At 70.4% G+C, this 51,077-nt stretch carries 29 protein-coding genes; 19 read left to right on the forward strand and 10 right to left on the reverse strand.

The window, feature by feature from the left end; translation table 11 throughout:
* The 4 genes from tssL to GXW71_RS26225 all read left to right on the forward strand — a co-directional run.
* A partial coding sequence (gene tssL, locus GXW71_RS26210) for a type VI secretion system protein TssL, long form (protein WP_211855657.1) occupies window positions 1–1,277 on the forward strand: 1,277 nt, incomplete at its 5' end.
* Window position 1,278: 1 nt separating this feature from the next.
* Window positions 1,279–4,731, forward strand: a complete 3,453-nt coding sequence (gene tssM / locus GXW71_RS26215) for a type VI secretion system membrane subunit TssM (protein ID WP_211855658.1) — start codon at window positions 1,279–1,281, stop codon at window positions 4,729–4,731.
* Entirely contained in the window at window positions 4,707–6,125 is a 1,419-nt protein-coding gene (tagF, locus tag GXW71_RS26220; RefSeq protein ID WP_211855659.1) for a type VI secretion system-associated protein TagF, read from the forward strand. The genes tssM and tagF overlap by 25 nt, the downstream gene beginning before the upstream one ends.
* Window positions 6,122–6,832, forward strand: a complete 711-nt coding sequence (locus GXW71_RS26225) for a PP2C family protein-serine/threonine phosphatase (protein ID WP_211855660.1) — start codon at window positions 6,122–6,124, stop codon at window positions 6,830–6,832. Before tagF ends, GXW71_RS26225 begins: the two co-directional genes overlap by 4 nt.
* Before the next feature lie 108 nt (window positions 6,833–6,940).
* On the opposite strand, the gene GXW71_RS26230 is transcribed toward GXW71_RS26225, so the two are convergent.
* From GXW71_RS26230 to tssH, 3 genes are all read right to left on the reverse strand, one after another.
* On the reverse strand, window positions 6,941–7,408 hold the full coding sequence (locus GXW71_RS26230) for an Hcp family type VI secretion system effector (protein ID WP_211855661.1): 468 nt from the start codon (window positions 7,406–7,408) through the stop codon (window positions 6,941–6,943).
* A 235-nt stretch (window positions 7,409–7,643) separates the two neighbouring features.
* Entirely contained in the window at window positions 7,644–8,117 is a 474-nt protein-coding gene (locus tag GXW71_RS26235) for an Hcp family type VI secretion system effector (RefSeq protein WP_211855662.1), read from the reverse strand.
* Window positions 8,118–8,177: 60 nt separating this feature from the next.
* Window positions 8,178–10,853, reverse strand: a complete 2,676-nt coding sequence (tssH, locus tag GXW71_RS26240) for a type VI secretion system ATPase TssH (protein ID WP_211855663.1) — start codon at window positions 10,851–10,853, stop codon at window positions 8,178–8,180.
* A 245-nt stretch (window positions 10,854–11,098) separates the two neighbouring features.
* Between tssH and tssA the strand changes: the two genes are divergently transcribed.
* The 11 genes from tssA (at window position 11,099) to GXW71_RS26295 (ending at window position 23,786) form a co-directional block, all read left to right on the forward strand.
* Window positions 11,099–12,226 (forward strand): type VI secretion system protein TssA, encoded by a 1,128-nt coding sequence (gene tssA, locus GXW71_RS26245; RefSeq protein ID WP_211855664.1) that lies wholly within the window; start codon window positions 11,099–11,101, stop codon window positions 12,224–12,226.
* Between the two features lie 157 nt (window positions 12,227–12,383).
* Window positions 12,384–12,857 carry a type VI secretion system contractile sheath small subunit gene (gene tssB / locus GXW71_RS26250; RefSeq protein WP_456315918.1) on the forward strand — a complete coding sequence of 158 codons (474 nt, stop codon included), beginning with the start codon at window positions 12,384–12,386 and terminating at the stop codon, window positions 12,855–12,857.
* A 6-nt stretch (window positions 12,858–12,863) separates the two neighbouring features.
* On the forward strand, window positions 12,864–14,357 hold the full coding sequence (gene tssC / locus GXW71_RS26255) for a type VI secretion system contractile sheath large subunit (protein WP_211855666.1): 1,494 nt from the start codon (window positions 12,864–12,866) through the stop codon (window positions 14,355–14,357).
* A gap of 41 nt (window positions 14,358–14,398) precedes the next feature.
* Window positions 14,399–15,991: a type VI secretion system contractile sheath large subunit gene (gene tssC / locus GXW71_RS26260; RefSeq protein ID WP_211855667.1), complete on the forward strand. Its 1,593-nt coding sequence runs from the start codon at window positions 14,399–14,401 to the stop codon at window positions 15,989–15,991.
* The gene (locus tag GXW71_RS26265) at window positions 15,988–16,779 is read left to right on the forward strand and encodes a type VI secretion system accessory protein TagJ (protein WP_211855668.1); all 792 of its coding nucleotides are present in this window, start codon (window positions 15,988–15,990) and stop codon (window positions 16,777–16,779) included. The genes tssC (GXW71_RS26260) and GXW71_RS26265 overlap by 4 nt, the downstream gene beginning before the upstream one ends.
* A gap of 8 nt (window positions 16,780–16,787) precedes the next feature.
* Window positions 16,788–17,279 (forward strand): type VI secretion system baseplate subunit TssE, encoded by a 492-nt coding sequence (gene tssE, locus GXW71_RS26270; protein ID WP_211855669.1) that lies wholly within the window; start codon window positions 16,788–16,790, stop codon window positions 17,277–17,279.
* Window positions 17,280–17,413: 134 nt separating this feature from the next.
* On the forward strand, window positions 17,414–19,237 hold the full coding sequence (gene tssF, locus GXW71_RS26275) for a type VI secretion system baseplate subunit TssF (protein WP_211855670.1): 1,824 nt from the start codon (window positions 17,414–17,416) through the stop codon (window positions 19,235–19,237).
* The gene (gene tssG, locus GXW71_RS26280) at window positions 19,234–20,379 is read left to right on the forward strand and encodes a type VI secretion system baseplate subunit TssG (protein WP_211855671.1); all 1,146 of its coding nucleotides are present in this window, start codon (window positions 19,234–19,236) and stop codon (window positions 20,377–20,379) included. The genes tssF and tssG overlap by 4 nt, the downstream gene beginning before the upstream one ends.
* Window positions 20,376–21,884 (forward strand): class I SAM-dependent methyltransferase, encoded by a 1,509-nt coding sequence (locus tag GXW71_RS26285; protein ID WP_211855672.1) that lies wholly within the window; start codon window positions 20,376–20,378, stop codon window positions 21,882–21,884. The genes tssG and GXW71_RS26285 overlap by 4 nt, the downstream gene beginning before the upstream one ends.
* A 110-nt stretch (window positions 21,885–21,994) precedes the next feature.
* Window positions 21,995–22,690: an OmpA family protein gene (locus GXW71_RS26290; protein ID WP_211855673.1), complete on the forward strand. Its 696-nt coding sequence runs from the start codon at window positions 21,995–21,997 to the stop codon at window positions 22,688–22,690.
* 133 nt (window positions 22,691–22,823) lie between these two features.
* Entirely contained in the window at window positions 22,824–23,786 is a 963-nt protein-coding gene (locus tag GXW71_RS26295) for a hypothetical protein (protein ID WP_211855674.1), read from the forward strand.
* A gap of 93 nt (window positions 23,787–23,879) precedes the next feature.
* On the opposite strand, the gene GXW71_RS26300 is transcribed toward GXW71_RS26295, so the two are convergent.
* From GXW71_RS26300 to GXW71_RS26320, 5 genes are all read right to left on the reverse strand, one after another.
* Complete coding sequence (locus GXW71_RS26300; protein ID WP_211855675.1) at window positions 23,880–26,336, reverse strand: serine/threonine-protein kinase; 2,457 nt, start codon at window positions 26,334–26,336, stop codon at window positions 23,880–23,882.
* 34 nt (window positions 26,337–26,370) lie between these two features.
* Window positions 26,371–29,406: a CHAT domain-containing protein gene (locus tag GXW71_RS26305; RefSeq protein WP_211855676.1), complete on the reverse strand. Its 3,036-nt coding sequence runs from the start codon at window positions 29,404–29,406 to the stop codon at window positions 26,371–26,373.
* The gene (locus tag GXW71_RS26310; RefSeq protein WP_211855677.1) at window positions 29,406–41,252 is read right to left on the reverse strand and encodes a two-partner secretion domain-containing protein; all 11,847 of its coding nucleotides are present in this window, start codon (window positions 41,250–41,252) and stop codon (window positions 29,406–29,408) included. Before GXW71_RS26310 ends, GXW71_RS26305 begins: the two co-directional genes overlap by 1 nt.
* Before the next feature lie 2 nt (window positions 41,253–41,254).
* Window positions 41,255–42,997, reverse strand: a complete 1,743-nt coding sequence (locus tag GXW71_RS26315) for a ShlB/FhaC/HecB family hemolysin secretion/activation protein (RefSeq protein ID WP_211855678.1) — start codon at window positions 42,995–42,997, stop codon at window positions 41,255–41,257.
* A 279-nt stretch (window positions 42,998–43,276) separates the two neighbouring features.
* Entirely contained in the window at window positions 43,277–43,936 is a 660-nt protein-coding gene (locus GXW71_RS26320; RefSeq protein ID WP_211855679.1) for an OmpA family protein, read from the reverse strand.
* A 295-nt stretch (window positions 43,937–44,231) separates the two neighbouring features.
* Between GXW71_RS26320 and GXW71_RS26325 the strand changes: the two genes are divergently transcribed.
* From GXW71_RS26325 to mscL, 4 genes are all read left to right on the forward strand, one after another.
* The gene (locus GXW71_RS26325; RefSeq protein ID WP_211855680.1) at window positions 44,232–45,218 is read left to right on the forward strand and encodes a TRAP transporter substrate-binding protein; all 987 of its coding nucleotides are present in this window, start codon (window positions 44,232–44,234) and stop codon (window positions 45,216–45,218) included.
* Between the two features lie 11 nt (window positions 45,219–45,229).
* On the forward strand, window positions 45,230–45,766 hold the full coding sequence (locus GXW71_RS26330) for a TRAP transporter small permease (RefSeq protein ID WP_211855681.1): 537 nt from the start codon (window positions 45,230–45,232) through the stop codon (window positions 45,764–45,766).
* A 41-nt stretch (window positions 45,767–45,807) separates the two neighbouring features.
* Window positions 45,808–47,112 (forward strand): TRAP transporter large permease, encoded by a 1,305-nt coding sequence (locus GXW71_RS26335; protein ID WP_211855682.1) that lies wholly within the window; start codon window positions 45,808–45,810, stop codon window positions 47,110–47,112.
* 159 nt (window positions 47,113–47,271) lie between these two features.
* A complete protein-coding gene (gene mscL / locus GXW71_RS26340; protein ID WP_211855683.1) occupies window positions 47,272–47,736 on the forward strand; it encodes a large conductance mechanosensitive channel protein MscL in 465 nt (154 codons plus the stop codon).
* A gap of 54 nt (window positions 47,737–47,790) precedes the next feature.
* Here mscL and GXW71_RS26345 read toward each other — a convergent pair whose 3' ends face one another.
* Window positions 47,791–48,093, reverse strand: a complete 303-nt coding sequence (locus GXW71_RS26345; protein ID WP_211855684.1) for a hypothetical protein — start codon at window positions 48,091–48,093, stop codon at window positions 47,791–47,793.
* Window positions 48,094–48,209: 116 nt separating this feature from the next.
* Window positions 48,210–51,077, reverse strand: a 2,868-nt coding sequence (locus GXW71_RS26350) for an AAA domain-containing protein (RefSeq protein WP_246526909.1), incomplete at its 5' end; no start/stop codon positions are given.

Here is a 51,077-nt window from a genome sequence, read left to right on the forward strand (position 1 = left end):
CGCCGGGCGGCGCTCCGGCGCGGGCGGAATCGGCGCCGCGCCTCGCCGGCGAGGCGGAGGCGATGCCCAAGGTCGGCATTGGCGCGCTCGCCGCCGCGGCGGCGCCCCTGCTCGATCTGCTGGCACGCGTCGCCCAGGCAGGCATGGCCTCGCAACCCAATGCCGATGACCTGCGCGAGCGGGCGGTCCGCGCCTTCCGCCAGTTCGAGGTCGATGCGCGCGACGCGGAGATCCCGCCGGAGCAGCTCCGCGCCGCGCATTACCTGATCTGCGCGAGCCTCGACGACGTGGTGCTGGCGCAGTCCTGGGGCATCCAGAGCAACTGGTCCACGCGATCGCTGGTCTCGACCTTCCATCAGGAGGTGAAGTCGGGCGACCGCTTCTTCGACGTGCTCGCCGGCATGCAGAAGGAGCCGGGGCGCTGGCTTGGCGCCATGGAGGTGGCCTATCTCTGCCTGGCGCTCGGTTTCCAGGGGCGCTACCGCCTCTCGCCGCGCGGCGCCTCCGAGCTCGACCGCATCCGGGAGGGTCTCTACCAGCTCCTGGCGCAGCTCCGCGGCGCCTGGGAGCGGGAGCTGTCGCCGCGCTGGCGCGGCGAGGATGCGCCACATCGCGGCCCGGCACGCGGCATTCCCGCCTGGGTCGCGGCCTGCGTCGCGATCTTCGGCCTCGGCATGGGCTGGTACGTGCTGAACAACTACCTGAACGACGGCTCGGACAATCTCTACGAGCGCATGGCCGCGCTGCCGCCCGGCCGCCTGCCGGAGATCGAGCGCGCGGCACCGCCGGTGCCGCCGGCGCCGCCGCCACCGGCGCCCACCGCCATCATCCGGCCCGACCCGCAGATCAAGCTGCGCGAATTCCTCAAGCCGGAGATCGACAGCGGCCAGGTCACCATCTTCGGTGATGGCCGCACGCTCACTGTCCGCATCAGCAACCGCGGCATGTTCGCGTCCGGCTCAGCGACGCTGGAGCCGCGCTTCAACGACCTGATGCGCCGCATCGGCGAGGGCCTGCGGGAGGAGCCGGGCCGGGTGCAGGTGGTTGGGCATTCCGACAACCAGCCGATCCGCACCGTGCGCTTCCCGTCGAACTTCCAGCTCTCGACGGCGCGCGCCGAGGCAGCGATGGCGCTGATTGCCGCCGCCGCCGGCAGCACCTCCCGTTTCACGGCGGAGGGCAAGGCGGACAGCGAACCGGTGGAGCCGAATACGACGCCCGCGGGGCGTGAGGCGAACCGAAGGATCGAAGTGGTGCTGCAGCGGGGGACGAACTGAGATGGAAGTCTTCCGTCCCTTCCTGGCGGGCCGCGCCATTGCCGCACTGATCGCTGTCGCGTTGCTGATGCCGATCATCTACCTGTTCGCCCCGCTGGTGAACCTCGGCGGCTTCCGCCCCTTCGAGAGCGAACTCAACCGCGTCGCGGTCTGCGCCGTGCTGTTCGTGCTCTGCCTGATCGTCCTCTGGATCGTCGACCGCCGCCGGCGGAAGCGCGACTTCAACCTGATGCAGGGTGCCGCGGCCGAGGATCCCGGCGCCGACCGCGCCGCGGAGGAAGAGGCTGAGCTTCGCGACAAGCTGACCAACGCCATGGCCGCGCTGCGCAAGGCGAAGGGCGGCAAGGGCGGCTTCCTCTACGACCAGCCCTGGTACGTGATCATCGGCCCGCCGGGCTCCGGCAAGACCACGGCGCTGGCCAATTCCGGCCTCGAATTCCCGCTGGCCGATGGCGGCAAGCTGCAGGGTGTCGGCGGCACCCGCCTCTGCGAATGGTGGCTGACCGACCGTGCGGTGCTGATCGACACCGCCGGGCGCTACACGACCCAGGATTCGGATGCGGCGGCCGATAAGGCAGGCTGGGACCGCTTCCTGGCGCTGCTGAAGCAGAACCGGCCGCGGCAGCCGCTCAACGGCGTGCTGGTCGCCTTCGGCATGGACATGATCGCCCGCCTCGGCCCGGCCGAGCGCGAGAACCACGCGCGCGCCGTGCGCCGCCGCATCAAGGAGCTGGAGGAACAGCTCGGCCAGCGCCTGCCGGTCTACATGCTGATCAGCAAGTCGGACCTGATCCCGGGCTTCGTCGAGTTCTTCGACGATCTCGACAAGAACGGGCGCGAGCAGGTCTGGGGCGCGACCTTCCCAGCAGGCAAGGCGACGGAGAGCCCGGTCAGCCTCTTCGCGAAGGAGTTCCAGGCGCTGCTGGCGCGCCTGCAGGATCGCGTGGTCGAACGCCTCCAGCAGGAGCGGGGGCCGCAGCAGCGCGCGGCGCTGGCCGGCTTCCCGGCGCAGTTCGCGGCGCTGGAAGCGCCGCTCGGTGCCTTTCTGCAGGCGGGCTTTGCCGGCACCAGGCTCGAGCCGGCGCCCTTCCTGCGCGGCTTCTACTTCACCTCCGGCACCCAGGAAGGCTCGCCCCTCGACCGTCTGGCCGGCGCGATGGCGCGCAGCTTCGGGTTGGATGCGCGGCGCCCGGCCTCGGTGATGGGGCAGAAGGGGCGCTCCTTCTTCCTCGGCAAGCTGCTGAAGGACGTGGTGTTCAACGAGGCGCGGCTGGCCGCGCGCAACCGCGGGCTGGAGAAGCGCCGCCGTGTCATCGGGCTGATTGCCTGGAGCCTGGCGCTGCTGCTGCTGCTCGGCGGCGGCTTCTTCGGCTACACCGCCTGGAGCGGCGAGAAGGCGCGCGCCGAACGGCTGGCCCAGCAGGTGGGCAAGGCCGAGCAGGCTACCCAGGGCATTCCCTTCGAGCGCATCACCGATGCCGAGTTCCAGCGCATCCTGCCCTATCTCGCCGCGGCCCGGGACCTACCGCCGGCGGCGCGCGGGGACGGGGCCTTCTTCGGGCTCAGTCAGGAGGAGAAGCTGGCGGCGGGCGCGGAGAGCGCCTATCGCCGGGCGCTGGAGCGGAGCTTCCTGCCCCGCCTGCTGGCCCGGCTGGAGCTGCAGATCCGCGGCGGCTTCCAGCGGCCGGACTTCCTCTATGAGGCGACGCGCGTCTACCTGATGATCGGCCGCGAAGGGCCGATGGACGCCGAACTGGTGCGGCAGTGGTTCCAGATCGAATGGGCGCGCGCCTATCCGGGTGCCATCGGCCAGCCGACGCGGGACGAGCTGGCGGGGCACCTGAACGCCCTGCTCGCGCTCAACAGCCTGCAGGTCTACCCGCTCGACGGGGCGCTGGTGGACGAGGCGCGGCGCATCTTCTCCCGCCTGCCGCTGGCCGGGCGCATCTTCTCCCGCCTGCGCACGGTCGCGCAGAACATCCCGCCCTGGCGGCCGTCCGACGCCGCCGGCGCCGCCGGGCAGCGCTTCTTCGCGCGCGCCTCCGGCCGGCCACTGACCGAGGGCATCAACGGGCTCTACACGGTGAACGGCTTCTACCGCGCGCTGCTGCCGGCGCTCGGCGACACCATCCGCTCGGGTGCTGCGGAAAGCTGGGTGCTGGGCCCGCAGGCGGCGACCCAGCGCGACGAGGACCTGCCGCGGCTCGAGGAGCAGGTGCTGACGCTCTACGCGAACGAGTATGCGCAGGTCTGGCAGCAGATGCTCGACGACCTGTCGCTGCCCGGCTTCAACAGCCTGCAGGCGGCGGCCGAAGGGCTGAACATCCTGGGCGCGCCGAATTCGCCGCTGCGCGACATGCTGCGCAGCATCGCCCGTGAGCTCAGCGTCGGCACGCCGCCCGAGGGCGTGACGCCGCCGGCGCCGACCGGGGCGGCGGCGCGTGCCGCGGCCGCCCAGGGCGGGCCGCCGGAGCCCAAGATCTCTGACCCGGTGGCCCGTGTCGTGGAAGCGCGCTTCGAGCGGCTCCGGGAAGCGTCCGGCCAGCCGCTGGAGGGCATCCTCGCGATCATCAACGACCTCTATGTGCAGGTCGCGCGGCTGGCGACGGCGCCGCCCGGCACCGTGCTGCCGCCGAGCCCGGGCCTCGATCCCGGGCAGCGCCTGGCGGCGGAGGCGGCACGCGCGCCGCAGCCGCTTGGGCGCTGGCTGCAGGGGCTGGCCACCCAGACCTCGACCGCGCGTGCCGGCGGTGCCCGCGCGGCGATCGCCGCTGCCGGCGGGCAGGCGCTGGCGCCGGTCTGCCGTGGCCTGGAGACCAAGTTCCCCTTCCGCGTGGACGGGGAGGAGATGCCGGTCGACGACTTCATCCGCCTGTTCGGGCCGGCCGGGGTGCTGGACCAGTTCTTCACCCAGCACATCCGGCAATACGTCGACACCACACAGCAGACCTGGCGGCCGGTCGCGGCCGGCGGCCTACCGCCGCCGGTGACCCAAGCCGATGTGCTGCAGTTCCAGCGCGCCTCCAATATCCGCAACGCCTTCTTCCCTGGCGTCGCGGCGACGGGGCTGCGGTTCGAACTGGTGCCGCAGGGCATGGACCCGGGAGCGCAGGGTGCGGTGCTGGAGGCGGAGGGCCTGCGCACCGAAATCCGGCGCGACGGGCCATCGCGGCCGCTGCCACTCTCCTGGCCGACGCGCACCAATACGACACTCACCTTCGAGCCGCCGTCCAGCGCCGGGACGCTGAACTTCGATGGTGGCTGGTCGGCGCTCCGGCTGGTGATGCGGCGGCAGAACAGCCTGCAGGCGACGGGCAACCCAACGCGGCTCAGGCTGAACGTCCAGCACGGGGATCGCAGCATCGTCTTCGAGCTGCGTGCCGGCAGCTCAACCCATCCCTTCGGTCTGCGGGATCTGACGGAGTTCCGATGCCCGGTCCTGGCTCCGAGCTGAGCGGCGGCCCGGTGGCGATCGGGCTCTACGGCAAGATGCCGGCGCATGGGGATTTCGTGCGCCGCGCCCTGCCGGGGAGCTTTGTCGCCCCGTGGGACGCCTGGCTCGCGGCCGGGATCGCGGCGGCGCGGGACAGGCTCGGCGACGAGTTCGCGGCCGTCTGGGACATGGCACCTGCCTGGCGCTTCGCCCTGCCGGCCGGGACCTGCGGTCCCGATGCCGTGGCCGGCGTCATGCTGCCTTCGGCTGACACGGTGGGGCGGCGTTTTCCGCTCACCGTCGCGGCGCTGCTGCCGCGCGGCCGGGCGCCGGATGAGGGCTGGTTCGCCGGCATCGAGGCCCGGGCCCGCGAGGCGCGCGAAGGAATCCTGGACGCCGACGCGCTGACCCGGGCGCTTTCGGTCGCCGGCGATGGCGTGCTGCCGCCGACCCTGCCGGAGGAGACCTTGCTTGGGCTTTTCGGGACGCCGGCCGAGCCCGGGGAGCCGGCCGCCCTTGAGGGCGCGGATGCCGGCACCACCGCTGCGGAGATCCCGGCAGAAGCGTGGCTCGATCTGTTCAGCGGCGAAGAGCAGGCCGAGGCCGCACCGGCCGCACCGGACCCGCCCGAGGGCGCCACCGCAGCGCAACCCGTGGAAGCCTGGCTGAACCTCCTCGGGGGCGAGGGGGTGGCGGAGACGAACGCCACGACACCCCCATCCGGTACCGACACGCCGCCGGCGGAAGCCTGGCTCGACCTGCTGGGCGGGAGCGGGCAGGGCGATGCCGCCCCGTCGGCGCGGGATGACCCGACGCCCGCATCCGGTACCGACGCGCCGCCGGCGGAGTCACCGCCCGCCGCCTGGCTCGATCTGCTCGGCAGCGAGGGCGAGGACAGCGATCGCAAGGATACCAAGCCGCTCGCCGCCGAGGCGCTGGACGCGGATGCCTGGGACGCGCTGCTTGATGTTCCCCCGTCCGGCCCGGCCGCGGAAGACATCTCGCTGGCCTTGTTCGGCGAGACGCCGCCGCCTTCCGATGTGCCACCGCCCGACGTCGTTGCGGCGTTGCCCGCGCCCGATCCGGCCGTGCCACCGACATCGTCGGATGCCGAGGCCGCACCCGATGAGGATGCACCCTTCATCGAGCCGCCGACGCCCCTGGTGCCGGCGCGGCCGGGCGTCGCCGAAGCGGCACCACCGATGCCGGATCCGGACGCAGCCTCCACGCCGGCCGGGCCTGAAGAGCCGCCAGCGGCGGATGCCATGGTACATACCCCTGTCCCACCCCCCGAGCGCCCCGATCAGGGCGGCTGGTGGACGCTCGGCGGCGGCCGTCTGCCCGCCATGGTCTGGGCGTTCCCCGCCCTTCCTCCTCCGGAGGCTTTCGTCCTTTTGCTGGAAACCGAGGCATGAGCGCGGCACAGCGTTCCGAGGCGATCACCCATCCAGGCGCGGTCCGGCCGCGCAACGAGGATGCCATGGTCGACCGAACGGAGATTGGCCTCTGGGCGGTGGCCGATGGCGCGGGCGGGCATGGCTCGGGCGACGTCGCCTCCCATGCGATCGCGGAGGCGCTCGCGGAGATTCCGGATGGCCTCTCCGCTGCCGAATTGCTGGCGCAGCTTCGTCTCCGGCTCACCGCCGTGCACGCCGAACTGCAGGCCGAGGCGGAGCGGCGCGGCCCCGGCAAGCTGCTGGCCTCGACCGTGGTCGTGCTGCTGGCGCGGGGCGGGCATTTCGCCTGTCTCTGGGCCGGCGATTCGCGCATCTACATGCTGCGTGGCGGCACCTTCAGCCGCGTCACCCGCGACCACAGCCTGGTGCAGGAACTGGTCGATGCCGGCACGCTGAGCGAGGCGGAGGCGGAGGCGCATCCGCAGGCCAATGTCATCACCCGCGCCATTGGCGGGCATGGCGAGCTGATGCTCGACAAGCTCTCCGGCCGGGTGGCGCCGGGCGACCGCTTCCTGCTCTGCAGTGACGGGCTGTTCAAGGCGGTGCCCGAGACCGAGATTGCGGCCTGCCTGGCGGCCGGGCAGGGCGCGAACGATCTGATCAACCTCGCACTGGAGCGCGGCGCACGGGACAATGTGACGGCGATCATCGTCGACATGGACTGACCCCGACGCAGCGGGCCCATCAAAGCAAAACCCGTCCGGATGCGATCATCCGAACGGGTGGAGGGCGGGATCGTGGAGCGGTGGCGTGCTCTGCCGACAGGCCTCGGTTCAGCGCCCGGTTTCGACGTTGTAGGAGGCGCTGCGCGAATTGCCGGGGCGGTCGTTCTTCCAGGCCCAGGTCTTGATCTCGACCTGCTTGTAGCTGAGCGTGAAATTGTCGATCGGCCGGTCGCCGGCGGTGGCGAGCTTGTAGGCAACGACCGCTGCATCGGTCAGTTCCACGGTGCAGTAGGTCTCGAGATTCCCGCTCTTGCTCGTGCGGGCCCAGTGAATGGTGACCTTGCGGTTGTGCTGGCCGGTCAGTGCGTCGGTGACGAGGCCGGTCGTGGCAAGGTCGGTCAGCTTGGTGAAGGTCAGGCGCTGCATGGTCGGACGGGCGCGGTTCGCGTCGTCGGCGCCGACCGAGGACACGTTGCGCTCGAAGCCCCATTCCACGCCTTCCAGCAGGATGTGCTTCTCGTAGCCCGCGCTCTCCACGTCGCCATCGACGCTGTCGTACTTCATCAGGATCGGCATGGCGGCGCCCCTCCTTTGGGCTGAGAGCAGACCCTATTCGGATGGCTCATCCGAATGGGTGAAGATGCTCGGAAAACAAAAGGGCCAGAGTGGTTGAAGCGGAACGAGGCCGCTTTGGCGCGACAGGTGCGCCATCTCGGGTCGCTGAAGCAAGGACGCCGGACCCGGCGATGGGCCGAACCCGGCATTCCCAAGGTCGCAGGTGGGGCCGGACGAGCGCCGGCCCCGAGCGAGATCAGACCTTCACGGCCTTCGCGAGGTCCCAGCCGACGGTGGCCGGGCTGCCCGAGAAGTCGTCGCCGATCGGGTTGTACTTCAGGATGTACTTGTCGAAGTTCAGCGAGATGCTCTCGGAGGGGCGGTCGCCGCCGGAGGAGAGCGAGAAGCCCGACACGCCGCAGCCGTTCAGCTCGAAGGAGAGGTATTCCTGCGCGGCGCCGGAGCCGGTGCGGAGGAAGGCGATCTTCACGAGCTTGTTCAGCTTGCCGTGCAGGCCCTCTTCCATGAGCTTCACGGTGGTGCCGTCGGTCTCCTTCGTGATGGTGATTTCGCTGACCGAGACGATGGAGCTCTCACGGGTGGAGTTGCCGTAGGCGGAGGCGATGCCGCGGCCGATCCCGAACTGGAAGCTACCCAGGTTGATCCACTTCTCGTAGCCCTGGATGTTCGACTCACCCTGGACGCTCTCGTAGTTCAGCATGATGGCCATAACGAAGATCTCCCTCTGTCAGGAACCTGCGATGTCCGAGTTCGGCGCCATGCCGTTCCCTCAACCGATAGTATAGCGGAATGAACCGTCATCCGAAAGACCCACTGCCACTTTTGTGATCTCGCCGCCTTCGGCAAGGCGTCCGAGGATCTGGGCGGAGAGTTCCGGCAGCAGGGTGCGGTTCAGAATGTTCTCGATGTTGCGTGCGCCGCTCTCGACCTCGCGGCAGCGGGCGGCGATGGATTCCGGCACCGCCGCGTCGTACTCGAAGGGAATCCCATAGTTTTCCTTCACCCGCCTGTTGATGCGGTTGAGCTGGAGAACCACGATCTTCCGCATCACCGCGTCGACGAGCGGGTAGTAGATGATGACGTTCACGCGGCCCAGGAAGGCCGGCTTGAACACCTTCAGCAGGTCCGGGCGCAGCGCTTCGACCAGCGCCTCGGGCTCCGGCATCGTTTCAGGGTCGGCGCACAATTTCGAGATGGTATCGGTGCCGGCATTGGACGTCATGATGATGACGCAGTTGCGGAAATCGATGTCCCGCCCTTCGCCGTCCTTCATGTTGCCCTTGTCGAACACCTGATAGAACACATCCTGAACGCCAGGATGCGCCTTCTCCATCTCATCGAGCAGGATGATGGAGTAGGGCTTGCGCCTGACAGCCTCGGTCAGCACGCCGCCTTCGCCGTAGCCGACATAGCCGGCCGGCGCGCCCATGAGCATGGAGACCTTATGCTCCTCCTTGAACTCGCTCATGTTGATCACGGTCAGGTTCTGCTCGCCGCCATAGAGCAGGTCGGCCAGCGCCACCGCGGTCTCGGTCTTGCCGGTGCCGGAGGTGCCAGCGAACATGAAGACGCCGACGGGCTTGCGCGGATCGGTCAGGCCGGCGCGGTTGGTGCGGATCGCCTGGGCGATCGCCTCCAGCGCATGGTCCTGCCCGATGACCCGGGTCATCAGCGCCTCGCGCAGCGCGAGGACGCCCTTGATCTCGTTGGAGACCATGCGGCCCACCGGAATACCGGTCCAAGTCGCGACCACTTCGGCGACCGCTTGGCCGTCGACCACCGGATGCACCAGCGGCTCCTCGCCCTGTAGCTTGTGCAGCTCGCCGACGACCTCCGCGAGCTCGGCCTGCAGCTTGGCGAGATCGGGCTGGTCGGCCGGCGGCGCCTCGCCCTCCGGCAGCGGCTCGCGCGGTGCCTCGAGCGCGGTGCGGAGCTGGCGGATCTGGTCGACCAGCTCCTTCTCCTTGTCCCATTGCAGGTTCAGCGCTGCGAGTTCGGCCGTTGCGGCATCCTTCTCGGCCACCAGCTCGGCCACGCGCTTGCTGTGGTCGGTGCCGGTGGCCGCTTCGCGCTCCAGGGAGGCGAGCTCGGTCGCCACCAGGTCCAGGCGGCGGACACGGTCCTCGATCGGGGCCGGGATCGCGGCCTGCGACATGGAGACGCGGGCGCAGGCGGTGTCGATCAGCGACACGCCCTTGTCGGGAAGCTGGCGGGCCGGGATGTAGCGGGCGGAGAGACGCACCGCCTCATCGATCGCCTCGTCGAGGATGCGCACGCCGTGGTGCTTCTCGAGCGTCGGCACCAGGCCGCGGAGCATGGCGCGGGCCAGCGGCTCGGACGGCTCGTCGATCTTCACCACCTGGAAGCGGCGGGTCAGCGCCGCGTCCTTCTCGAAGTACTTCTTGTATTCGGCCCAGGTGGTGGCCGCGATGCAGCGCATCTCGCCGCGGGCCAGCGCCGGCTTCAGCAGGTTGGCCGCGTCGTTCTGCCCGGCGGCACCGCCGGCGCCGATCAGGGTATGCGCCTCGTCGATGAACATGACGATCGGGATCGGCGAGGACTTGATCGCGTCGATCACGCCCTTCAGGCGGTTCTCGAACTCGCCCTTCACGCCCGCACCCGCTTGCAGCAGGCCGAGGTCGAGCGACATCAGCCGCACCTTCTTCAGCGCGTCCGGCACGTCGCCGGCGGCGAGGCGCAGCGCCAGACCCTCAATGACAGCGGTCTTGCCGACGCCCGCTTCACCGGTGCAGATCGGGTTGTTCTGGCGGCGCCGGGTCAGGATGTCGATGATCTGCCGGATCTCGCCGTCACGGCCGAGAATCGGATCGATCTTGCCGGCCTTGGCCTGGGCGGTGAGGTCGGTGCAGAACTGGTCGAGCGGGCCGCCCGAGCGCGGCATGTCGCCGGCAGGCGCCCCGCCGCCGGCCGCACCCGGGGCGCTCGCGGTCGCCGCCGCCTCACTCGCTTCCTCGCTGCCGTCGGTGAAGTCGGCGAGGTTGCGCCGCAGCGCATCGGCCGGGATCGAGAGCAGGCTCGGTGCGCTGTCCTTCAGCGTGCGGTTCAGCGTCTCGTCGCTCAGCAGCGCCATCAGCAGATGGCCGGAGCGGATCGCGCCGCCGCCGCCTTCCAGGCTGACCAGCAGGAAGGCCTCGCGCAGCCAGGTCACGATGTCAGGCGACAGCGAGGGCGCGCGGGCATTGCCGGTGCGCAGCTTGTCGAGGGCGCGGGTGATCTCGCTCGCGACCCGGCCGGCATCGACGCCAGCCTTGCGCATGATCGCCGAGATGTCGGAGCCCTGCAGCTCGATCAGCTTCAGCAGCACATGCTCGATTTCGACATTGTAGTGGGAGCGCGAAAGCGTCAGCCCCGCCGCACCCTCCAATTGCCGGCGGGAGAGCGCGTTCATGCGCCCGACGAGGGATTTCAGGTCGAGAGCTACCATGCCGAGACGCACCCCGTGCTTGTGTCGTTGCCGAACTAATGCTCAAAGCCGGGTGCGCGGTCTGTGTCGGCCGTCACAGCCTTACCGCGCCCGGTTGCGCAACGGAGGCTAGATGCGACGGCGAATCAAGTCCATCATCTTTGCCGCGCCCGTCGCCGGAATTCCGCGACGCTTTGAAGAATTCCGCAGGCTTTCACGGCGAGGGGCCGGCGGCCAGGCTATGATCACGATCAGGAGGGCATTGCATGGCCGACGGCGTACTGGAGATGGAGGTCCTGCTCGCGCCACTCGGAGAGGGCGAGGGGGCGGGTGAGGATACGCGCACCGATTACTCCCCCAAAGCGCCCTACCAGCTCCTGCGCAATGCGCGCGGCGAGGCGCGGGCGCTGGAGCGCCGGCTCGACGGCGGCGACCCGGAAGCCGATCCAGCGACCATCCTCGGCCATTGGCGGGAGGTGAAGAAGCTCGGCATCTCCATCATCGGTACCAAGTCCAAGGACTTCGAGATCGCCTCCTGGCTGACCGAGGCACTGGTCCGGCTCGATGGCCTCGCCGGGCTGCAGGCCGGGTCCCAGCTCATCGCCGGGCTGGCGCAGAATTTCTGGGACAAGGCCTTCCCGAGCCTCGATGAGCCGGAGGGTATCGAGGACCGCGCCTCGCCGATCGGCGGCCTCGCCGGCGAGGGCACGGATGGTACGCTGATGCAGCCCTTGCGGCGCCTGACGCTGTTCCGCCGCGGCGACGGCAGTCCCTGTGACCTCTTTCTCTACAAGCGCGCCGAGGAGACCGCGGCGATCGTCGAGGAGGAGCGGCGGGAGCGGCGCTACAAGGAAGGTGTCCCCCAACTCGATGTTCTGCAGCGGGAAGGGCGGGCGGACGGCGCCTTCCTGCGCGCCGTGGCGCTGGAGGCGCTGGCGGCGCGCGAGGCCTGGCAGGCGATGGACCAGGCGCTCACCGATCCCTTCGCCGGCAATGCGCCCTCGACCCGCAACGTGAACGAGGCGCTGGGCGCCGTCATCGACCTGGCGACGCGCATCATTGGTCCGTTGCAAAGCGACGCGCCGGCCGCGGATGGCGAGGCGGGCGATGCCGGCGGGGAGGGCGACGCGGTGGCGGCAGGCGGCATGGCGATGGCCGGCGGCGGTGGCGGTCCCCGCCCCATGCGCACGCGCGAAGATGCGATCAAGCAGATCGAGGAGATCGCGGCCTATTTCAGGAAAACCGAGCCGCACTCCCCGGTCGCCTTCACGCTGGAGGATGCGGCGCGGCGGGCGCGGATGCCGCTGACGGAGCTGCTGGTCGAGGTGTTGCCGGAGGGCGAAGTGCGCCGGGCGATGCTGACCCGCCTCGGCATTCATCAACCAGAAGGATAGCAACGGCTAAGCCATTGGGTAGACGGTACGAAAGCCCCGTTGACCCGGAAAGGCAACGACGCGTAGGCTGCCCTCCAGGCGGGCTGGGCAGCCGGATCAGGACAACCGATTAGCGAAAGGGTAGGCGATGAGCAGCGTCCACGACAAGCTCGCGCGCGTGCGCAAGCCGCGCGTTCACATTACGTATCAGGTCGAGACCGAAGGCGCCGAGGTCGAGCGCGAGCTGCCCTTCGTCGTCGGCGTGATGGGCGACTATGCCGGCGATCCGACCGAACCGCTGAAGCCGCTGGCTGAGCGCAAGTTCGTGCAGATCGACCGCGACAACTTCAACGATGTCATGGCCCGTATCCAGCCGGGGCTGAACATCAAGGTCGACAACACGCTCGCCGGGGACGGCAGCCAGATGGCGGTCGGCCTGAAATTCCGTTCGCTCGATGATTTCGAGCCGGCGAAAGTCGCTGAGCAGGTGCCGGCGCTGAAGGCGCTGATGGAAACCCGCTCCAAGCTGCGCGACCTGATGAGCAAGGTCGACCGCTCCGAGGACCTCGAGAAGATGCTCGAGGATGTTCTGCAGGACAAGGACAAGCTCGGCCAGCTTTCCGCCGAGCTCGGCCTCGACAAGAAGGAATAATCCAGAATGAGCGAGGCACAGAGCTCGGCCGCAGGCGCGGCCACGACGACGACCACGGAAGGCGCATCCTTCCTGGATCAGGTCATCGGCGCGACGAAGCAGACCGAGCGCGACCGCGCCCAGGATCTGATCAAGGCGCTGACCGAGGAAGCGCTGAAGGGCACCGTCACCTTCAGCCGCAACCTGACGGTCACCTTCGACCGCGCGATCGCGGCGATCGACCAGAAGCTGTCCGAGCAGCTCAACAAGATCATGCACCACCCGCGCTTCTCGAAGCTCGAGGGCAGCTGGCGCGGCCTGAACTACCTGGTGATGAACTCCGAGACCGGCACCGGCCTCAAGATCCGGATGTTGCAGTGCTCGAAGAAGGACCTCTCGCGCGACCTGCAGAAGGCCGTCGAGTTCGATCAGAGCCAGACTTTCAAGAAGCTCTACGAGAACGAGTTCGGCACCCCGGGCGGCGAGCCTTACGGCGCGCTGGTCGGCGACTACGAGTGGACCAACCATCCGGACGACATCGAGACGCTGCGCCTGATGTCCTCGGTGTCGGCCGCGTCCTTCGCGCCCTTCATCTCGGCGGCCGGCGCCGGCCTCTTCGGCATGGAGAGCTGGACCGAGCTGTCGAAGCCGCGCGACCTCGCGAAGATCTTCGACACCACGGAATACGCCAAGTGGCGCTCCTTCCGTGACAGCGAGGATGCGCGCTTCGTCAACCTCGTGATGCCGCGCACCATCGCCCGCCTGCCCTATGGCGGCGCGACCGTGCCGGTCGAAGAGTTCAACTATGAGGAGGCTCCGTACGATGAGGCCGGCAAGGCCAAGTCGATGGACCACGAAGACTACTGCTGGATGAACGCCGCCTATGTCATGGCGACGCGGATGACGGATGCCTTCGCCCAGCACGGCTTCTGCGTCGCGATCCGCGGCGCCGAGGGCGGCGGCAAGGTCTCCAACCTGCCGACGCACACCTTCACCTCGGATGACGGCGACAGCGACGCGAAGTGCCCGACCGAGATCGGCATCACGGATCGCCGTGAAGCCGAGCTCTCGGGCCTCGGCTTCCTGCCGCTCTGCCACTACAAGAACACGGACTACGCGGTGTTCTTCGGTGGCCAGTCCGTACAGAAGCCGAAGAAGTACGACCGCCCCGAGGCGACGGCGAACGCGGCCATCTCGGCCCGCCTGCCCTACCTCATGGCGACCAGCCGCTTCGCCCACTTCCTGAAGGTGATGGCGCGCGACAAGATCGGCTCCTTCATGGAGGCGTCGGACGTCGAGAACTGGCTGAACCGCTGGATCCGCAACTACGTCAACGCCTCGGAAGGCGGCGGGCAGGAGATGCGCGCCCGTTATCCGCTGCGCGAGGCGAAGGTCGAGGTGAAGGAAGTGCCGGGCAAGCCCGGCGTCTACAACGCCGTGGCCTATCTGCGTCCCTGGCTGCAGATGGAGGAACTCTCGACCTCCATGCGCATGGTGGCGCGGATCCCGCAGAAGAGCTGAGCCAGGCACGGCTCGGCTGACACAGGAAAGGGGCGGGCGCCATGGGCCCTAATCCGGACGGCATCGCCGTCGCGGAAGCGGCGCCCCCCCTGGCTGCGGGGGGCGTCGTTTCGGCGCGCCCCGCTTTGCGCGCCCGCATCCTCTCCGGCAATTTCTATGGACCGGCGGAGACTGCGACCGCGAGTGATATCACGCATTTCCTCTATGGCGCCGCACCGGTCGAAGCACTGGAGCTGTGGTTTGGCGGGCGGCTCAGCGGGCTGACCGCGCATGACGGCACGAAGCGAGGCAAGCGGCTCGCGATGCAGCGGCTGGAGGTCGCGGTGGACCGCGACATCGCCGCCATCGACCGGCTGATCGCCGCCCAGCTCGACGCGGTGCTCCATCACGATCGCCTGCGGCGGCTGGAAGGGTCCTGGCGGGCACTTGCCTGGCTGATGGATCAGGTGCCCTTTGGCGCCCGCGTGAAGATCAAGGTGTTGAGCGCGCGCTGGGCGGAGATCTGCCGCGACTTCGACCGCGCCTCCGAATTCGACCAGAGCGCGCTGTTCCGCACCATCTACGAAGGCGAGTTCGGCACCCCGGGTGGCGAGCCCTTCTCCATGCTGCTCGCGGATTACGAGGTGCGGCACGCACCTGGCCCGGGCAGCCCGACCGATGACGTGACCGGGCTCGACGGGCTGGCCGCGGTTGCCGCCGCCGCCTTCGCGCCGACCGTGATCGCCGCGCATCCGGCGCTGGTCGGTTTCGACAGTTGGGCGGAGGTCGGCGCCGCCTCCGATATCGCGGAGCCGCTGCGTGGCCAGGATCGCCAGCGCTGGCGCAGCCTGCAGTCGCGCGACGACACCCGGTTCCTCTGCGTGGTGCTGCCGCGCATGATGGCGCGCCGGCCCTGGGCCGACGATGGCACCCGTGCCGACCGCTTCCGCTATCGCGAATACGCCCCCGACGCCAATGCGCGGATCTGGTGCTCGCCCGCCTTCGCGCTGGCCGCCGCGACGGTGCGCGCCTTCGCCGTATCGCACTGGCCCGCCGATATCCGCGGCGCCAGCATCGGGGAGGAGCCGCAGGGCGGCGTGATCGCGACCTTGCCGACGGAGCGCGCCTATGCCGATCCCTATGGCGCGGCGCTCCGCCCGCCGCTCGAGCTCGCGCTGACCGACGATCAGGAGCGACAGGCGGTCGAGGGTGGTCTCATCCCCTTCATCGGCCTCGAGGGTCTGGGCGAGGCGAGCTTCGGTGCCATGCCTTCCATCCACGTGCCGCCGCGCATGAACACCGACATCGCGAGCGCGAACCAGCGGCTGTCCTCGCAGTTCAACGCGCTGCTCTGCGTCAGTCGCTTCGCGCATTGCGTCAAGCTCATGGGCCGCGACATGGTCGGCTCCTTCCAGGATGCGGATACGATCCAGCGCCGGCTCCAGGCCTGGCTGCAGAAGTTCGCCGACCTCTCGGCCTCGACCGAGCGGGGGGCGCGCTATCCGTTGCGCGATGCGATGGTCGACGTGGTGGAGAAGCCGGGCAAGCCCGGCGTCTTCGGCTGCGTCATCCATCTCCAACCCCATTATCAGTTGGATGAGGTCGGGGCCTCCTTCCGGCTGGTCACGGATCTCCAGGCGGCGAGGGCGGCATGACGACGGCAGGCGAAGCATTCACGAATGGCGACATCGAAGGCGCGGTGGCGGCTGCGACCGCGGCGGTAAAGGCGGCACCCCGCGATACCGGGGCGCGCTGGATGCTGGCCGAGATGCTGCTCTATGCGGGCGAGGTCGAACGCGCCGACCGCTCGCTCGACGCGGTCATCATGGACCAGCCCTCACCGGCGGTGCTGGAGTTCCGCCGGCTGCTGCGGGCCGAGGAATGGCGCCGCCAGACCTTCACGGACGGCCGCCTGCCGAAGTTCCAGGGCGACGACCCGACCGAGGCCCAGAAGGCCGTGATGCAGGCGCTGGTGCAGTTCCGCGCCGGCGATCTTGCCGGCGCCGGCGCCTCCGCGGCGGAAGCGGAGAGCCTGCGTCCGCGCACGCCGGGCAAGCATGGCGAGGTCGCCTTCGACGACCTGCGCGACGCCGACGACATGTTCGCCCCGATCTTCGAGGTGATCACCGCAGGCGGCGACTACATGTGGGTGCCGGTCGAACGGCTGCGGGCGCTGGTCTTCGACACGCCGCGCCGGCCGCGCGACCTCTACTGGCGCCGCGCTTCCATCGAAACCAAGGACGGGACCGAGGGCGTGGTCTACCTGCCGACGCTCTATCCCTGGACGCCGAAGGACGCCCCGGTGGAGTATCGGCTCGGCCGCGGCACCGACTGGACCGACCCGGCGCAAGGGCCGGTGCGCGGCCTCGGCCAGCGCCTGCTGCTGGTGGGCGAGGATGCGCTGCCGCTGGCCGAGGTCACCAGCCTCGCCTTCGACGACTGAGGCCGGCGATGGGCGAGACGCGTTCGGCTGCGCGCCTCCGTCTGCCGCTGCTGGACCGGCTGCTCGATGCCGATCCGGAGGCGCCGGCGGATCCGCCGCTGACCCAGGGCATGGCGATCGAGATGCTGCGTGCTGCCGTGCGCCGCGACATCGAGGCGCTGTTGAACGCGCGCCGCCGCCGCCTGCCGCCGCCGCCGGGCTATGTCGAGCTGCCGATCTCCCCGGTCGGCTACGGCGTGCCGGACCCGACCGCCGGCTCCTTCACGGAGGAGCAGCGGCGGCTCGCCGTGGCGCGGGAGGTGGAGGCGACGATCCGGCGCTTCGAGCCGCGGCTGATGCAGGTGCGCGTCCAGCTTCGGAACTCGGAGCGCGAGGCGATCGACCGCGTGCTGCGGCTGCGGATCGAAGCGGTATTGCGCACCGACCCGGTGCCGGAGCAGATCAGCTTCGAAACGGTGGTGCGGCCGACCACGCTCGACGTCGCCGTTCGCGAAGGCTGAGGGCATCGAGCGGATCCCGTTCGGGCGGCACGCCCCAACGGGTGAAGGTGCTCGGCAAGGAACATTCGATTTCCTTCGGACAAGCGCGTCTGAAGGCGCCATGATTGACGTGTAAACGAGGCTCGGAAAGCATCGTGTCCGACACTCTGCTGCCCTACTACAACCGCGAACTCGCTGCGATCCGCAAGCTCGCGGGCGAATTCGCCGATGCCTATCCGAAGGTCGCCTCGCGCCTGCGTGTCACGCAGGAAGCGGTGGACGATCCTTATGTCGAGCGGTTGCTGGAGGGGGTCGCCTTCCTCGGCGCCCGGGTGCTGAAGCGCCTCGACGACGAGTTGCCGGAGCTGTCGGACAGCCTGCTGGAGATGCTGTCGCCGCAGCTCCTGGCGCCGGTGCCGTCGATGACGACGCTGCGGTTGCATGGTCCCGCCGAGGCGCCGGAGCCGGTACAGGTCAAGCGCGGCCTGCTCCTGGAGACCGAGCCGGTGCGCGGCGAGCCGGTGCGCTTCGCCACTTGTCACGATGTCACGCTATGGCCGATTGAGATCGAGGCGGCACGCCTCTCCGGCCTGCCGATCTCGGCGCCGGCCAATCCGCGGGTGACCGGCGCGCAGGCCTGCCTGCGGCTGACGCTGAAGACCAAGACCAAGGACATCACCTTCGCCCAGCTCGGCATCGAGCGGCTGCGCTTCCATCTGCGCGGCGTCGGCGCCCAGGCGGCGCTGCTGATGGAACTGCTGGCGACCTCCACCATCGGGGTAGCACTTGCCGACAGCGCCCTCGACCCGAACCCGACCCTGCTCGGGCCGGAGGTTGTGGCGCCTGCCGGCTTCGCCGACGAGGAGGCCGCGCTGCCCTGGCCGAAGCGCGCCTTCGCTGGCCACCGGCTGCTGACCGAGTATTTCTCCTTCCCCGAGAAGTTCCTCTACCTCGACATCACCGGCCTCGAATCCCGGGCCCTGCTGCAGGAAAGCGACAAGCTCGAAATCTTCTTCTACCTCGCGCGGCCGGCGCCGGAGCTGGAGCGGGTGGTGACGGCGGAGAGCTTTGCGCTCGGCTGCACGCCGGCGATCAATCTCTTCCCGCATCGCTGCGAACCAGTGGCGCTCGACGGCACACTCGCGGAGTTCCGCGCGGTACCGGATGCGCGACGGCCGGCGGCACTCGAGATCTATGCGGTCGAGGCGGTGCGCGAGAGCCGGTCGGACGGCACCATCCGGGAAGTGCTGCCCTTCTATCGCCTCGGCTCCGACACCGAGGATGCGACGGTCGCGGAGATCACCTTCATCGCGGCGCGGGAGCCGTCGAACCCACCGATGACCGGCACCGAGACGATGATCTCGCTGCGCGACCTCGCCTATGACCCGACCATGCCGGCCGATGGCGTGCTGACGGTGGAGGCGCTCTGCTGCAACCGCGACCTGCCGTCGATGCTGCCCTTCGGCGGCGGGCAGCCGCAGCTTCGCCTGGTCGATGGCGGGTCGCCGGTAAAGGCGATCGATTGCCTGTCGCCGCCGACATCGACGCTGCGGCCGAACCTCCTGGAGCGCAGCGCCTGGAAGCTGATCTCGCACCTGGCGCTGAACCATCTGAGCATCGCCGGCGGACCAGCCGGCGCGCATGCACTGCGTGAGGTGCTGCGCCTGCATGACTTGCGCGACACGGCCGAGAGCCGGGCCGCGCTCGGCGCGCTGCTCACCGTCGATGCCAAGCCCGGTGTCGCCCGCCTGCCGGGTGGCCGGGCGGGCGCCTTCGTGCGCGGCCTCGAAGTGACGCTCGGCTTCGATGCGCAGGTGTGGAATTCGGCCGGGCTCTATCCGCTGGCCCAGGTGCTGGAGCGCTTCCTGGCCGTGCAGGTCTCGATCAACGCCTTCTCGCGCGTCGCGGTGACGCTGCGCGGCAGGTCCGGCCTCGCCGCCCGCTTCCCGGCACGAAGCGGCACCCGCGTGCTGCTGTGAGCGACGAGACCGTCAAGGGAGGCGAGGCCGCGCCCTCGCTGCTCGACCAGACGCTGAGCGCCACGATGCGCGCGCCGCGTTTTGCGCCCTTCGAGGGGCCGGAACGGCCGGAAGCACCGCAGGCGCCCGACAGCGCCGCGCCGGAGCCGCTGGCGGAAGCCGAGGATCCCTTGCCCTCACCGTCGCTGCGGGTGTTGCCGCCCGCGGCGCTGCTGCGGCGGGAGCCGACCCGCTTCCACCCGGACGAGGCGGCGGCGATCACCGCCAAGGTCGCCAAGCGTCCGGTCCGCGACCTCGATTACCGTTCGCCGCCGCGCCTCGGGCATCCCTCCGGCGCCGTGGTACAGGCGCGGCCCGAGGATGGGCAGCTCACCTTCGCGACCTTCGGCCTGATCGGTCCCGGCGGCACCCTGCCGCGGCACCATACGGCGACCGTCGCGGCGGAGGTGCGCAAGCGTTCCCGCGCGCTGCACGGCTTCGTCGATCTGCTGGCCCGGCGCCTGGCCGGACAATTCGTCGAGGCGGGCGCGAAGTACCGCCCGACCCGCAACCCGGAACCGGCGCAGCGTACCCTTGCCGCCGCGATCGGCATGGCGACCAGGGGCCTGGAAGGGCGGATGGCGATCCCGGTCGACGCCCTGCTCTACCACGCCGGCAACCTCTCCTCCCGCAGCCGCAGTGCCGAGCGGCTGCGCGCGATGCTGGAGGCGGAGACGGAACGCCCGGTCGAGATCGAGGAATTCGCCGGCGGCTGGATGCGGCTGCCGACCACCGAGCAGTCCTGCCTGCCGGCTGGGCGCGGCGCGCCGCAGCATTGCGGCCTCGGCAGCACGGCGGTGCTCGGCGCCCAGGTCTGGGACGCGCAGGCGCGCTTCATCATCCGCATCGGCCCGCTCTCCCGCCCGGAGTTCGAGGCGCTGCTGCCGGGACAGCCGGCCTATAAGCGCGTCACCGACCTGACGCGCTTCTTCGTCGGCCTCGATACCGGCTTCGCGATCAACCTGGTGCTGAAGGCCGAGGATGTGCCGCAGGCGAGCCTCGGCGGCGGCGCCCGGCTCGGCTGGTCCTCCTGGCCCGCCACCCCGAAGGCGCGCACCGCCGATGTGCGCGATGCCATCTTCGAACCGCAGGACATCACATGAGCACGCAGAGCACCGGCGGCATGAAGGCGAGCTATGCGGCCGCCGATATCCGCTACCTGGCCGCCTTCCAGGAGGAGACGGTGCCCGCGCGCCTACGGCTGGCCGCGGCGCTGCACGACGCGGTCTGGAATCCGAATCCTGAGAAGATGACGGTCATCGACATCGGCTGCGGCCGCGGCGTGACCGCGACGGTGCTGGCCGCGGCCAATCCGGGCTGGGACGTGCATGGCCTCGACCTGCAGCCAGCGCATGTCGTCGAGGCGCGGGAGATCGCGGCCGAGGCCGGGCTCGACAACCTGCATTTCCACGAAGCCGATGTCGCGGCGCTCGATGTGCCGGCGATGGAGCGGATGCTGCCGCAGGCCGACCTCGTCATCCTCTACGGCGTCTGGACCTGGGTGCCGGACGTGGTGCGGGCCGGCATCGTGCGGCTGCTCGCCTCCCGTCTGAAGCCGGGGGGCATGCTGCTGATCGGCTACAACGCCATGCCGGGCTTCTCCGACAGCATCGTGCTGCAGCGGCTGATGGCCGAGGGCATGGCCGCGACCCATGGCAGCGATGCCGCCAAGGCACGCGCCGCGACGGGTTTCATCAAGCAACTGGCCGATGGCGGCGCGCGGCATCTGCCGTCCGAGAAGATGCTGGAGCGGCTGACGAGCTATTCCGACGGCATGTCCGCTTATCTGGCGCATGAATACGGCACCGGCTTCTGGCGGCCCGCCTTCGCCGCCGATCTCAGGCGCGATCTGATCCCGGCCAGTCTCGACTTCGTCGGCAGCGCGGTGCCGGCCGAGACGGCGCCGGAGCTGCATCTGCGCCCCGAGCAGCGGGAGATGCTGGAAAACCTGCCGCCGCAGATGGACCGCGACTTCCTGCTGGACCTCTTCCTGCTGCGCCGTTTCCGCCGCGACGTCTTCATCAAGGGGCGGCGCCCCGGTGGGCGGGCGATGCTGGCACAGCTTCCCTTCGTGCTGTTCACCGCGCCCGACAAGGTGGAGCTCGCGATCCACACCGTCGCCGGCAAGGCGGAATTGCCGCCGGCGGCAAATGCCGCGCTGCTGGAGGCGCTGGCCAGCGGGCCGAAGACGCTCGGCGAGTTGGCGGCGCTGCCGGGCTGCGCCGGGCTGACGCCGGCGGATCTCGGCATGATGCTGTCGACCACCAACACCGCGCTGCCGCTCTGGCGTCCGCCGGGGCGCGGCGATCAGGCGCGCGCGGCACGGGCCAATGCAACGCTGTTCAATCGCCTGGGCGCCGAAGCGGCGGCCAGTTCCTCGCCGCTTGGCTTCGTGGTGCCGGCGCTCGGCGGCGGACACATCATCTCCGCCTCCGATCTCGGCGTCGCCTGTGCGCTGCAGGGTGGCGCGCCCCCGGACCCCGCCACGCTCGCGCGGCTGCTGCTGCCGGCGACAGCCCCGGACGAGATGCTTGCCAATGCGGAAAAGGGTGCGCGTGCGCTGCTCGACCGACAGTACGGCACTTGGAAAGCAATGGGCGCCGTCTGATCTCCCCGATGCGAAAATCCGCTTCGGGTGGTGCCGGGTGCCGAAGCAGGCCATTCCGGTACCCAAACTTTCGTGCTAGCCTTCGGACAAGCCGACAGGAGTTTCCTGCCATGACCTTTCGCCTCCTTCTCGCCAGCGCCACCGCGTTGACCCTTGCCCTGCCGATGACCCCGGCACCGGTGCTCGCGCAGTCCGATCCTGCGGCGCTGGATCTGATCCAGCGGCTCCGCCCGCAGAGTGGCCAGACGCGTGGCATCCGCGTGCCGGGCGCCGCCGCCGAGACGCCGACCGCGCCGCAACCTGTCCAGCCGGCACCGGTCTATTCCACCCCGGGCCAGTCCAACTCCTCGTCCTCCTCGTCTTCGGCGCCGCGCCCGCAGGGCGGTGCCGTCGCCGGGCCGGGCGCCCCGATGGCGCGGCCGCTCCCGCCGCGCGAGACGACGGCGGTCGACGGCCAGGCCGCGGCGAACATCACCGTGACCTTCCCGAGCGGCTCCGCCGCCCTGACGCCGGAGGCCGAGCGCCAGCTCGCCCCACTCGGCCGGGCGCTGGCTTCGACCGAGCTCTCCGCCTATCGCTTCCGCATCGAGGGCCATACCGACACGGTCGGCAGTGCCGAGCTGAACCAGGCGCTGTCGGAGCGTCGCGCGGCCGCGGTGCGCGATTTCCTGGTGCGGCGCTTCGGCGTGAACCCGACCCGCCTCGAGGCGGTGGGCCTCGGTCAGACCCAGCTTCTGGTGTCGACGCCGGACAATACCCCGATGCCGCGCAACCGTCGCGTCCAGGTGGTGAACATCGGCGGCTGAGGGCGCTGTGACGGGGGATTCGGACGAAACAGTCAGGATACCCCCGGCCCGACGGCCGGGCGGGTCGTCGGGCGGATCCCCGCCGCCGGAGACCTCCGGCGCTGCCAAGGCCGGCAGTGCCCCGCCCGCCGCCATGACCGAGCGGAACAAGGGCCTCATCATAGGTGCGGTCATCCTGGCCCTTGGGCTGGTCGGCGGCGCCGTGAGCTACTGGGTGATGTTCGCTGGTCCCGTGCGGATGGCCGGGACGACGGCCGCGGTGCAGACCACCACCGCGCCACCCGCCGGCGTGCCGGCGGTGCAGACGCCAACCCCGACCGTGCCCGGCACCGATCCGGCGCCGCGCTCGATCGCGGCCCGCGCTGTGGTGCCTGTGCTGGATGAGGAGACGATCCTCGCCCATGCCGCGACCGTGCCGCGCATGATCCGCCTGCGCGAGAATCCACGCGTCTTCGTGCTGGATTTCCCGACCCTCGACATGCAGGGCGAGGCCATGAACCGCATCGCGGCGCTGGTCGAGAAGGTGGGCCAGCCGCGCGACCGGCTGCTGGATGATGCGGCGCTAGCCAGGGCGATCACGGAATCCGGCGACACGCCGGCGACCTACTACTACGGACACAATTACCGCTCCACGGACCTCGCCCGCTTCTTCATGCTCGCGGAGCGTGATCACGTCACCCTGACGATGGGCGAGGAATGGCTGCGGCTGCAGTACGAGACAGCGGGCGAAATGGTACAAGGGCCCGACGGTTTCGCGCTGCTGGCGATCCCAGGGGTGGAGCGCCGCGTCGACGCCACGATGCGCCGCGCGATCCTGCACCACGAGATCGGTCACGGGCATTACTTCACACGCCCGGCCTTCGCCGCGCATGTGCACCGCGTCTGGCGCGACGTCTTCACGGAGCAGGAGCGTGCCGCCTATCGCCGCTTCCTTCAGAGCGAGGGCTACGACCCGGCGCTGGAGGATGTGATGATCAATGAGGCCATGGCCTACACGCTCTTCACGCCCGACCGGCGTTTCTTCTCCCCCGCCATGGTCGGCCTCGACGATGCCCGGGTCGAGGCGCTGCGCGAGGCACTCCGCGCCGGCTTCTGATCGCGGCGCGAAAGCGTGACGACTTGAGGTCCGCCGGCTGAAAAGTCTGAATCACACGATCAAGCGAAGTGCGAGCGCATCGTGCTCGGACGGTCAGCGCCCACGCACGGTTTCGACGACCACCGGCCGCGCTATCACCCGCCCGCCAGCCCGCAGGTTGTTGCGGATGGCGGTTGCAATGGCAGCGAGGTATTCTTCCGGCCGCTCGTTCGCTGGACGGGTGACGCTGGCAAGCAGTGGCCGGTCGGAGGCGATCACGATCGCCAGGTCGGTGCCGAAGGGCTCGTCCACTTCCCAGCCGGGGAAGTTGCCGCGGGGCTCGCCGAGGCGAAGGCGCGCGCTCGGCTGCTGAAGCGTTGAGGGAACGAGTGGTGAGGGAACAAGCTGCGCCGCCTCTCCCGTGTTCATGAAATACGCCAGATGGATATAGGCGGGCCAATCCGGCATCTGGACGTCGAGGCGCACGAACTGCCCCTTGGCCAGCGGCATCGTGCCCAGGACGGAGACGCGTGGCGCGGAGTCGCCCAGTGCCAGCACGGGGCGGAACACGTCGAGGGTGCCGCAATAGGGCCCGTCGAAGAGCTGCAGGGCCAGCCGGGCGGAGTCCTCGGGCACGTTGCGCGCCGTCAGCTCGCGGCGGATGGCGGCATCCTCGCCGCGCCGGGCCACGCCGGCGATCGACAGGCTCTGATCGCTCGCGGTCCAGGTCAGCAATCCACAGCTTGCGGCGGCGACCGCGGCCGCGGCGGCGCTCCGGAAATCCGGCCGCACGAGCGCGAGCTGCCGCTGGCGTTCCAGCTCGGCCTGGCGTTGCCGCTCGGCCTCCTGTTGCCGCGCAAGCTCGGCCGCCTGCCGTGCGGCCTCCTGCTGCCGCGCCACCTCTGCCTGCCGTGCCAACTCCGCGTGGCGGGCCGCTTCCTGCTGGCGCGCCAGCTCAGCTTGCCGTGCCGCCTCATGCTGCCGAGCCAACTCGGCCTGGCGCGCGGCGTCTTGTTGCTGGCGGGCGATCTCCTGCTGGCGTGCGAGCTCGGCGAGGCGCGCCGCTTCCGCCGTCTGAAGCGCGAGCTCCGCCTGTCTGGCTGCCTCGGCCGCCTGCCGTGCCGCGTCCGCCTGCCGCGCGGCTTCCGCCTGGCGGGCTTCCTCCTGTTGGCGGAACAGCGCCTGCTGACGGGCTTGCTCCTGCTCCGTCAGGCGCTGCTGGCGGGCGATCTCCGCCAGCCGGGTGAGCTCGGCCTGGCGCTCGGCCTCCTGCCGTGCCGCCTCCGCCTGGCGCTGGGCTTCCTGCTGGCGGGCAAGTTCGGCCTGGCGTGCCGCTTCAGCGGCGATCCGCTGCGCTTCCTGCTGGCGGACAAGCTCCGCCTGGCGGGCGAGTTCGGCCTGCCGGACCAATTCCTCCGGCGTCGGGCCCGGCGGGGGCTGCAGCACGAAGAACCAGGCTGCGGCCGCGATCGCCGCGAGGCCACCCGCGCCGCCGAAGATCAGCCCGAGCGGCGCGCCGCGCTTCCCTTCGGGCTTCGCCGGTTTGGGCTCGGTGGCGGGCGGGAATGCCGGGCGCGACGCGGTAGTACCGGTCGCGGCGGTTCCGTCCAGACCGGGCAGCCCGGGCAGGCCGACGCCGGACAGGCCACCCATGGTGCCGGCCCCGCCACCGGTCGCGACCAGGGTCGCGTCGCTATCCGGCATCATGAGGGGCAGCGGTGCCGAGGGCGCAGCGCCGGAGGGCGCAGTCAGCGCCTGGCGGATCGCCTGGGCGAAGGCATCGGCGGAGGCGAAGCGTTCGTCAGGGCGCTTGGCGAGGGCGCGCGCGATGACGGCGTCGAAGGCGCGCGGCACGGTGACGGAAAGCTCGGACGGCGGCGGCGGCTCCGTGTTCAGCGCCTTGTGCATCACCGCGCTGAAGCCGCCCTCGAAGGGCTTTTCCCCGGTGAGCAACTGATAGAGCATCACGCCAGCCGCCCAGATATCGGCGCGGGCATCGACAGGCTCGCCGCGGAATTGCTCGGGCGCCATGTAGGAGGGCGTGCCGATCAGCGTGCCCACCTGCGTCATCGAGGAGTTCTCGAGGCGCGCGATGCCGAAATCCGCGATCTTCACCGAGGCGTCCGGCCCCTGGGAGCTGAGCATGATGTTGCCGGGCTTGATGTCCCGGTGGACCACGCCGCGACCATGCGAATAGGCGAGGGCGGAGAGCACCTGCTCCATCAGCCGCGCCACGTCCTGGACGGTGAAGCGCTCCTGCCGGTCGAGGCGATCCTTCAGGCTGCCGCCCTCGACCAGCTCCATCACGATCCAGGCGGTCTCGGCATTCTCGCCATAGTCGTAGACGCCGACGATATTGGCGTGGCTGAGCCGCCCCGCCGCCTGCGCCTCGCGCCGGAAGCGCGCATGCGCCTCCTTGCCCTCGGGGTCGTTGGCGGCCGGCATCTTCACCACCTTGATGGCGACGCGGCGCTCGATGATGCGGTCGACGGCATCGAGCACGGTGCCCATGGCACCGGCACCGAGGGTGCCGCGCACCTCGTATTTCTGGGCTAGCTCGGCCGGAAGCATCGCACCCCGCTGGGTCCTCGAGATCCTATGTCCGTTATAGACGTGAAGCCCCGGCGGTGTCGCCTGCCGGAACCGTGGCGATCGGGCTGCGTGGCGCGTCGTTAACGGATGCGTTTCGCGCGGGTGCGCGTCGCCCGTCGCCGATCAGCGCAAAGGGCGCCCAATAATAGGGATGGGCGAAATTGGCCGGCAGCCGCCCACCGGCCTCGTCCAGCAGCAGCAGTTGGGCGCCGCGCAGCGCGGCGGCGGAGCTGGCGCCGCCTTGCTGGCGCCGGATGGCATCCGCGACGGTCAGCGCCGCAGCGCCGTCATCGACCGCCCAGTGGGTGATGAGCAACCCGCGCGCGCCGGCGTAGAAGAAGGCGCGCGCCAGCCCGGACAGCGCTTCGCCGCCGGCACCGCCGGCGCCGCCGGTGTTGCAGGCCGAGAGGATCACGAGGTCCGCGTCCATCTGGATGTTCAGCACTTCGGAAGCGCGCATGAAGGCGGCATTCGCGTCGGCGGCGCCGGCGGGCGCAGAGAGCAGGATGGTCGGCTCCGGCAGGCAGTTCAGCTCGCCGGCCAGCAGCGCGTGGGTCGCGAGGTGCAGGATCCGGTACTGGCCGAGCCGGGCCTGGCGCAGCTTGGCCGCGGTGAAATCGCCGCCGAGCAGCACGGCGTCCGGCGCGGAACCGGTAAGCTGGCGCGCCGCCTGCACCTCGGTGCGGGTGCCGGGCAGGCGGCCGAGGCCCTGGGCGAGGCGCGCATCCTCCCCGCAGCGATCGGCGGGGAAGCTGCGCGCGAGCTGCGCCGGTGTCGGCGGCACAAAATCGCCGAAGCCGATATAGGGCAGCGGCGCGGCCGAGCCGCCGGGCGCGGCACGCAGCGTCGCCAGCGCCTGTGGGCTCGGCACATGCACGATGGCGTGGCGGCGGATCAGGAAGGGGGCGCGGCCGAGTGCTGCCGGATCGGCGGGGCCGGCCAGCAGCAGGCCGAAGGGCAGCGACAGCAGCGCGCCATCGGGCGCCACGATCAGCGTCGCAGCGCCTTCGGTCGCGGCCGCCAGCGGCGCCAGCAGCGCGGCGTGGAGCGCCCGGGCTTCCGCCACGTCGAAGACCGGCACCTGGCCCTGGGCGTTCAGCTCGATGCTGGCACGCAGGCGCTGCACGCGTTGGTTGGCCTCGGCTTCGCTGAGCGTGGTGCGGACTGCGGTGACGGTGCCACGGCGGATCGCCATGACATAGCCATGGCGGGGGCCGAGCAGCATGGTCACCAGCGCCTCGTCGGGCGCCAGCACGCGGGCGACGGCGGGCGTATCGACCGCGGTCAGCAGCAACTGGCGATAGCCGGGAGCGGCGGCCGCGACTTCCGATTCCGCTTCGTTGCGGCGTTGCTGCGCGGCATTGATCCGGGCGTCCAACTCGGCATTGCCGCCGCCGAGCGCCACGTCGCGCTCGTTGAACAGCGTGCGCAGTGCGCGGTCGGCTTCCTGCAGCCCGCGCACCGCTTCGGCCACCCGGGTATCGCCGCCGGCGGCGCCGACCCGCGCGCTCGCCTGCTGCACGAAGCGGGCGGTGGAGCCGCGCTGCGCGAGCTGGGCGGCGGCGAACATCTCGGCGCGGAGGGCCTGGTCCTGCGCGGGGCTGGCGGCGGCTTCAGCGTTGAGCGCGTCGAGATAGGGGATCACCGCCTCGACCGGCAGCGCCACCTGGCGTGCACGCACGATGGCGGCGCCGGCCCGGAAGGCGGAGAGCGCCTCGGCGCGGCGGCCGGTCAGCAGCCGCTGGCTGCCGGCGAGGAACAGGGTGATCGCCTCCGGCCGTTCGCCCGGCACGGCGACCGCGAAGCGGTTGGCGGCCTGCTCCATGAGGCGTGCCGCCGCTTCGGTGCGGCCCCGGCGTGCCTCCGCGCCGGCCTGGGTGCGGAGCGCCCGGCCGATGGTGATGGTCGCCTCCAGCCCGGCGCGGCGCAGCAGCGTGCGCGCCTCGTTGACCAATGCGGTGGCCTCGGCCGAGCGGCCGGCGCGGGTCAGGGCGAGGGCGCGGTTCCGCTTGGCCTCGGCAAGGCCGAGGATCGCCGACTGTGCGATCGGGTCCGCCACGATGCCGGCGACATTGGTATCCTCCAGCGCCTCCTGCGGCACCTGGGCGCGATAGGCGGTCTCCGCCTGTTCCAGGATGGGAATGGCGGCAGCGGCGTCGCCGCGGTTCATCGTCGCGAGGCCGGTGTAGTGCAGGTAACGGGCCGGCGCGATGACGTCCGCCGCCTGCGGTGCAAGCTGGCCGGCGCGGTCGAGCAGGATCTGCGCTTCGCGCGGGCGCTGCTGGTTGGAGATGTTGACCGCGAGGCCGAGCAGCGCGCCCACGATGTTCGGGTTGTCGCGCCCGAGCACCCGTTCCTGGACCGCGAGCGCGGCGCGATAGGCCTCCTCGGCGGCGGTGTAGTTCTCGGTCTGGTTCAGGTCGGCGCCGAGGCGCATCAGCTCCTCGTAACGGCCGACATCGCCGGTGCGGAAGGCATCGGCCGCGAGCCGGGTGACCGCAAGCTGCATGGCGGCCGAGCGCGAGCCGGCATCGCCGGCGACCTGCCGGCCGAGCGCCAGCCGCTCGATCACCGGCGTCGCGGTGGCAACGCCGTCGGCGACCACTGGCCCTTCGGCCCCCGCGATCACCAGCGCCACATGCGGCCAGCCGCCGGAGCGGCGCGTGCAGCTCAGCAGTCGCGCCGCGGCGCCGCCGGCGACCGTGGTGGCAACCGGCGCACCGCAGGCGACCCGCAGATCGAGCCAGCTCCGCCAGAGGCCGGAGGCGGCGAGGGCATCGAGATCCGCGGCGCCCGTTGCGCCGCGCAGATGGATGATTCGTGCCGCCGGCTGCGACCAGCCGCCGCAATAGGTTTCCTGGGCGCGGATCACCGGTCGGTCGGCGGGCGGTTGGCGCCCGGCCTGCACGGTGCAGGCATCGCCGCGGCTGTCATTGCCGGCGGGCTGCCCCGCCTGGCCGCCGCCGCGCGTGACATAGGCCTCGGGCGGCGGCTCGGCGCAGGCACCGAGCAGCAGAAACAGCACCATGGCAGAGAAGCGCAGGCGCATCAGCGCTTGTCGTCCTCTTCGTCGTCGCCCGGCGCGGTCCATTCCTCCGACACGTTCGGGCTCACCGCATCGGGATCGCGGCCGACGCCGCCATAGATCAGCGGCGGCGGCACCGGCGCTGCGGTCGGAACCACGATCACCTGGGCGGGCACCACGCAGTTGAAGGAGGAGACGACGCAGTCGTTGATCCGGAAGCGGGAGATCTCGGCACCGGTCGCCGGTCGCGTCGCATCGGTCATGCGCGCCGCCGCCTGGCCCTCGATCCGCTGGCCGGAGGAGTCGACGAGGGTGCCGGTGATCTCGACGGTGCCGCCGCGGCCATGGATGCCGATGCGGCCGCTGGTGTTGACGGTGCCGGTCGCGGAGCCGCCGTCGATCAGCAGGAACAGCGGGCTCTGCTGCGCATCGAGGCTGAAGCGGATGGCACCGGCGGGCGCGCTGCTGGCGGCGCCGAAATCGCCGGGCGCGTCCGTATTGGGCAGGCGCACCTGGGTCTCCTGCAAGTCGGGCGCCAGGCCGGTGACATCCGGCCGGGCGATGGTGAGCGGATCGGGCTGGGTGCCCGGCGCCCGGCTGTCGAGCACGATCGCCGGGAAGGTGCCGCTGGTCCGCGGCCGCACCTGCACGGTGCCTTCGGTGTTGATGCCGGCGCTGCCGGCGAAGACGACGACGCTGCCGATCGTATAGCTGCCGCCCGCGAGCGTCAGCAGGCCGTTGGTGCGGGCCTGCATCGCATCCGCGTTGACGCCGACGCCGGCCACCCGCAGCGCGCCGCCGGCGAGGATATTGACCAGGCCCTGCGCGCCGAAGGTCGTATTCACGATGGTGCCGGTGCCGGTCTGCAGCGTGACGTCATGCGCGGTGATGACACCGCCGCTGGTCTCGACATGGCCGGCGGTGACGGAGACGCTGCCGCCGGGGGCACTACCGCCGGCGATGCGGCCGCTGTCGGCGAGGGTGAAGCTGCCGCCGGTATTGGCCAGGATGTCCGATGCCGTCACCGCCCCCTGCACGGTGATGCCGGCGCCGCCGTTCAGCGTCAGCAGTGTGTCGGACCGCAGGTCGGCCGCGGTGCCGATGGTCACGGTGCCGGCGGCCGAGAGGTCGATCGGCCCGCCGACGCTGGTCGCCGCGTTGAAGGTCAGATCGCCGAGTGACCGGAGCTGGATGCTGCTGCCGCCGTTCTGCAGCCCGCCGAGGACGATGAAGCCCGGCCCGCCTTCGGCGATGTCGATGCTGCCGCCGGCGATCAGGCTATGCGTGCTGGCCGAGCCATTCGCCGAGAAACCGGCCGCCAGCGCATTGAAGCGGTTGCTGGTAAGGCCCAGCAGCACGTCGCCGCTTGGCGCCGAGGCGGCGAGGTTCACCGCCTCGATCGCGCCGCCTTGCTGGACGATGCTGCCGCTGCCGGCGATCGCCGGGCCGTCGAAATCGGCCTGGGTGCGCAGCACCACGGTGCCGGCGCGGAGCAGCGTGCCGCCCTGGCCAGGGCTGCCGATCGCGATGCCCGGGGCTTCCAGCGCCAGCGTGCCGGTGGGCGTGCCGGCGGTGGCGCCCGCCTGCACCAGGCCCGTGACCGTGATGGCATTGCCGAAGCGCAGCACCATCGACTGCGCCGCATAGCCGCCGGCGAGATTGCCGACACGCAGCAGGTCGGCCGGGTTGGTGGATCCGCCGCCATCCAGCAGGACACTGCCGGTCAGCGCATTGGCCACGAGCTGGTCGGCGCTCAGCCTGGCGCCGGCCGCCTGCAGCAGGTTGCCGTTGTTCACCGTCAGGATCGCGGTGCCGAAGCCGCCGCCGCCAAAGCTGCCGACATCGATGGGGGCCGCGAGGATCAGGCTGCCGTCATTGGTGACGACGAGATCGCCCGCGACCCGGATATCGCCGAGGGTCGTGATGCCATTCGCCTGGCCGAGCAGCAGCGAGCCGCCGGGCGTCTCTGCTTCCAGCCGCGTGACGCGGAGCGGGCCGGCGGACTGGGTGATGCTGCCGCTCGCGGCGAAGAGCCGCAGCGTGCCGAGCGTGCCGCCGGCGCCGTTGTCAGCGAGGCCCGCCATGTCGAAGCCATGGGCGTTGCGCAGCAGCGCCAGACCGCCACTCGAAGCCACCAGCCGCGTCACCGCGCCGACCCGGTTGAGGTCGGCGCCGGCGCTGGCGGCCGAGCCGCCATCGAGCAGCACCGAGCCTGCCGCCGCCCGCGCATCCAGCGCCCCTGTCGCGATCGCGGCGCCCGCCTGCTGGGTGATGTTGCCCGCATCGGTGCTAAGGCTGACGCTGCCGGCCTGGATGCCGGGGGCGGCAACCGCGAAGCCGTTGCTGTCGCGATAGGCAAGGTTTCCGGGAGCGCTGCCGGCCACTTCTGCGAAGTCGTTGGCGCCGGTCAAGGCGATGTTGCCGGCGGCACTCGCCTCCAGGCGCTGGCCGGTGACCCGGCCGAAACCGGCGGTGGTGATGCTGCCGGTCAAAGCCTGGAGCTGGGTCACGCCGCCCACCGGGCCGGCCAGCAGCGCATTCACCGCGATGTCGCTGCCGAGCAGGCGCAGCGTCGGGACGCTGGCCGGCGCCTGGATATCGCCGGCGACGATGATCTGGCCGCTGCCGCGTCCGATCACCAGCAGGTTCGCATGGATCTGCGCGAGTTCGGTGGTGGAGAGCGAGAGCGTGGCCGGATTCTCGGCTCCGAGCGAGATGCTGCGGCTGGGCGTCGCCTGCTCCAGCAGCACCGTGCCGCCGCTGGCGCTGACCGCGGCCGCGATGTTCATGCTGTCGGCACGCAGCGTGACCGTGCTGCCGGGGGCCGAGGTCACCGCCTGGTTGATGTTCAGCCCGCCGGCGGTCAGGAAGACCGTGTTGCCGCTGACCCCGGTGATGAGGGTCCCGCCCGGCGGCGTGCCGCTGCCGATCGCCATGGTGCCGGTCGAGGCCACCACCACGTTGCCCGCGGTCGCTTCGGCAGCGAGCTGGCTAATGGCGTTGCCTGGCCCCTGAAGACTGATATCCGTCGCCCGCACCGCGAGAACGCCGGTGGTGGCGATCCCACCAACAGCCTGCTGCAGCGTCGAAGCCGTCGTGATGAAGGCATTCATGGCGGTGAGAGTGCCGGCCAGCGTCACCGCGCCATCTGCCGCCAGCGCCACCGTGCCTCCCGCAGCGCTCAGGGTGCCGCTGGAGGCGAGGGTGATGGTACCCGCGGCGTCGAGCTGGAGCGTGGTGCCGGCGCCCGTCTGCACCAGCCCCGTGACCGCCAGGTCGCCGTTGTTGCGCAGCAGGAAGCCGCCGCTGCCGCCATTGCCGCCGGTCAGCATGCCGACATCGTTCGCGGTGGAATCCAGCGCAACACCCGCGCCGGCGCTGGCATCGAGGCTCGTCCTGACGCCGGACGTAACCGCAGCGATGATCCCGCCGGTCTGGCTGATGCCGCCGAATGTCGCGGCCAGCGAAACGGTATCCGCTCGGAGCGAATCCTGCAGCGCGAGATTGCCTGCGGCTTGCAGGGTGATCGTCTTGCCGGAGGTGGCGGTGAGGGCTTCGGTCACCGCCAGACTGCCGCTGGTGCGCAGCGCAAAATTGCCGCTGAAGGTGAAGCTGCCAGTCTCGGCCACCGCATTGGCAGCCGTCGCCAGGGCGACATCGCCGATGACGTCTCCGGCCAGGGTCTGCGCAGTGATGATACCGGTGCCGGTCTGGGTGACGCCACCGGTGCTGGTGCGCAGGTCGACCGTAGCGCCCGCTCCACCGACTGCGCCGGTGAGAGACAGGGCCGACGCATCGAGCGTCACGCTACCGGTTCCGGTCGCCCGGGCGACGACGAGCGTCTCGGTGGCGGCGGACCTGACGGAGAGCGAGCCTGCCGCCGTAGCGTCCAGTATCGAAATGAAGTTGTCGCCCGTAAGGATGACGTCTCCGGTGCGGCCCACCGCCACGAGGCCAGTGGCGCTGCCACCGGTGCCACTGATCACGCCGGTTGTCTGCGTGATGCTGTTGGCGCGCAGCGTCACGCTGCCGGCGGCGGTGACGTTGTTGGTCAGCACCATCGCCTGGCCGGCGTCGATCAGCACATTGGTGCCGGTGGCAGTGACGTCGCCGCCGATCGCCACGCCGTCGCTACCGGTCACTGTGACCGCGAGGCCGGAGATGGCGCCACCGACGGTCACGCTTCCTCCGGTTGCAGTGATCGAGACGGCGCCGTTGTTGACAGTCACGCCGCTGGTCAGCGCGACCGAGCTGCCGCTGACGGTCAGGCCGGTGGTCGCCTGCATCGCGCCGCTGACGCTCATGGCGCCGGTGGCTGTGAGGGTGACGGAACTGGCCGTGATATCGCCATCGAGCGTCGCGCCGCCGCCGGTCGCGGCGACCAGGGCGGTGCCGGTGACGATGGCGTCGCCGGCCGCCGCGGTGGTGACGCTGGCACCCCTGAGGGTCAGGTTGCCGCCGGTGACGCTGAGCGCGCCGTCGATGCTGAGTGCACCGCTGGCCTGCAGGGTCAGGTTGCCACTGGTCGTCGTGGCGCCACCGCTGCCGATCGTGATGCCGCCGCCGAGGACGGTGAGTTCGACGCTGGCGCCGCGAAGCTGATTCGCCTGGACGGTGCTGGCATTGGGGTCGAGGAAGAGCCTCACCGTGCCGGCGGAGCGGATGTCGAGGGCGTCGATGGTCTGGTAGCGTCCCTCGAATATGATCGAGCCGCCATCCGTCTCTCCGCCGGCAAGCCCGCGCAGGGTCAGGCCCGGGGTGTTCACCGTGCCAATGTTGAAGGTGCCGCCTTCGATGTCGCTGACGGTGCCGCTGACCCAGAGCGCGAGGCTGCTGGGCGCGAGGGTGCCCGCGATCGTCACATTGTTGCCGATCAGCCGCAGCGCGCCGCTCCAATTCGTGCCGGCTTCGGCGTCGGCGGCGGTGCGGATATCGCGCGCATTGTCGCTGCGTCCGAAGACCAGGAGCGGCGTGTTGATGCGGCCCAGTTCAGCATTGTTGATCGACAGCGTGCCGCCGACGTCCGCTCCGCCGATCTGGATGGCAGGGCCCGTGCCCAACGGCTCGATCGCCACCATGGTGGTGCCGGTCACCAGACCACCCGCCTGGATATCCAAGGTGTTGGCACGCAGCGTCACGCTGTTGCCGGCAACCGTGTGAGCGACGGTCAGGCCGGCGGCCTGGAGAAAGACGTCGGTCGCCGCCGTTAGGCCGGCGATGGCCGTGGTGCCGCCGCCCGGCAGCGGCACGCCGTTGGCGGTGCCGGTGGCCAATGCGCCATTGGTCGCGACCCGCACCGCGCCGCCGCTGCTCGCGGCCGCCAAGCTGGTGAAGCTGTTGGTCCCGGCACGCAGATCGATATCGCCGCCAGCATTGGCCGCCACAAGGCCGCTGCCGGCGTTGAGGCCACCGCCGGTCTGGGTGATGGAGCGGGTGGCGGAGAGGATGATGTTCCCGCCGGTAGTGGTGACCGTCGCCGGTAGAATGATGTCGCGGCCGGCGATGGCGGTCAGGTCTGCGGCCTGGGTCGCCGCGTCGAAAGTGATGTCGTTGCTGCCGGCCAGGGTCAGCGAACCGCTCACGGTCAACGACGTCGCGACGCGGACGTCGCCCGCCAGCACCGTCGAGCCGCCAACCACCGTCTGGCCGAGCCGCAACGGCGCGTTGACCAGCAGCAGCCGTGCCACGGTGCCGTCGGACAGTGTGAGGGTGCCGGCGATATCGGGGCCGCCGATGACCATCGTCCGGCCGTCAGTGCGCGGCCCGATCGAGAGCGATGCGAGCGCGCCGCCCCCCTGGGCGCCGATCGTGGTGTTGCTGTCGAGGCTCAGCGTATCGGCACGCAGGGTGATGCTGCGGCCGGCGCCGGCCTGGAAGACGGTGCCTGCGCCGCCGATGATGGTCCCTGCCGAGACCGAGAGGTCCCCGGCCGCGGAAAGGCCGCCGAATGCATCGCTGCCGCCGATGATTGCGACATTGACGGTGCCGGCAAGGGTGAGGGTACCGTCGGTGTCGAAGGCTAGGTTGCCCGTCGTGGCGCGCAGCGCCAGCGCGCCGAGGTTGTTGCCGGTGCCGCCCGACAGATTGATGGTGGTGCCGGAGGCGCCGAAGGTGCCGGCAGTGATGCTGCCGTCGGTCTGGGTGATCGCGGCGCTGCTACCGATCGTGACGGTGCCGCCGCTCCCGGCATCAATGACGCCGGCGAGCGTCACCACCCCGCCGGCGGCGAGTTGCGTCGTGCCGCCGATGGTGGTGATCGTGGCGGCGCTGCCGAGGCTGAGCGCCCCCTTGGCAGCGATCGTGGCGTTGGCGGCCAAGACGTTGCCGGTGATGCCGAGAGCGCCGTTGGCGTTCAGCACGAGGTTGCCGCCCGCCGTCATGCCGCCGAGCGTCGCGATCTGGTTCCATGTGCCGAGGATCGTGCGGCCCGGGTCGCCGGCGTGGAGCAGGATGTCGCGGCCGGCATTCGCGTCGAGGCGACCGGTGGTGATGAGGCCGGCGGCGGTCTGAACGATGTCCCTGCCGGCGTCGAGTGCCACGGCGCGGTTGCTGCCGGTGCTCACGGCGGCGTTGAGGATGACGTCGCTGCCGGCCCGGAAGGAGAGGGTCCCGACGCTCGCCATGACAGCGACCGCGCTCGACACCGTGACACTGTCGGCCGTGATCGCAGCTCCGCCGTTGAAGCTGCTGCGTCCGACGACGATCGTGTCGGCCTGAGCGGCGCCGAGCACGGATGTCGCGATGCCCGACGCGCCGACGGTCAGGGCGGCGCCGGTCGCCGCCGCGCCGATCTCGATGGTGCCGCCGATGGCCGAGAGCGTACCGGCGCCGGTGATCGTGCCGCCGCTGGCGATCTGCAATGACAGCGTCTGTCCGTTGCCGGCGGCGATGCCCGCGCCAAGTGCAATGGAGGACGCGCGCAGGCTGACATCATCGCTGGCGACGATGCCGGCCCCGCCGGCCTCCACGGTGACCGCTTGGCCCAGGGCGTCTATGGCCACGGAGGCGCCGCTTGCCCGGCGCACAGTCAGTGCGGCACCAGTATTCGCGAAGACGATGTCCCCGGTGCTGCGCGCGTCGAGGATGCCCACGGCGCTGTTCGCGCCGTCCAGGGTGACCGCACCCGCCGCACTGCCGCTGTCGCCGGTCGCGCCGCGAATGACGAGCGATGCCGCCTGCAGGGTACCGCTGCCCGACACCACGCCATCCGCGTGGATGTTGAAGTTGTGGCCAGTCGTGGTGACGGCGTTGGCGCCGAGTGCGACCGCACCGCCGCTGACCAGTGTCAGGTCGCCGCTTGTAAAGCTGAGGCCGCTGCCGAGGGTGAGGTCGCCGCCGCGTTGGGTGTCGGCGCCAATGGTCGTCTCGCCGAAGCGCAGGGATGTGGCACCCGAGCCGGTCAGCCGGCCCAGCGTCGCCACGTCCAGGCTCAACCCGCTGCCGGCTGCGCCCAGTAGCACGGTGTGGCCGCCAGTCTGCGGCCCGACCTCGACAGCGGTGCCGGTCAGGGTGAGCGCGGCCCCGGCATCGATGCTGAGCGCATCGGCCCGGAGCACGAGGCGATGCCCGCTGGCGCCGGTCAGGCTGCTGCCGGCAGCGAAGGCGATGCCGCTGGCATCGGTGGCGTTCAGGACCAGGTCGCCACCCGTGGCGGTGACCTGGCCGGTGGCTGCGATGGTGATGGTGGTGCCGGTGATGGTCAGGTTGACGCCGCTGACGGCGCCGGTCACGTCGATTGCCCTGGCTGCCGAAAGCGCGATGTTGCCGGTGGTGGTTCCGATGGCGCCGATTGACAGCGGGTCGGCGCCGGTGCCGGCGTGGATCGTGATGTCGCCGGTCACACGGATCTGGCCAATCGCGGCGATGGCGTTGTCGGACTGGCCGAGGTTGACCGAGGCGGCCGGGTCGGTGCCGCCGGCAGCGCCGAGCACGTTCAGGCTGCCGGCGGTGATGGTGCCGCCGGTCTGGCCGACTGCGCCGTCGCTCCGTAAGGTCAGCGATCCGCCGCTGGTGGCAGTGATGGTGCCAGCGGTCTGAGAGACGGCGGCGGCCGCGATGAGCGTGACGTTGGCGCCGCGGATGGCCGCGCCATCTCCGATCGTGAGTGTGCCGCCGCCGGCATGAACCGCGACATCGCCGATCGCGAGGACTTGGCCGAGTGTAGCGATGGCGTTGCCGGACTGACCCAGGCTGATTGAGACTGCTGCGGTGGTGCCGCCGGCGGCACCGAGCACGTTCAGGCTGCCGGCGTTGATGGTGCCGCCCGCCTGGCTGACCGTGCCGTCGCTCTGCAGGGTCATCGTGCCGGCGCCGCTGCCGGCATTGATGGTGCCGGCGGTCTGGGTGATGTCGCCGGTGGCGGTCAGGGCGATGTTGGCGCCAAGGATGGCCGCGCCGGTGCCGATCGCGAGCGTGCCCGCGCCGGCATGGATCGCGATGTCACCGATCGCACGGACCTGGTCGAGCGCCGCGATGGCATTGCCGGACTGGTCCAGGTTGATCGACGCTGCTGCGGTGGTGCCGCCGGCGGCACCGAGCACGCTGAGGCTGCCGGCCGCGATGGTGCCGCCGGTCTGGCCGACAGCGCCGTCGCTCTGCAGGGTCAGCGTGCCGGCGCCGCTGCCGGCATTGATGGCGCCGCCAGCTTGCACGATATCGCCGGTTGCGGTCAGGGTAATGTTGGCGCCGCTGATAGCCGCGCCGCTGTCGATCGCGAGCGCGCCGGCCCCGGCCTGGATCGTGATGTCGCCGGTCGCACGGAGCTGGTCGAGCGCCGCGACGGCATTGCCGGACTGGCCAAGGTTGACCGAGGCCGCCGCTGTAGTGCCGCCGGCGGCGCCGAGCGTGCTGAGGCTGCCGGCAGTGACGGTACCCCCGCTCTGGCCGATTGCACCGTCACTCCGGAAGGTCAGTGCGCCGGCGCCGGCGTTGATGCTGCCGGCGGTCTGGGTGATGCCGCCCGTGGCGATCAAGGTGACGTTGGCACCGATGACGTTCGCGCCGGCGCCGATCGAGAGCGTGCCGGAGCCGCCATGGACGATGATCCCGCCGGTTGCCCGCACTTGGTCGAGCGCGGTGATGGCGTTGCCGGCCCGGCCAAGGTCGACCGACGCCGCCGAAGAGGTGCCGCCGGTGGCGCCGAGCACGCTCAGGCTGCCAGTGGTGATTGCGGCTCCGGCGTTCTGAGTCACTCCGCCGGCGGCCTGCAAAGTCAGCGCACCGCTACCGACGTCGATGCTGCCGGTGCCGCCCAGGGTGATGCCGGCCTCGGCCGATGTTATGATGGCGCCGTCGCCGGTGACGTTGCCATTCAGAGTTACCGCATTCGCGGCACTAAACACGATTTGTCCAACGCCGCCGGCGGTGGCGAAGCCTGAATCCAGAGTGATTGCGCCGCCCAGGGCTATTGCGGTGACGCCGGTTCCGGTGATCCCGGCGCCAATGTCGATATTGCCGGACAGTGCCTCTAGTTGGACCCGGGTCCCGGCCTGCGGTGCGATGGCGCCGCCGACCGCGATGCTCGTCGCTGTAACGGTCGCGCCGCCGATGCTGCCGATCGCCAGCACACCGGCACTCACCTGTCCGAGTGTCTGCGACGACACCATGATGCTACCGGCACCGGCGGTTCCGCTGTCGACGATGCGCAACGCTGTGGGAGCGCCGTCAGCACCGGTCCGGACTGTGCCGCCGGCCGTAGTGATTGCCCCGGTCCCGGTCAGGGCTCCGCCGTCACGCAGCTCAAAGGCCACGAAGACCAACGGGCTGGCGCCGCCGGTGACCGAATTCTGCACCGCAATCGAATCGCCACGCAGTGTCACGTCGGCGGTCGAGGTAACTCCGATGCCGCCGCTGGCGCTTCCCTGGATCAATAGGCTGCCTCCGGCAAGCGCGATGATGCCCATGCCCGCACCGTCCGCTTGGCGGATAGTGAGCTGTCCGCCTGTGGGGTCGGTCACCACAACGAGCACCCCGGTCGTGCGGGCGTCGAGAAGGCGGATGTCGTTCCCGAGCTGAACGAGGTTTGCGCTACCTGCTCTGCTCGCCGCAGTGCCGTTGGCGCCGCGTATCGACAGGCTTTCTGCGGCCAGCAGGCCGCCAGTCTGTACGATGTCGCCGTCGGTGTTCAGTCCGACGGCAAGGCCGCCCAGGATGCCCGCAAACGTAATGTTGCCGATCGCCGTGATCGTCGCCGCGGCGCCGCCGACGCTGAGACTGCCGGTGCCGGCGATCGTGAAAGTTCCGGCGGTACTGGCAGTGAAGCTGCCGGTCGTGAGGTGGACCGGCGCCTCGATCGAGATGCCGTCGAGGCCGTTGGTGCCGGCCGCCGCCGTGGTGCGCAGCGTCAGGTCGCCCTGCGCCTTGGTGACGGCACCGGTGATCCGGATCCCCAGCAGCGCTTCGAGGATGATATTGCCGGTGGAGGCGGAGAGCTCCGCCGCATTCAGTTGCAGCGTGCCGCCCCCGCTGGTGGCGGAGATCGTCGCGGGGCCAGTTGCCGGGATGGTGTCATCCGGGGTCGAATCGTTGAGCACCTCAATGCGCGTCGGGTCGAGCAGCAGCGATCCCGCCTGGCCCGCCGGCGCCGAGGCATCCCAGGTGGCGTTCAGGCGCATCTCGCCCTGCCCGGACAGCTCGATCAGCCCGCCATCGCCACCCTGTGGCCCGCCACGCGCCGTCAGCCGTCCCTCGACGACCGTCATCTCCGTGCTGTTGATCGCGATGGTGCCACCCTGGCCGAGCACCGTGGCATCCGCGCTGATGGTGGCGCCGCGTTCGACCGTCGTGCGCCGGGCCATGGTCTGGTTGCGGCCGACGCCCGTGGTGCCGACCAGCACGGTGCCGCCGCCGGTGCCGCCCGAGGCGTCCAGTACGGCGCCCGTCCCGACGCGCACGCTCTCGCCCGATTGCACCGCGATGCGCCCGCCCCGCTGCCCGGCGCCGCCGGTCGCGGTGATGGTGCCCGTGACCTCGACACCGCCGCCCGCCGCGCGCAGCGCCACCTCCCCGGTGCGGCCGGCCTCGGTATTGGCGGTGATGCGGCCGGTGTTGCGCACCAGCCCCTCGACCAGGTCGCCGGCGGCGCTCGCGGTCAGCAGCACGCTGCCGCCATTGGCCTCGATCACCCCCTCATTGGTGACGACCGCGGCGCCGTCGCCGCGCACCGCCTGGGTGATGTCGATGCTGAGCAGGCCATCGCCCGCGAGATCGAGCGCATAGGCCTCGGCACCCGCCAGCACGACGCGGCCGAGCCGTGCGTGGATCTCACCGGAATTGGTGACCCGCGGTCCGGCCAGCACCGCGATGCCGCGGTCCGGCACCGTGATCCGGCCGCGGTTCTCAACCCGGGCGCCCGGCAGCGCCGCCTGGTCGAAGCGCATGCGGCCGGCCATGAAGTTATCGTTGGTGATGCCGGGAGCGCTGGCGATCAGCGACCCGACATCGACCTGGGCACCCTGGCCGAAGACGATGCCCGATTGGTTAACGATGGCGACGCCGCCATTGGCCTGGATGCGGCCCGCGATCACCGAGGGATCGCTGGTGACGACGCGGTTCAGCGTCCAACTGCCGGCATTCGGCTGCTGGAACTGCACCGTGTGCTGGGAGCCGACATTGAACTGCTGCCAGTTGATGACGCCGCGGTCGGTGGTCTGGGTGATGGTGGTGCGATTGGGCGCGGTCGCGATGCTGGCCTGGCCCGCGACCACCTGGCCACCGGTCGGGCCGGCATTCGTAGCCACGACCTGCGCCCCCGCGCCGGCGGCGCCGAAAGCGATGGGCAGCAGCGCCGTGGTGCGCAGCAGCCAGTCGCGCACCGATGCCCCCGACGGGGCCGCGGTGCGGACAGACGTCAGGGGCGCGCGCTCGGCCATGGCTAGAATCTCACAAGTGTGCGGAAGAACACCGCGTTGGCGCGAAGCGGATCGGCGGCGTCGCCATCGATCTGGCGAGTCAGCCGGCGGGCGAATTCCAGATCGAGGCTCACGGCCTCGCTCAGCACCGTGCGGATGCCGCCGCCCCAGGAGACCGCCTTGTGGTTGCGATCCGATTCGAGGTTCTGCTCGGCACGGCCGTAATCATAGAAGGCGTAGAACTGGCTGGTCGCGCGGCCGCTGCCGGGGAAGGGCGAAAGCGGCACGTCCCAGGCCGTGTCGAGCTGCAGCTCGACTGCATAGCCATAGGCGCGATCGCCGGCGGCCTGGCCTGCATAGTAGCCGCGCCCGAGCCGGTTGCCGCCGAGGAAATACCGCTCGGAGGCCGGCAGCACGTCATCGCTCCATTGCCCTGCCAGCAGCACCTGGACGTTCACCATGGCATCGGCGAAGGGCGAGAAGATCGGCTGGGTGCGCTGAAACTCGCCGGTTGCCTTCAGGAAATCGAAGACGCTGGTCTGGCGCGTCGGGTCGCGCGCCTCATTGCCGGTGCCGCCGAAGACCGTGCTGCCCTGGGAGATGCGGAAGCTGCCGATATTGGTCGCCAACGGCACCAGGCCGAACAGGCTGTCCGCGAACTGGGTGTCGAAGCCGCCGCGGAAGGCGCGCACCGCGTCGCGGCTGGTGCGGCTGCGCTGGCCGAAGGTCTCGTTCTCGACCAGGCTGTTGAACAGGTCGAACTGCCCGACGGCATAGAGGTTGAGCGGGCGGGAGCGGATGATCGGGTAAGTGAGGCTGACGCCGCCGATCTGGGTGTCGGCGGTATAGCCCACCTGCTCCAGCACACCGCCCGGCTGCGTTCTGCCGGTGCCGGCATAGAGGCGCAGCCGCAGGCCGGAACTGCCGATGAAGGTCTCGAACGCGGCCTGGGTGAACCACTGCGTCTCCCGCTCCGATCCGAAGAGGGAGATCTCGGTCCGTTCGCCGAATTCGGTGAAGGAATTGGCGCCGATCACGAACAGCCCCTGCCAGGGGCCGGTCAGGCGATAGGCGCGGTTGTCGGCGGTGGCGAAGCCACTGACCGCGCGGCGGCTGACCTGGGCGACGAGGCGCAGCGCACCGGGCTCGCCCTGCACCGGTTGCAACAGCCCGCGCACCGTGACGCCGGGCACGTCGGAGGCGAGCAGCAGCGCACGCTCGACTGTCTCCACCCGCACCGGGCGTTCCTCGGTTGCCACATTGAGGAAGCGCAGCACCTGGGTGCCGGCGGGGCCGATATCGCCCTCCAGCCGCGCCTCGGCGACATAGCCCTCGGTCACCGCGAGGCGGAGTTCGGAGCGGTCGGGGCCATCCGGCGCCAGCGCCGCGGCGACCGTGACAAAGGCATAGCCGGCATTGCGATAGGCGGTGACGATCGCGAGCCGCGCCTGCTCGACGCGCGCCAGGGTGATGGTCGTACCCTCGAGCGGTGCGACCACCGGCCGTAACGCGGCGTCCGAGAGCGCGGTGTTGCCCTGCACCACGACCCGGGTGACGGCGACCTGCCGGGTTTCGCCGGGCCCGCGCTGCGCTTCGGGCGGTGGCGGCTCGGCGCGGGGGGACAGGCGCGGGGGCTCCCGCGGGGTGATACCCTCGATCGCTCGGCTCGGTGGGGGCGGGGCGGCAACCTGGGCAACAGCAGGTATTGCCGCGAGCAGCAACGACGCGGCGGCTGCAACACAGGTTACATAAGTACGTGAGCGCAAGACCCCGCGTCCCTCAATCCCCCGGCATCTCTTAACCGCTTGCTCCAGGCCGGCATAGCGTTTCGTTAAGATTTCTCGAGATTCTGGGTGCTATTTTTCTGAAAATGACACTGCGAAGCTACGAATATGATAATCACCCAACTGCGTGGCTAGAATTGTCTCGTATGATGATACTGTCCTTCCGTGACACAGCCCGGTGTCTCCGAACGTCGCTCATTGATATGTGAACGCCGCGGGTGCCAGGCACCCACGGGCGTTCCTGCCTGTGGCCAGGGCGCTTCAGCCGCCGATGTTGAGAACCTGCACCCGGCGATTCCGCACTTCCGAAACCTGATCACCGGTCTGCACGAGCAGACGGGTTTCACCGAGGCCGACGACTTCCAGCCGGGCGCCGCTGACGCCGTATCGCTGCGTCAGGTAATCGCGCACCGCCGCGGCGCGGCGCTCCGAGAGGATCTGGTTCGACTCGGTGTCACCGGTGGTGTCGGTATGGCCCTCGATGCGGAACCGGTAGTTCGCCAGTGCCGGGGAGGCGAGCGCCTGCCCGACCGGGTCCAGCGCACGCTGGGCTGATGGCGTCAGCACCGCGGAACCGGAGGCGAAGTTCACCAGCACGGACAGGGCCGGCGTGCCGGTCGGCGCGGTGGTGTCGGCCTGGATCGGGGGGCGCTGGCGCTGCTGCTGCTGCTGCGTGCCCGTCGAGGTGTCCTGCTGCGGCACCCGGATGCCGCGGGTGCTGCCGGGGGTAAGCTGGTCAATGATGCGCCCGACCAGCGGATCATCGCTGCCGCGCTGGGCTGCGGCCGGCAAGGCTGCCAGGGCGATGGGCAGGGCAAGGACAGCGAGCCGTATTGGCGGCCACGTGGTCATGGCAAATCCTCCATATCCAGCAAAGACTGGCACAAAACCTTGCTTGGTCGCAACGGTTTCGCCTGCCAAGCAGGGGTCACGAATGCGCGCGTCGCGATGGGCTGGCCGCGCTGGTGCCACCGATGGATGTGCGATCTTCCCGCCAACGCGTCGCATTGCGTTCGCCATCGCACGGCGACTGATCCGGTGCCGGGCAGGCGTCGCCCGCGGCGCAGGCAATTCCGTCGGCAATGGCCGGCTTGCTCTGCTTATTCCCCTTGCACCCTCTGATCTCGCGCGCGTTACTCGGGAGACATGATTCCTGACCGGCCGCCGCCATTGCGGACTGCCCGTCCGGGGGCCTGCCGACTGGGAGAGAAGAAGCATGACGACCACCCGCCGCACCCTGTTCGCGGCCGGCCTTGCCGCGCCGGCCGCCATCCTGGCCACGCGCCGTGCGGAGGCGCAGACGCGCTGGCAGATGGCGAGCGCCTATAGCGACGCCAATTTCTTCACGCGCAACATCCGGACCTTCCTCGAGGAGATCCAGTCGGCTTCCGGCGGGCAGCTTGCCATCCAGCTCCATTCCAACGCCTCGCTGCTGCCGATGCCGCAGATCAAGCGCGGCGTGCAGACCGGCCAAGTGCAGCTCGGCGAAATCCTGCTGACCGCCTACGCCAATGAGGATCCCTTCTTCGACGCGGATGCGATCCCGCAGCTCGTGACGACCTATGCCCAGGCGAAGAAGCTTGCCGACCTGCAGAAGCCGTATCTGGAAGCCCGGCTGCAGCGGCAGGGCATGATGCTGCTCTACACCGTGCCCTGGCCGCCGGCCGGTCTCTATGCGCAGCAGCCGATCACCAGCATCGAGCAACTCCGCGGCAGCCGCTTCCGCACCTACAGCCCGATGACGAACCGCTTCGCGGCGCTGATCGGCGCGACGCCGACCCTCGTGCAGTCGGCCGAGCTCGCCCAGGCCTTCGCGACCGGCATCGTGCAGGCGCAGGTCACCTCGGCGCAGACCGGCGTCGATACCTCGGCCTGGGACTATGCCCGGGTCTTCACCCCGCTCGGCTTCACCCAGACCAAGAATGCCGTGCTCATTTCCCGCCGCGCCTTCGACGGGCTGCCGGCCAATCAGCGCACCGCGATCACCGAAGCCGCGGCGCGGGCCGAGACGCGGGGCTATGAACTCTCCGAGCAAGCGACAGCGACCACCCAGCGGACTCTTGGCGAACGCGGCATGCAGATCGTGCCGCCCACCGAGCAACTGCTGGCCGATCTGCGCCGGATCAGTGCCACGATGACGGAGGAGTGGATCCAGCGCACCGGCGAAGATGGCCGCCGCCTGATCGAGGCCTATCGCGCGTAAGGGGCGGGCTGGTGCTGCGCCGGGCGCTCGATGCGCTCTACGCGATGAGCGCAGGCCTTGCCGCGCTGTCGCTGTTCGGCATTTTCGCTGTCATGATGGCGCAGATGGCGCTCCGCCAGTTCGAGCTGCAATTCTCAGGCTCGGACGATCTCTCGGCCTATCTCTGCGTCGGCACGACCTTTTTCGCGCTCGCCGCCACCTTCAAGCGCGGCGAGCTGATCCGGGTCGGCATGGCGCTCGACCGTTTGGGGCCTGCATCCCGGCGCGTGGCGGAACTGGCGGCGTTGACGCTGGCTGCCCTGGTGGTCGGCTACATCACCTGGTGGACCACCCAGGACATGCTGTTCAGCTACGAGATCGAGGAAGTGGCGCAGGGCACCGTGCCCTATCCGCTCTGGATCCCGAAGCTCGCCATGCCGATCGGCGCCGGCCTGTTGCTGGTGGCGGTCATCGACGAATGGGTGGCGGTGCTTGCCGGGCGGATCCCCGCCTATGTCCGCGCCGCCGAGGAACGCGCCGCACGCGGCGACTTCTCGGCCGAGGTCTGACGCAAGTTCTGGAAGTCTGACGCAAGCTCTGAAAGCATAAAATGGACCTGCTGACTTTCGCGCTGCTGCTGCTGGTGCTGCTGTGCCTGCTGCTCGGTGCCGGCCTCTGGATCTCGATGAGCCTGGCGGCCGTCGGCTATGTGGCGATGGCGGCGGTGCATCCCTCGCCAGGGCTCTTCCTCGCCTCTGCCGTCTGGGAATCGAGCGGCTCCTGGACGCTGGCTGCGCTGCCGATGTTCGTCTGGATGGGCGAGATCCTGTTCCGCACCAAGCTGTCCGAGGAGCTGTTCAACGGCCTTGCCCCCTGGGTGCGGCGCATTCCTGGCCGGCTGCTGCATGTGAACATCCTGGCCTGCGGCATCTTCGGTTCGGTCTCCGGCTCCTCCGCCGCCACCTGCGCCACCGTCTCCAAGATCGCGCTGCCGGAGCTGCGGCGACGCGGCTATGACGAGCGTGTCGCGATCGGCTCGCTGGCGACCGCCGGCACCCTCGGCATCATGATCCCGCCCTCGATCATCATGGTGGTCTATGCTGTCGCGGCTGAGGTCTCGATCGTCCGCGTCTTCATCGCGGGCTGCCTGCCCGGCCTGCTGGTGATGGTGCTGTTCTCCGCCTACATCGCGATCTGGGCATTGCTGAACCCCTCGAAGCAGCCGCCCCTGGAGCCGCGCACCAGCTTCTGGGAGAAGATGCGCCTCTCGGCGCAGCTCATCCCCTGTGGGCTGCTGATCGTCGCGACCATCGGCAGCATGTTCGTCGGCTGGGCAACGGCGACGGAAGCCGCCGGCTTCGGCGTCCTCGGTTCGCTCATCCTCGCCGCGGTGACGCGCAGCCTGAGCTGGGAGAACTTCATCGAGAGCCTCAAGGGCGCGACACGGCTCTCCTGCATGATCATGTTCATCCTGGCCGGAGCCGCCTTCCTGACCAAGGCGATGGCGTTGACCGGCATCCCGACGGCGCTCGCCGAAGGGGTCGCGCATCTGAACCTCGGGCCCTTCGGCATCATCGCGATCCTGACCGTGGTTTATGTGGTGCTCGGCACCGCGCTCGATGGCGTCTCCATGATCGTGCTGACCACCTCTATCGTGGTGCCGATGATCCAGGCCGCGGGTTTCGACCTGGTGTGGTTCGGCATCTTCATCGTGCTGCTGGTGGAGATCGCGGAGATCACGCCACCGGTCGGCTTCAACCTCTTCGTCATGCAGACCATGACGGGGCGGGATCAGGGGGAGGTCGCGATGGCCTCGCTGCCCTTCTTCCTGATGCTGGTGCTGACCGTGGTGCTGATCACCATCTTCCCGGTGACACTCGTGACCGGCTTGCCGGAGCTGCTGCTGGCGCGGTGAGGGTGACCCGCTCGTGCGCGGGGGCAAGATGGCTGTCAGCCCGGCCTGAACGCGGCGGGCACGGCAAAAGAAGCCGTGTGCACCGCAATCCGCCGCATGCAGAACGACAATCGGCCATGCCAGACTGCGACTCGTCCGGCACCGCAGAGGGAGAGAAGCATGCCGCCGCCCGTCACCATCGCCGAGCCTGCCTGGCTGAGGGAATTCAAAGCCTTCATCATGCGCGGCAACGTCATCGACCTTGCTGTCGGCATCATCATCGGTGCCGCCTTCACAGCGATCGTGGCCTCCGTGGTCGAGGATCTGATCAATCCGATCATCGGGTTGCTGATCGGCGGCATCGACTTCTCGAACCTGTTCGTCGTCATCACCGGCCAACGGCAGCCCTCGCTTGAGGCGACGCGCCAGGGCGGCGCCGCGGTGCTGGCCATCGGCAAGTTCATCAACGCGGTCATCAAGTTCGCGATCGTCGCCTTCGCGGTGTTCTGGCTGGTGAAGATCCTGTCGCGCTTCAAGGCGAAGGAGGAGGCGAAGCCCAGCACGCCGCCGGCCCCGACGCCGACCGAGGCGCTGCTGACGGAGATCCGCGACGAACTGCGCGGGCAGCGCCCGCCGGCCGCCTGACGCAAGAAACCCGCGCCGGAATGACCCGGCGCGGGCTCTCCATCCCAGGTCTTGTCAGAAGCGGCAGCCGTAAGCCGCCATCGACTGCCCCATCTGGGTGCCCATCTGGGTGCACTGGGTGGCCAGCGTCGCGCGGGCCTGCGGGTTCTGCGCCGCCTGGCGCCAGGAATCGCGCATCTGGGTGATGGAAGCGGCGAAGGTCGCGCGCTGCTCTGCCGGGACCTGGCTGTTCAGGCACTGCTCATACTTGGTGATGAAATCATCGCATTCGGCGACGCCGACCGGGGCCGGCGTCTGGGCGAGCACCGGGGCGGAGAGCAGCAGGCCGAATGCCGCGAAAGCGTGTGACAGGCGCATGGATCTTCTTCTCCTGAACCCGCGCCGAATCTGCCGACGCGCGGGGTGCACGCATGCCGGGGCGTCCACGAACCGTCAATCTCAATCCGCAACAAATTGGCGGAAAGTGGCTCTTATCAAGCGAATTTCATGTGGCCCGCGCCGGCGAGCGCTGCGATTCTCGCCGCGATCGCCGGCCGTGCCGCGGCATCCAGCCCCAGCAGCCGATGCACGCCGGCGGCCAGCTCTGCTTCCGTCGCCGCCGGCACCGCCGCGTGCAGCACCTGCGCGGCCGCCGCGATCTCGACCGGGGCAACCGCTATCGCCCGGCGCAGATGCGCCGCCGCCGCGCGTCGGTCGCGCGGCGCGACGGCCGTGTCCTCGGCCAGCCAGAAGCCCTGCTCCTCCCGCACGCCATGCAGTTGCGTGGCCAGGCGCTGCGCCTGGGACAGCGCCGTGCGCTCCTCCGCCGACAGCGCGGGGCGATCCCAAAGCAGGCGCACCCGTTCGAGGATGCTGTCGGTCGCGATCGGGGCCTCCGCCGCGATGATCTCGGCCAAGATGCTGGCCAGCCGCGCGAAAGGGACCTCGGCGATCGGCGTCTCCTTCGGTACCTCGGGCGCCGCCTCGCGGTAGGGCGCGGCGAGGCCGGGATCGGGGGAGGCGGCGGCCGGGGCCTCGACCTCCACTGGCTTGCCGAGCAAGGTGGCGATGCGCGCGGCCTCCGCCTCCGGCCGCGCCAGCCAGGCGAGCGACCAGGCGCGCGACAGGCGCCATCCCATGCCCGCCAGCGCGCCCGCGCGCCCACGTTCGCGGTCGCGAGCGCAGCGCAGCGCGGTCCAGTCGCCGGCATCGGCCTCGACACCGAGCACGTAGTCGGTGCCATCCTTCGCCGCGACATCGAGGAAAAGGCCGGAGACGCCGACCCGCGCCACCGCTTCCTTGCCGGCGCCGCGCACCGCATCTTCGATCAGGGCCGCGATCGGCGTACCCGCACCACCCGCGCCGCCGCGTGGTGCTGCCGCCTCGCCGGCCGCGAAGCCGAGGAAGGTCTTCAGCGCCGCGACGCCGCGCCCCGCGGCACGTGTGAGGTCGATGTCATCGGCCCCGATCGAGGAGAACACCACGCAGCGCTTCTTGGCGCGGGTGATCAGCACGTTCAGCCGCCGCTCGCCGCCATCCGCCGACAGCGGCCCGAAGCGCATGGCAAGCTTGCCCTCTGCGTCGCGGCCGTAGCCGACCGAGATCAGGATCGCGTCGCGCTCGTCGCCCTGCACGTTCTCCAGGTTCTTGACGAAGAAGGGCTCGTCGGGATGGGCGGCGAAGAAGGCGTCGCAGGAGGGATCGGCGCGCCGGCGTTCCTCCACCGCATCGACGATCGCGTCGCGCTGGCGGATGGAAAAGGCCGCGACGCCCAGCGTGTCGTCCGGCGCCTCCTTGGCGTGGCGCATCACGGCATCGGCGATGGCGGCGGCTTCGGTGGCATTGGTGCCGCTGCCGCCCGCATCCCAGCGTCCCTCGATCCGCACCAGCGACAGGCCGAGCCGGTCGGAGCGGCTTCGGGGGGAGGGCAGCACCAGCAGCCGGTCGCTGTAGAATTCATGGTTGGAGGTGGCGATCAGGCTCTCGTGCCGGCTGCGGTAGTGCCAGCGCAGCATCGCCGCCGGCACGCCCCGCGCGTTGCAGAGGCCGAGGACGCTTTCCACATCGCGCGCCGCGACAGTGCCGGTCTCCTCCTCCGGCGCGTCATCATCCTCGCCGGTCATGCGCTGGAAGAAGCGGGTGGGCGGCATCTGCCGGTCATCGCCCACCACCACCACCTGGCGCGTGCGGGCGATGGCGCCGAGCGCGTCCACCGGCTCGATCTGGCTGGCTTCGTCCATCACCAGAAGATCGAAGGAGAGGCCAGGCTTGAGGCCGTGTGGAGGGGCCAGGAACTGCGCGACCGAAAGCGGACTCATCATGAAGATCGGCTTCGCCGCCTGCACCGCGCGCGCGGCGCGCAGCAGCAGCTCCCTGACCGGCAGGTGGCCGCGCTTCTTCTCCATCTCCCCGCGCAGCACCTCCATGCCCGGCATGCCCGCGCGCACCTCCTTCAGCCGCTCGGCATGGACGGCGGCGGCTTCCTGGCGAGCGAGGGCGATGCGGTCGCGGTCGGCATTCCGGAAGTCCTCGACCAGCCGGTCGGCGGCATCGCCGTCGAAGGCGGCGAGCTCAGGATGGGCGCGCATCGCGGCGTTGAGCAGGGATTCGAGCAGCGCATGCTCGAAGGCATCGCCCGCGGCCTCCGGCGTCAGGCTGCCATCGGCGAGCGCCGCGGCGAAGCCCTCCAGCCCCTCGGCGGCAGCGAGCGCCCGGCGCCAGCCTTGCCAGAGCGGCAGCGACTCCGGCTCCGCCGCCCAGGCGCCCAGCACCTCGACCAGCCGCGCGAAGGACAGGTCCGCCGCGCCGTAGCCGGTGGCCTCGTGCAGCGCCTCCCAGGCAGCCAATGCCGCGGCGGCCGGCGCGTCATCGGGCGGTGCGGCGCCGGCTGTCAGTGCCCTGACGGCATCGGCGCCATGCGCCTCCCGCCAGGCGACCAGCGGCGCCATGGCTGGCGTGCCCCAGAGCGCGCCAAAGGCGGCACGCCCGAGCGTCTCGCCTTGTGCCAGCGTGGCGCGTGCGCGTTGCCCGGCCAGCGCCGCGTCGAGCGCGGGCAGGGGATTGGCGGCGTCGCGCGCGACCTTGGCGGCCAGCGCCTGCGCCGCGCGGCGGCTTCCGGAGAGGAACCCGAACAGGCCGCCGCCCTCGGCCAGGGTTGTACGGGCCTCGGCGAGCCCCTCGACCTCCAGCGCGCCCGGCAGCAGCGCCGGGTCGGCGCGCGCCGCGTCGAGCATCGCCTGCGCATCCGCGAGCGCCTTGAGCGGTGCGGGGTCGGCTGTCCAGGCCGGATGGGCCAGGGCGGTCTTGTCGTGCTCCGGCGTCGCGGTCAGCGCCGCCGCCAGCGCGCGCAGCGCCGGCACCTC

Source organism: Plastoroseomonas hellenica (assembly GCF_018129085.1).
Lineage (GTDB): Bacteria > Pseudomonadota > Alphaproteobacteria > Acetobacterales > Acetobacteraceae > Plastoroseomonas > Plastoroseomonas hellenica.

Coding starts and splice junctions, on each gene's coding strand:
- tssM (WP_211855658.1), top strand. CDS start 1,279: ATGGAAGTCTTCCGTCCCTTCCTGGCGGGCCGCGCCATTGCCGCACTG.
- tagF (WP_211855659.1), top strand. CDS start 4,707: ATGCCCGGTCCTGGCTCCGAGCTGAGCGGCGGCCCGGTGGCGATCGGG.
- GXW71_RS26225 (WP_211855660.1), top strand. CDS start 6,122: ATGAGCGCGGCACAGCGTTCCGAGGCGATCACCCATCCAGGCGCGGTC.
- GXW71_RS26230 (WP_211855661.1), bottom strand. CDS start 7,408: ATGCCGATCCTGATGAAGTACGACAGCGTCGATGGCGACGTGGAGAGC.
- GXW71_RS26235 (WP_211855662.1), bottom strand. CDS start 8,117: ATGGCCATCATGCTGAACTACGAGAGCGTCCAGGGTGAGTCGAACATC.
- tssH (WP_211855663.1), bottom strand. CDS start 10,853: ATGGTAGCTCTCGACCTGAAATCCCTCGTCGGGCGCATGAACGCGCTC.
- tssA (WP_211855664.1), top strand. CDS start 11,099: ATGGCCGACGGCGTACTGGAGATGGAGGTCCTGCTCGCGCCACTCGGA.
- tssC (WP_211855666.1), top strand. CDS start 12,864: ATGAGCGAGGCACAGAGCTCGGCCGCAGGCGCGGCCACGACGACGACC.
- tssC (WP_211855667.1), top strand. CDS start 14,399: ATGGGCCCTAATCCGGACGGCATCGCCGTCGCGGAAGCGGCGCCCCCC.
- GXW71_RS26265 (WP_211855668.1), top strand. CDS start 15,988: ATGACGACGGCAGGCGAAGCATTCACGAATGGCGACATCGAAGGCGCG.
- tssE (WP_211855669.1), top strand. CDS start 16,788: ATGGGCGAGACGCGTTCGGCTGCGCGCCTCCGTCTGCCGCTGCTGGAC.
- GXW71_RS26285 (WP_211855672.1), top strand. CDS start 20,376: ATGAGCACGCAGAGCACCGGCGGCATGAAGGCGAGCTATGCGGCCGCC.
- GXW71_RS26290 (WP_211855673.1), top strand. CDS start 21,995: ATGACCTTTCGCCTCCTTCTCGCCAGCGCCACCGCGTTGACCCTTGCC.
- GXW71_RS26295 (WP_211855674.1), top strand. CDS start 22,824: ATGACCGAGCGGAACAAGGGCCTCATCATAGGTGCGGTCATCCTGGCC.
- GXW71_RS26300 (WP_211855675.1), bottom strand. CDS start 26,336: ATGCTTCCGGCCGAGCTAGCCCAGAAATACGAGGTGCGCGGCACCCTC.
- GXW71_RS26305 (WP_211855676.1), bottom strand. CDS start 29,406: ATGCGCCTGCGCTTCTCTGCCATGGTGCTGTTTCTGCTGCTCGGTGCC.
- GXW71_RS26310 (WP_211855677.1), bottom strand. CDS start 41,252: ATGGCCGAGCGCGCGCCCCTGACGTCTGTCCGCACCGCGGCCCCGTCG.
- GXW71_RS26325 (WP_211855680.1), top strand. CDS start 44,232: ATGACGACCACCCGCCGCACCCTGTTCGCGGCCGGCCTTGCCGCGCCG.
- GXW71_RS26335 (WP_211855682.1), top strand. CDS start 45,808: ATGGACCTGCTGACTTTCGCGCTGCTGCTGCTGGTGCTGCTGTGCCTG.
- mscL (WP_211855683.1), top strand. CDS start 47,272: ATGCCGCCGCCCGTCACCATCGCCGAGCCTGCCTGGCTGAGGGAATTC.
- GXW71_RS26345 (WP_211855684.1), bottom strand. CDS start 48,093: ATGCGCCTGTCACACGCTTTCGCGGCATTCGGCCTGCTGCTCTCCGCC.